Below are 57,671 nucleotides of genomic sequence, written 5' to 3'. Positions count from 1 at the left end.
GCTTTCCCGAAATCCATTTACTTCCATTGTAGTATCACAATAGATAAATTCATTGGTAACGGGGCAGTTTTCTATTTTCCCGTTACCGTGTATAGCAAATAAGTCTCCATAATTCCCATTTTCATCGTGTGAGCATCGTTGTTTACCATAGGGTACAACGGTTGTATTTGCCCAGTACTGTCGGTTGGCATCGCGTCGTACAATTGCTTTACTTAGGTCATCGAATAGTCCATAGGCATAGGTTTTCCTGTTCTCCAATCGTACAGTAATTCCGTATAGTGTATTTTCATCTTGCAGGATGTTTTCACCATAATCAATAGTAAGCTCTCCTTGAATTTGGGTGAGAGAAGTTTCCATATAGTTTGGCTCATTACACGGGTTGTCATCGTCTTTACATGCCCATAGCATGAAAGGTACGAATAATAATATAAGTGCTTTCAGTTTCATAGATTTGTGGTTTTTAATCTAATTGCAAGGTAGATAAAGGTTTTGAGATAGAAAAATCGGATGCTTGGTTTAACGCGAGAGTTTTTTCAATTTTAACTATAAAAACAACCAGTTTGTCTTTGTATGCGATTACGGATTTATCCATCCATCAGTCGATTGATCGTTTTTCGATTACGTATCTGCTTTTTCTTGAAAAATAAAATGTTTTGAAAATCCGGTTTTCTCTTTCATAAAGTCTGATTTTTCAGTTTTTCGCTAACTGATACTTTTGTAATTTAATGAATTTTAACAGGCAAAAAAGAGGAAATAAATCAAAAAAAGGACTGTATACATGCTTTATAATATGTATTTAGGGGATGAAACAAAGGAAAAAAGGACTCGTAAAAGAGGGTTTTGATACTTGTATCGGTGGGTGACGATACTTGTATCGTGAGCTTACGCTATTAGTAACACATGCCAACGGTATTAATAGTGTAAAAAAAGGGGATTAAAAGAGGTTTTTATTCCTGTTTTTTAGCAGAGTGGAGTGTTTTTTCTTCTCTTTTAAAAGATGTATATCCGGGTGATAAAAAGATGTGATTCTTGTTGTGTGAGAAGATATTTGTTGTGTAATGCATGTGTATTGTGTAACCTGTACGGATAGGTAGTGAATTTTCTGTCTTTTTGTATTTGGGTATACCCCCAAAAAAGTGGAAATTTGCAACCGGACTTGCCTTTGAGTCTAAAAAGGCCTGTTTTAGGGGACTTGAATTGACATTTTGATAAATGTATATTCCACTGAAGTGAGACACTTTCATTTTGTCATTTTACGGAAAAATTGGAAAAAGAAAAATGCCAATGGGGCTTTATTTGTCCGATTAAGCTTTTGTGTATATCCAAAATATTATATCTTTGTTGCCGGAAATGGTTCCGTGTGTCTGTTCGGACAAGCGGATTAAAAGGGAATCAGGTGGAATTCCTGAACAGTCCCGCTGCTGTAAGCTCCTTCAACTCTTCGGAAATAGCTTATGCCACTGATAACTGAACAATATCGGGAAGGCTCCGGAGAGGGGGTAAGTCAGAAGACCTGCCATCATACAAATTTAACTGCACTCGTGGGATAGGCAGTTAAGACTGAATTTATACAATTAATTTTATCAAGTAGGTGTGACCGGAAATTTCTGGTCTTCGTGCTGCTGTGTGTATTTCTGACAGGGAATACTGTATGCCTGTGTGTACAAAACAGGCGGGATGGCTTGTGCTGATTATTGCCGGCGATTTTGGAGGATTGATTGTGTAATGTCATTTTTTATAAAAACAGATTTTTATAAATAATAGTATTATGAATTTTATTGGATTTGCAAGAAAAGCCGTCCTTATGGGGCTTATGGTATGCATTGCCCTGTGTATGGGGGCTTGTTCGTCGGAAAATGGTACTGCAGGAGCAGGAACCTTGAAGTTTGATTTAAACATTGTGCAGGAGGGTACTGATCCTTTGTTTGTGGTGCCGGGACAGGATATGGTGCTGGAATATTCGGGAGAAAATATACAGACGATAGAAGTGGGAAAGCTGTCGGCCGGATGGACTGCAGAAGTGGATTATGAAGCATCTAAAATTGTACTGAATGCTACTGCTGAGGCTGAGAAAGAAGCGAAAATTGAATTTAAGGCGAAAGGTGGAGATGGTACAGAGCAGGTAAAAGAGTTGAGCTTTTATAACCTGAATTCGTTTAATGATCCGAACGGGGCTTTTGTGCTGAATGAGGGAAATATGACTACAGAGAATGGTTCGTTGGGATATATTACTCCGGAAGGTTATGTGATTGGTGATGCATATAAACTGGTGAATGGTACCGAACTGGGAAATGTAGCGCAGGATATGGCGTTCTACAACGGGAAGATTTATGTCATATCGCAGAATGGAAACAAAAATGCGGTGGGAGAGTTATTCGAGAATGATGGCACGCTTGTGGTAATGGATGCGAAAACGTTGAAAAAAGAAGTGACTTTTTCTAGAAATCAGTTGGAAGGACTGGACTGGCCTACACATATCGCTGTTCTTGATGAGAACCATATATATATTCGGGATAATAAAGGGGTGTATCGTCTGGATATGGGAACGGGAAGAATTTCTTTTGTAGAAGGTTCCGACGGAGCTCCTAAGTCGCGTTTTGTGGTAATGGGAGGTAAGGTGTATACATTCCAGAATAAAAACTATATGTGCAATATCCTTGAAATCTCACCGGAATCGGATAGTGTTTCTAAGATAAGTTTGCCTTATTCGGCTCCTTATAAGAGTTTGTATAGTATTGAGAAAGCCGGTGAGGGGGATGTATGGCTTACTGCGACTGGATTTGGTAAATATTATGTGGCTAAGTTTAATCTGGCTACTAAAGAGCTGGACTCTCGGGAAATTGGTTCGGAGCCGAATGTGGGAAGTGCAGGGGTGTCTTTCTGTGTAAAAGATAATATGATTTATTATGCCAATGGCACTACACTGTATCGTATGAAGTTTGATGAGGCTGCCGGAGAGGAACCGGGTGAAGAGGAAATGCTTTGCGATCTTAATCTGCTTGATAGTAATGCAGGACTGTTGTATAACGGACTGGCTGTTCATCCGGTGACGGGACATGTATATGCAAACTCTATCAAATCGTTCCCCTTGTTTACTACAAATCAGATCTGGGTATTCGATTTTGAGACCAGCGTAGACTCTCCGTTTGCCAAATATGAGAATTATACACATTTCCCGGCAGGAGTCTTTTTTTATTCTGAAAATTAATTTATTGTATTGGTTATGAAGAAGTTATTTTATCGTGCTTGGGCTGTATGCATGCTGGCTGTAGCAGTATCGGGATGTTCTGATGATTTGTCGGAGGGTAATTCCGGCGGAGTTGGGAAAGAGGAAATCTTGGGCGGTTATGCCGACCCGAAAGGGGTGATGATATTGAACCAGGGAGCTCCCTCTTCGCAAAATAGTTCTCTGACTTTCATTACTCCGGAAGGTGAAGTGGAGGATAACGTGTACCGTAAGGTAAATGGCTCGGCTTTTGGAAATTATGCGGAGGATTTATGGATGTATAACGGTAAGTTCTATATCGTAAGCGACGGGCTTTTTGAACCTAATGGGGAGAAAACCGATGGTGAACTGGTGATTGTGGATGCTGTAACATTGAAACTTGAAAAGGCTTATCAGATAGAAGATTTGAAGTTTCCTCGGCCGGAAGGAAGTCTGGAGGAAGATGAAATGCTTTCGCTAAGTACTCCTTTTTCCAATATTGCTGTATTGGATGAGAAGAATGTATTTTTTGCCGAAGGACAGGGAATGTTCCGCTTTGATACTACTACGGGAGAGCTGAATCTTATTGAAGGGGCTTATAATTTTGGTAACCAGGGAGGAACTATTGAAGAAGTGGCTTCAACAAGAGGTATCTTGAGAGTGGGAGACTGCCTGTATTGTGGGGGTGGAGGTTTCTGGCAAACTACAAGATTGTTTGAGTTTGCTAAAGATAAGAATGAGGTGAATAGGGTTTTGCCTGATTTGAATGGTGATTTTATTAGTGGAATCTGCCAGACGGGCGAACGTGAGGTGATGCTTGCTACTTGTGGAAGAGGGGGAGAAAAGAAGTCTTACCTTATTTTTGTCGACCTCGACAGCTGGAAGGTAGTGAAAGAGGTGAAGATTGCGGAGGATATTTCTGCTGAATTCTTTAATGATTCGGGAATTACAAAGGCTGGAAATTATATTTATTATGCAGCCGGGGGAACGACTATCCGTCGTTTGTCGCTCGAAACCTGGAAAGCGGAGGATTGTATCGATGTGCTGAAAGATGCGCCCGAAGGGATTCATCTGAACTGTAATGTGACTGCAGATCCTTCTAATCAGTATTTGTATGTGGCTGTATCGGATAAATACAGTGAATCGGAAATTCCTACTTGTAATTATTTGCTGATTTATGATTGCAGTGGAGCAAAACCGGTATTGGTGAATAAGATTATGAATAAGACAAGTTATCCGATAGGAATATATCCGATGAATAAGTTTTACAGTAAATAAAGATACGGGGTAAACTGGAATTATCGGTATAAAAAGAAATAGCAGCGGGAACTCCCGCTGCTATTTCTTTTTTATTTTAATGTGCCGGCTTCTGCCTGCTGAATCATCTGCTGGCTGGCATACATGTATACTTCTACACGGCGGTTTTGACGGCGTCCGGCTTCGGTACTGTTGTCGCCTACAGGATTGCTCTCGCCCATTCCTTCTACTTTCTTAATCTGTGAAGCAGAAGCACCGCATCCTAAAAGATAGCTGGATACGCTCTGGGCACGTGTCTGGGAGAGTTCCATGTTCTTCTGTGCACTTTGGGCTGCTGTACAGTTCTTCCATCCGGTATTGTCGGTATATCCGTAGATTGCGACATCCATGTCAGGGTTCTGGTTCAGAACATTGTTGGCAAACTTGCTTAATGCCGATTTGGCTGAGGTACTGAGATCGGCACTGCTTGTATTGAATAGAATACCGGAGTCGAATGTAACTTTTACTGCCTGTAAGCCGTTGTTGTCGGTTACCTGTTCTACTTCTGCGCCTTGAATTTCTGCGGCCTGCTGGGCTGCCTTATCCATTTTCTTTCCGATCAAGGCTCCTGCGCCTGCACCTACTGCAGCACCTACTGCTGCTCCAATGGCTGCTCCTTTTCCGTGTCCGATTACACCTCCGAGAATGGCTCCCATGGCAGCTCCGCTACCTCCACCAATCATACTTCCTTTGGCTGTCTTGTTCAAGGAAGCACATCCGCTTAATATTAAACTTGCGCTTAAAAACAGCGCCATACAGTTTCTTGCTTTCATAAGTCGTATCTGTTTAGTTTGAAACTGCAAGATACGGTAATTTGAGTAAATGTCCTAATTTTAAGAGGATAAAATACGGTTTTAAGGGTTGCTTAACCGTTGTGTGTATGATTATGCGATTTCAATACCCGATGGGGAAGATTGCCGTGACCTACGAGTTCGATGGGGCATCCGAAATGTTCTTCCAGCCATTCTGTCGGTACTTCGGTGTCGGGGTGGTAATGCAGGTTACCGTTTACACAGGCAATACTCTTTACGTTTTGCAGCACGGTTCCTATGTCGTGACTGACCAGAATGATGGCACGCTCACGGTTTATTTCTTCAAGTAAAGAGTAGAGCTTGGCCTCAAAACGTTTGTCGATGTAAGTATTGGGTTCGTCTAAAATGACGACTTGCGGGTCGGATACCAAAGCCCGGCCTAATAGAGCACGTTGCAATTGTCCGCCGCTTAATTGTCCGATGGCACGTTTCTCTAGTCCTTCCAGTCCCATTTGGGCAATGACGTGTTGCACTTGTTCGTGCTGTTCACGACTGAAAGGGTGTAGGAGTGACTTCTGACGGTTCAGACCGGACAAAACGACTTCGTAGACCGAGATGGGGAATTTCTTGTCGATGGCATTGTATTGAGGGAGATATCCCATGCTGATTTCCGGTACTTCTGTTCCGTTTCGGAAGAAGCGGATTTGTCCCGAAGTGGGAGAGAGAAGTCCTAATATCACTTTTATCAGAGTGGTTTTTCCACCTCCGTTGGGACCGATAACGCCTAAGAAATCTTGTTCGTATACGGTGAGGTCGATATGATCGAGTACGGTTTTCCGGTCGTAGCCGGCCGAAATATCGCTTAGTTGTATCAAAGGTGTTTTTTTCATGCGTGTACAAATGCGTTTAGGGTTGCTGTAAGGCACGTGCCACATTTTTCATTTCTTCATTCCAATGGTAACTCAGCGGATTGATAGGGACAATCTGCAATTGAGCTTCCCTGGCAATGAGTTCGGCATTACGGGTATCGAATTCTTGCTGTACGAAGATGATGCGGGCTTTTTTATGTCCGCTTTGTTCGATGAGTGTTTTCAGATGAGCCGGAGAGGGTTCTTTTCCCCCTTCTTCAATGCTGATTTGGGTGAGTCCGTAATCGCGGGCAAAATAAGAAAGTGCCGGATGATAAATCAGGAAAGTACTGTCTGCATGGCTCAGATAATTGCGTACTTCATGTTCGGTATTATCTATGACAAGATTCAGACTATCCAGTCGGTTCCAGTAGTAGTCTGTATGAATAGAATCCAGTTGGCAGAGGGTTTGGCAGATGTTTTGTGCAATCAGACGGGCATTGCGGCAAGAATTCCAGATATGAGGCTCGACTCCTCCTTCGTGAATGTGGTCGCCGTGCATTTTAGATTCTTCACGTATCAGGTCGATACCTGCAGACATATCGAAGAAAGGCAGTTCGGGAGAATTGCCTTGCAGTTTATCTATCCAGTTTTGTTCGAACCCGATGTAGCCGATGCGGAGATAGGCAGTACTTTGTGAGAGTGCAACCATCTGCTGGGGAGTGGGATCGTAGGTCTCGGGACTGCTGCCATCAGGAACCATACTTACTACCTTGAAGTGTTCACCGGCTATTGCTTCGGTGAAGTAACGCAGGGGCTCTAATGTGACGGTCAGTATAGGGCGCTCTCCGGCTTGTGGCTGTCTGTGACACGACATCAGGAGGAGCATGCTGATGAACAGAATGGTATATTGTTTCATAAAAAGTAAATCTTTGTGTGAAAAACAAAGATACAACAAATAAAGGAAATCACCGGAAAGTGATTTCCTTTATTTATCGTAATCTTCCCGAATAGCTTATCGGGTAGCACGAAGTATTTCACGTTTTCCTCCCGGAGGACCAGGCAGGCGTTCTACGGTATAGCCTGCACTTTGAAGCATGCGGCGTACGGAGCCTTTGGCACAATAGGTAGTCAGTACACCTCCCGGGGCTGTGATGCGATATAAACTTTCGAAGAGGGAAGGATGCCACATTTCCGGCTGTTTGTCGGGAGCAAAAGCATCGAAATAAATGACATCGTATTCTCCTGTAAATGGGAACTGGGTGAAATCGCCTTGTATCTTGTGGAGGGTAAACCATGGGGTTATGGATACCGGTTTATTCCATTCGGCACGATGCAAGGCTTCATACTCGGCGGCACGGGAAGGAGCAATCTGTTCGGGATATCCGAGCAACTGCAAAGTTTCTTCCGGTACCGGATAGAGTTCGATGGTGGTGAAACAGACCGGACGATGGGTACGTTCTGCTTCGAGTAAGGTAAGGAAGGCATTCAGACCGGTACCAAAACCTATCTCAAGTACACGGGGAGCCGGTACTGTGACATGTTGTAAGCCCATCTGAATAAAGATATGTTCCGACTCGGTGCGTGCGCCTTTTACGGAGTGGTAATGTTCGTCCATTTCCGGAACGAATAGTGTATAGCTTCCGTCTGCAGTTTGTTCGGGTTGTATCATGGGGGATATGTTTTAAAGTTTGGATTGTTAAAAGTGAAAGAACTTGAATGCTCCGATGGTGGCTGCTACCAGTAAAGCATAACGTGCCAGCTTACCGAAAGTCATTGAGAGAGCCACGATGTATAAATTGGCTTTCATCAGTCCTAAAACAATGAGAATGGCATCCCCGATGACAGGGAGGAAGGAGAAAACAGCAATCCATGAGCCCCTTCCATGAATAAATCGGGTGGCTTTGTCCAGTTGCTTTTTGTCTACTCTGAAATACTTCTCTATCCATTCCATTTTTCCGAGGTGTCCGATCCAATAGCAGGTAAGACCTCCCAATGCATTGCCGGCTGTAGTAGCCAAAGTAGACCAGATTGGGTCCAGTCCCAGTCCGATGCAGGCCAGCAGTACGGCTTCCGAGCTGAAAGGAAGAATAGTTCCGGCTAAAAAGGCTGAAACAAACATGCCCCAATAGCCCCAGTCTATCATGAATTGAAGAAATGCATCCATATATTGAATATTCCGGCAAAAAGGGTGAGAAGAAGCATACAGAGGAAATAATATCGTATAAACCTATTGAACAGAAGGGCAAACAGATGTCCGTGCATGATGGCTCCTATCATGATAAGAATAGGAAACAGAGCATTGAAGTGCTGAGGCTGCCAGAGCATGAGAAGCATGACTTCTATTCCGGTAAACCGCAGAGATTGTATCATAATGCGTGTCTGTACCTTATCCTGTCGTGATACCTGAAAATTCTGTGTACTGCTTATTACTGCCAACAGGAAAAAGACTCCCCATGAAATGCATTGGGAGAGTGTGAGTGTGGAATAATCGGGTATCCAATCCTGACCGAGTTGGCGAAAGGGAGTCAGGATAAAATCCGGTTCTCCATTGTAAGTACCGTAGCAAAGCATAAACCAGTAAGGCAAACTCAAGCCCACCATACCGGCAAAGAAAGTCCGCGGGCTGAGAGACCGTAGTCCTATCATGTGCAGGTAAAGGAAGGGAACAAAGAACAGGCATGAAGGGAGTATCCAGCTTCCAATACCGATTAACAGAAAGGCATGGAAAATGGACGATGAATTGTATCTTGATTCATAGCTGCGGAACAGAGAACTGAGCATCCCTGCAAAGAGTAAGGGAAACCAGCTTTCGGCAGAGTATGAATAAAGAAACGGACAAAGAAAGAAAGTAATCAGAAATAGAGCCGGAGGAAGAGTAGAACGGGTGCGTATCAAGGCAAATGTGGTGTTCATCTCTATCATCAGACCGGTAATCAGTACTCCTATGACTAAAGAGAGCACATGAGTCCAGCTCTGACACAGTATTCCGCCTGTGAGCAGAGAGAGAAGAATAGCCACAGGAAGAGTCAGTCTTCCGGTGGCTATTTGATATTGAAGTGTATCTCGTGCAGATATCATTATAAGTCAAATCCGATGTCTGAGCGGAAATATTTCTTTTCGAATGAAATCTTTCCGGCATTGGTAAACGATTGTGCCAATGCTTCGGCTTTGTCTGCTCCGTATGAGCTGACTGCAATGACACGTCCTCCTGATGTTACAATCTGACCGTCTTTTACAGCTGTACCGGCATGGAATACAATGCTTCCTCCAGCTTTTGCTTCTTCGATGCCTGTAATAGGGAATCCTTTTTCGTATGCTTCCGGATAACCACCTGATACAAGCATTACGCATACTGCTGAGCGAGAATCAATTTCAAGAGTCTTTTCATTCAATGTACCGGTTGCTACTCCTTCGAATAAGTCAACAAGGTCGCTCTTGATTCGGAGCATGACACTTTCTGTTTCGGGGTCGCCCATACGTACATTGTATTCAATGACCATCGGTTCACCTTTCACATTAATCAATCCGAAGAAGATGAAACCTTTGTAGTCGATTCCTTCGGCTGCCAGTCCTTCTACTGTAGGACGGATGATGCGGTCTTCTACTTTCTTCATCCATGCTGCATCTGCAAATGGAACAGGAGATACAGAACCCATACCACCGGTGTTCAGACCTTTGTCGCCTTCGCCGATACGTTTGTAGTCTTTTGCTTCGGGCAAGATTTTATAGTTCTTTCCGTCGGTCAGAACAAAGACAGAGCATTCAATACCGCTCAAGAACTCCTCGATAACAACTGTAGCTGATGCATTGCCGAACATTCCACCCAACATTTCTTTCAGCTCTTTCTTGGCTTCTTCCAAAGTAGGAAGTATCAGTACACCTTTTCCTGCACACAAACCGTCTGCCTTCAGTACGTAAGGTGCTTCCAGAGTTTCAAGGAAAGCAAGGCCTTCTTCTATGTTGTCGGCAGTGATGCTTTTATAACCTGCTGTCGGGATATGATGACGCTGCATGAAACCTTTGGCAAATTCTTTACTTCCTTCGAGTACAGCACCTGCTTTCGACGGACCGATAACTGGGATGTGTGCCAAAGCTTCATCGTTTTTGAAGAAATCGTATACTCCTTTTACCAATGGATCTTCCGGACCTACCACTACCATGTCGATGTGGTTTTCTACCACAAACTGTTTGATAGCATCAAAATCGTCGGCTTTAATAGCTACGTTTTCGCCTACTTCGCGTGTACCGGCATTTCCGGGTGCAATATATAATTTGTCAATCTTCGGACTCTGAGCTATTTTCCAAGCCAAGGCATGCTCACGTCCACCTGAACCTAAAAGTAAAAGTTTCATTTGTATATCTGTTTTAGAGTTATTTCAGAAAGTCATTAAAATAGCGTGTAATATGTTCGTGCAGATGAACACGGTCTCTTCCCATCATGTTGTGTCCGTCTTCCGGATAAACAAAGAAATCGGGATGAGTACCAGCTTCGATGCAGGCACGAAGGAATGTATAACTGTGCTGAGGTACACAAGTAGGATCTGTTCCTCCAATGATGATTTGCAAGCGTCCTTTCAGATTGCCGGCTTTATTTCGAAGATTAGCTTCTTTATATCCTTCTGGATTTGTCTGTGGAGTGTCCATATAACGTTCTCCGTACATTACCTCGTAGAACTGCCAGTCGATTACCGGTCCACCGGCTACTCCTACCTTGAACAGGTCGGGATAAGTCAGCATCAGATTGGTGGTCATGAAACCTCCGAAACTCCAGCCGTGTACTCCAATTTTGTTTCCATCTACGTAAGGCAGTGACTGCAGGAACTTGGCACCTTCTACCTGGTCTTTCATTTCTTCAGTACCCAACTGACGGAAAGTACAGTTTTCGAACTTGATACCACGATTATCGCTTCCTCTGCTATCTACTGTAAGCATTACATAGCCTTGCTGTGCCATATAAAGATCCCATCCGCGTGCATCATAGAAACGGGTGTTGTGAATCATTTGTGCATGTGGGCCACCATATACATAGATAATGGCAGGATATTTCTTGTTCGGGTCAAAGTCTACTGGCTTAATCAGGCGATAGTACAAGTCAGTTTCCCCGTCTGCAGCCTTGATGGTTCCGATAGTGATTTCAGGTAGTTTATAGCCTTCAATCATCGGGTCGGTTGCAGTAAACAGTTCAACACCTTTCTTGCCGTTGGTAGGCAGGATGCTTACAATACGGGGTACAGAAGCAGATGTAAAGTTATCGATAACGTAAGTACCGCTGGCAGACAGCTGTGCACGGTGCATACCATCTTCTGCTCCAATGAGTGTACGTTTTCCGTTCTTCACGTTCAGGCTGAAAATGTTAGTCTGCAAAGGAGAAATTTCCGTGCTTCCGATGATAATTTCTTTCTTGTCTGTATTGAAGCCCAATACATCCTGTACCAGCCAGTTGCCTTCGGTCAGAGGAGTAGTTTTTCTGTACTCATTGTAAGTACTCTCTCCATCCTTGCCCTGTTGGGTATCTCCATACATTTTAGTCTGAGTATCCATCAGATACAGATGGTTGAAACCATCACGCTGGCTCTGATAGATGAATTTAGACTGATCCCAAGGCAGGAATATCAAAGGGTGCTGAGGTTCTACGTACTTCGGATGTTTTTCTTCGTACAATACTTCCAGCTTCTTTCCACTGGCAACATCGTAGCTTACCAGTTGTGCATGATTCTGGTCGCGGTTCAATTCGATGACATAAACCGTCTTTTCATCGGGCGCCCAACTGATGTTGGTAAAATAACGGTCGGTAGGATCGCCTGCCTGCAGATAAACGGTCTTTTCGCTACGCATGTCATATACTCCTACAGTGACTTTGTGACTTGTCATCCCTGCCATTGGATATTTGTCAGGCTCCAATGTGGCAATACGGGTAGAAGTGTTGACTTGCGGATAATCGGTTACCATGGTCTGATCCATGCGGTAGAAAGCCAGATAGTTTCCTTTCGGACTCCAGAAAGTACCCTTCATGATGCCAAACTCGTTGCGGTGTACACTTTGTCCGTATACGATACTGGGTCCGGATGCGTAGCCGTTTTCGTTGGGGCAGATAGCCAATATTGGATTGATAGGCTTGTTGCCTTTCTGTGGAGCAGAAACATACAAATCGTTTCCTACAGTATAAGCTACGCTGCTATTTTCCTTGCAGAAGTCAAAGTTGGCAGCCCGTTCATTCAAGTTAAGGCAAAGAGTAATCTGCTTAGTTGCAAAATCATAGCCAATCATGTGGTGATTATGACGGAAAACCACTTCTTTACGGCCGGCATAAGGAAGAGAAGCCGAAGTGAGTGTACGCAAAGGCTTGAACTCTTTTGTCGTTTCGTTTTGCTGAAGCGCATCATTAATTTCCTTTAACGTCACCAGTGTGCTTGTTTTTCCGCTTTTTGTATTGACAGACAGAATTTCCTCTACCTCTGTGCGTACACATACATCTCCCCACCATTGAAGACCAGACATATTCTTTGGAGTCAGGTTGAAATAATTACTTCCTCCGGGAATAACATCTTCCAGTGTATATGCTTTCTTTTCTTGAGCGGTGATTGTGCTTGCTGCCATACACAGTAAGAATATGAATTGAAATAAACGTTTCATTCTTTTGTTTGAATAAATGAGTTATCGTTCCGATCTATTGTCATCGTTTTTTTTACGGCTATGGATATAGCGTGGTGCAGGAGCCTGTTTAGGTCTTCCGTCATCAGTCGAAGGACGTGAAGAGACATTGCTTCTGCTTCCTTTGAAAGAAGGTTTCCGGCTGTCTTTATAAGTCACCTTTTCACTTCTTCTGCGAGGACGTGCTTCTCTTTCTTCGCGCTTGGGCTTGAACTCCTTGTCGCTGTTTTCGCTGCGGAAAGCTTTGTACTTACCGTCGAACAACTGATACTTACGGAATTGGCATTCCAGTGCTCCGTTGAAAAGAGGTATTTTTACAGAGGGCTTCAAGCCAATCTGGTCGAAACATTCGTCGCGGTAGCTCAAAATCCATGCGTCGTTGCCGCTGAATGCATGTTTCAGACGCTCGCCTATCATTCGGTACAATCCCAGCAAGTCTTCCGAAGAAATACGTTCTCCATAAGGCGGGTTGGTGATGATGATACTCTTTTCCTTTGGCTGTTCGAATTGTTGGAAAGGCTGTATTCTCAGCACTACATCCTTGCTTACTCCTGCTGCCTTTACGTTGTGAATTGCTATTTCGTTAGCCTTTGGATTGTTATCGTATCCATAGATTTTGTGAGTAAATTCACGTTCCTGCGAATCGTCGTTATAGATAGAGTCGAACAACTCCTGGTCGTAGTCTTTCCATTTTTCAAAGCCGAATTCCTTACGGAATACACCCGGAGCGATATTGCGGGCAATCAAAGCAGCTTCAATAGGAATTGTTCCCGAGCCACACATCGGATCAATCAGGTCGCATTCCCCTCTCCATCCGGTCATCAGAATCATACCGGCAGCCAATACCTCATTCAGAGGTGCTTCTACCTGTTCCTGACGATAGCCGCGGCGGTGCAACGATTCGCCCGAACTGTCTAATGACAGAGTACAGCGGTCTTCTGCCACATGAATATTAATTGATAAATCAGGATTGCTGATGCGTACAGACGGACGGTTTCCTGTTTTTTCGCGGAAGTAGTCAACAATCGCATCTTTTACCTTGTATGCCACAAATTTGGAGTGGCGGAATTCGTTGGAAAAAACGACAGCATCTACAGCAAAACTGCTCATGTTGTCCAGATACTCTTCCCACGCAATGCTTTTTACTGCATCATACACCTCGTCGGCGGTTTTTGCTGTAAAATGTTTGATAGGTTTCAGGATGCGAATGGCTGTACGAAGATGGAAATTTGCCTTGTACATCATAGCCTTGTCTCCTGTGAAAGAGACCATACGACGTCCGATTTCAATGTTACTTGCTCCTAACTCTGTGAGTTCTTGTGCCAGAACCTCTTCTAATCCTTGGAAGGTTTTGGCGATCAGCTCGAATTCTTGATTCATCTTGATTAAATTACGTAATTTCAATTTGATAATGCAAAAATACGAATTTCCCCTCAGTCAGTCAACTGTTTATTAGTGTTTTTCATTTTGATTTATTGCTATTCGGTAAAATCATAAGAGTGTGAATTTGAAGTACCCCTGTTTGAGGGACAGTTACTTTTCACCGGATTGGATAGAGGCTTTCTTCGCATTGGAATATAGATTGGAAACAAAGAGAGGTAGTGGTATCATTATCTGTTGCGAAAAGTCACGGGGTATAATCGGCGACGCTGATTGCCCATCCGGCGGTGTTGGTTTTATAGCCAACGACGTCGGTTGTATAGCCAACGCCGTCAATTACAGAAATGTATAGTTCTCATTGAGAAGTTATACTTTAAATTTGTAGCCTATATTTATATTATATAGGTAAAAAGTGATAATTTGTGTTGTGAATCAAATAGATAGTTATGTTTGAAATTGTAACATAAAATATGTTAAAATGCATTTTGTGCTAAACTTTTTAGGGAATATTTTGTTTGTTTTTATGAATTTATGAAGAACTGTAATCTTTTCTGATTTCTTGAATGCAAGAAAACGGTATGTTTATTGATAAATAGTGAAAAATGTTTATTTATTACCGTTGAAAAGATGTTTTCTCTTTTGTTTGTGTTAAATGTATAAAAAAAACTAACCTTAAAATCTTTTACGCCTATGGATTAATTAAAAAACTTATCCCTCTATCTCATCGTTTAGACTTTTAGTAAAAAGTCGTCTAACTAATATTTTAATACCTTATCTATGAGACTAAGCAAGATTTTACTATTATCATTTCTATTAATATTTTCGAGAGGAAATATTATCTGGGCTTCTTTAGAAAAACTATCAGACTTGAACCAAATTTCTGTGAATGAAGAAAAAGGAGTTGTATTGGTTAAAGGGGTTATAGTCGATTCACAAAACAACCCTTTAATAGGAGTAACCATCCTTGAAAAAGGAACATCTAACGGTACGATTACAGACTTTGACGGGAACTTTACCTTGCAGGTGAAAGAGAATGCTGTTTTGGAACTGTCTTATGTGGGTTATAAGACACAGTCTGTGGCTGCAAAGGAAAATTTAGGAAAAATTGTCATGAGAGAAGATACGGAGGTACTCGATGAAGTTGTAGTTACTGCATTGGGTATCAAACGTTCTGAGAAAGCATTGAGTTATAATGTACAGAAGGTTGACAATGCTTCTCTTACTACTGTAAAGGATGCAAACTTTATCAATAGTTTGAATGGTAAGGTTGCCGGTGTAAATATCCAGCGGAGCTCTTCGGGTGTAGGAGGTGCGACTCGTGTTGTAATGCGTGGTAACAAATCAATCAATGGCGACAATAATGTTTTATACGTAGTAGACGGTGTACCTATTGGAAATAAAAAAGCTTCAGATAATTCGACAGACGGTACAGGCTTTGGCGGCTCGACTTCTGGTGAAGGTATTTCCAGCTTTAATCCGGAAGACATTGAAAGCATTTCTGTGCTGACAGGTCCTTCTGCTGCGGCTTTGTATGGTGCCAGTGCAGCTAATGGTGTGATTATCATTAACACAAAAAAAGGTGCTGAAGGAAAAGCACGTGTCAATGTTTCTTTATCGGCAGAGTTTGCAAATCCTTTCGTAATGCCTAAATTCCAGAATGTATATGGAAATGTAGCAGGAGACTATATGTCTTGGGGTGCACGTCTGGAACAGCCTACCTCTTATGATCCTGCCGATTTCTTCAATACGGGAACAACTTTTACTGAGTCTTTCAATCTTTCTACAGGAACAGAAAAGAACCAGACGTACGTTTCTGGAGCAGCAGTCAATTCAAAAGGTTTGGTTCCTAATAATAAATACCACCGTTATAATTTTATGGTGCGTAACACATCGAAGCTCTTTAATGATAAATTGACTTTAGATTTTTCAGCAAGCTATGTACGCGAGTATTATAACAACATGGTATCGTATGGTACTTACTTCAATCCTATTGTAGGTACTTATCTTTATCCTCGCGGTAGCGATTTCAAGCAGGAAGAATATTTTGAACGTTATAACTCGGAATTAGGATATAATGAACAGTATTGGAGTCCGGGAGATATGGGTATGAGTATCCAGAATCCATATTGGATTGCATATCGTAATCTTCGTCCGGAGACCAGAGACCGTTATATGTTCTCGGTGTTGCTGAAGTACGACATTACAGACTACCTGAATGTAACAGGGCGTTTGCGTATGGATAACACCTATACAGAAAAGGAAGATAAGCGCTATGCGTCGACTAATGGTACTTTTGCAAAACCTAAAGGACGCTATAATTATTCAAACGAAACCTATCGTCAGAAATACGCTGATATTATGGTGAATTTTGATAAACAATTTGCTGATATTTATCATGCTACTGTCAACGTAGGTTCTTCATTTGAAGAATATGATACGAAAGGCCGTGGTTGGGGTGGTCAGTTGATGACTGTTCCTAATCTGTTTACTTACGGTAATGTAGATCCAACTACAGGGGTACCCAGTCAGACTGGAGGTAATTTGAGAACACGAAATGCAGCTGTATTTGCTTCGGCTGAGTTGTCCTGGAAATCGGCTTTGTATTTGACTCTTACAGGACGTGCAGACCATCCATCGCAGTTGATTAACGCTGCTGAAGAATGGATATTTTATCCGTCGGTAGGTGTTTCGGCTTTGGTTACAGAGTTGCTGCCCGAATCTACACGCGATGCCATTCGTCCTGTTTTGGGATTTTTTAAAGTAAGAGCTTCTTATACAGAGGTTGGTTCTCCTATTTCGGAAACAGGGTTAACTCCCGGAACGTTGACACACGAAGTAGAAGGAGGAGTTGTAAAACCATTTAAATTCTATCCGGTATCAGACTTACATCCGGAACGTACCCGTTCTTGGGAACTTGGAATTGACTCACGCTGGTTCAACAATACGGTTTCTTTGGGAGTTACTTTATATCAGTCGAATACTTATGACCAGTTGTTGAGAGCTGAACTTTCAAAAGGTTCTGGTTACGATTATATGTATGTACAGGCCGGTAATGTAAGAAACAGAGGTATTGAAATGACATTGGGATACGACCAGACTTTCGGAAACTTTTCTTATAGTACTTCTGTGACTGCTACTGCAAATAGAAATAAGATTATTGAATTGCCTCATAATGTAAAGAACCCTGTTACAGGAGAAAGTATCGACTTGAGTGATATTAAAATGGGACGTTTCCGCTTGCGCGAAGGTGGTGAAATCGGAGATGTTTATGCCGATCAGCAAATTAAGCGTGACCAGGACGGATATATAGTATATGTACCAGGAAGTCCGCTTACTACAGAAGCTACCGAGCCTTACAAGCTGGGAAGTGTAAACTCTAAATGGAATTTAGGATGGAGAAATTCATTCAGTTATAAAGGATTTAATTTAGGATTCTTGGTTAATGCTCGTTTGGGAGGTATTGTTATTTCCAAAACACAGGCTACACTGAATCTGTTTGGAGTTTCTCAAGAATCGGCAATGGCGCGTGATTTGGGTTATGTAATGGTGGGTAATGTTCCCGTAAATCCAAGAGACTTTTATCAGACAGTAGCCGATATGGATGCATATCATACATACTCTGCCACAAATGTCCGTTTGCAGGAAGTAAACTTAGGATATACATTCCCGAATAAATGGTTTAAGGGCACACCATTTAATAATGTAAGCTTATCTGTATATGGAACAAACCTATGGATGATTTATAGTAAGGCACCTTATGATCCGGAACTGACAGCATCAACCGGAACATTTGGACAAGGATATGATTACTTTATGTTGCCCAGCCAACGTACTTATGGTATGAGTTTGAAGTTTGGATTCTAAAAATTAAATCTGATTAATTATGAAATTGAAGAAATATATATTGTCATTAGCTTCACTTGCATTGATAACTTCTTGTGATTATGAAGATATCAATACCAATATATATGGGGTGAGTGATGAAGAGTTGGGAGCATTGCTTTATGGAACCTCATTTATGGATATGCAGCAGAAAGTAATTCCTATCGGTTCTCCTACATTGACTACAGGCCCGGGTAATGATTTGCAAAATACCGATCTTATCTCTTCTGGTACGTATATTGGCTATTTTGGAAATAACAACAACTGGGCTGGTGCGGGTTATCTTGAAGCAAATTGGAATTTTCAGGATAACCGAATGAATTATGCTTATGAGAATTTTTATTCTAAGATGTATCAATCCTGGAATACAATTTATAGCAAGCTGAAAGGATCAGAAGAGCCTGCCGACCAAGAAATTCTTGCATTGGCAAACATTGTGAAGATTGCCGGATGGCTCCGTGCTACTGATGTGTTTGGTCCTATTGTATATACCAATGCCGGAAATGGAGACATTGCTCCTAAATTAGATTCTCAGCAAGTGGTATATAAAACAATGATGGCCGATTTGGCAGATGCTGTAGCTATTCTTAATAAATCCACATCAAAGGTACTGGGAGATTATGATGTGATTTATAATGGTAATCCGGCAAATTGGGTACGGTTCGCAAACTCGTTGATGTTGCGTATGGCTGTGCGAGTACATTTTGTAGATAATGCATTGGCTCAAGAATACATTACCAAAGCATTGGATGTAAAGAATGGAGGAGTAATTGAAGATGCGAGTCAGGAAGCAAAAATCCAGAACTCTGATAAGATGCCTTTATTAAACTCTATGTTGGCTTCTGTAGATGAATATGGTGAAACGAGAATGGGAGCTACTATCTGGGCTTATTTGACTGGATATAATGATCCGCGTATAGCTGTTTACTTTAAAAAAGGAACTTTTTATGGAGAAGAAAATTATTACGGATTACCACAGGCAAGTTCCTTTGGAAAGCAATGGAATGATAATGCGGCTTCTCCATATTTCGCTTCTAAGCCAAATGTGAATTCAAATTCACCGCTTTATTGGATGCGTGCTTCCGAGGTGCAGTTCCTGAAGGCTGAAGCTTGTTTGTATAATCTGATGGCCGGTGATCCTAAAACTTATTATGAGGCTGGGGTGGAAATGTCGTTTACAGAAAATGGTTTGACGGGTGCAGGTGAGTATTTGTCAAAAGAAACGCTGCCATCTCCATTAGGGTTTGCCAGCTTGAGTCATCATCCGGCTTATACTTCTCCACTTATTACTGGAAATACATCTCCGAAGTGGGACCATTACAGTACTTCCAATCAGAAAGAGGAGCAGTTACAGAAGATTATTACACAGAAATATCTGGCACTTTATCCGAATGCAGTGGAAGCATGGACCGAATATCGTCGTACAGGTTATCCGTTTATTGGAAAGCCCGAAGACACCAGTGCACCTGCTCGTATCGGAGCTTCTGGCGATTGTTTTGCACCTGAACGTTTCCGCTTTGGCGCAACCGAATACAGTACAAATCCAAATATGAAAGATGTACCGACTTTATTGGGCGGTGAGGATCAAGGTTCAACCAAGTTATGGTGGGTTCGTTCGGACAGACCGTTACAAAAGTAATAGAGTGTAATCTTTAACAGAAAAAATTATGAAGCTATTAAAATATATTGCAATCTGCTTGTCTGTCGTTGCTTTTACAGGCTGCTCAGACTGGACAGACGTGGAAAGAGAAGTGTATGCTAACCAAGAAGGATTGGAGAAATATATAGAATTGATAGATGCTCAGAGTGAGGCCGATTTGACTCCTACTATGCGTGAGTATTATCGTAAGATACGTGAATATCGTAATACTCCTCATGTAAAGGGCTTCGGATGGTTTGGTAACTGGACAGGAAGAGGTTCTAATGCACAGAACTATCTGAAGATGTTGCCAGACAGTGTAGACTTGGTATCTTTATGGGGTTGTAGAGGTAATCTGTCTGAACACCAGAAAGCTGATTTAAAGTTTTTCCAGGAAGTAAAGGGCGGTAAAGCTATGCTTTGTTGGATTGTACAGGATTTGGGAGACCAGATGACGCCTCCGGGTAAAGATGCTTATGAATATTGGGTGACCGAGAAAGGTGGAGGAAGTTTTGAAGAAGGTGTAAAAGCTTATGCCAATGCAATCTGTGATACTATTGAGAAATATAATCTGGATGGTTTTGATATCGACTATGAACCGGGTTATGGTCATAGTGGTACATTGGCAAGGCGTACAGAAATAGGTCCGAATACAAATCAGAACAAGAATATGTATGTATTCATCAAAACAATGAGCGACCGCTTACGTCCTGCCGGAAGACTTTTGGTTATGGACGGACAACCTGATTTGTTGAGTACAGAAACTTCCAAAATGATTGACCATTATATTTATCAGGCATATTGGGAAACATCTACTCAGTCTGTAATAAATAAGATCAATAAGCCTAATCTGGAGAATTGGGAAAGAAAGACAATCATTACGGTTGAATTTGAACAATGCTGGAGAACCGGAGGTATCCATCCGGAGAGCGGTGCCGCAAGCTGGTCTGGGCAAAGAACGTATACTTCGATAAGAGGAGAATTTAATGGGTTGTATGGAACACAGATCTTCGATTATGCAACGCTCGATTTACCAAGTGGTAAGCGTATTGGAGGTATCGGTACATATCATATGGAGTATGACTATGCCAATAATCCTCCTTATAGATGGCTGAGACAAGCGCTGTATTTAGGAAATCAAGTTTATCCGGGTAATTATCAGTAAAAAGAATTGAATTATGAAGAAATTTTGGATGATAGGAATTGTCGGCATGCTTACGTTCTTTAGCTGCCAGGACGAACTATATAAAGATGCTACAAAAGAATTTGAGGTAGAGTTGGGTGTGTATATGCCTAACACAGGAGTAATACAGTCTTTTGTAAAAGAACATAATGATGTATTGATTAAGGATTTGCAAGTTAGCTTGACAAAGAAAACAACAGAAGAGGTACGTGTTTCTTTGGTTATAGAAGGACAAGAGGTATTAGACAAATATAATAAGCAGAACGGGACAGATTATATTGTGCTGCCGGAGAATATGTACGAAATGGAAAAGAATATTGTATTGGCTCCCAATGCTGTATCTCAGACTGTTCCAGTTGTATTGAAGAATCTTGAGTTTTCTCCTCAAGGAACATATGCACTTCCTGTAAAGATTCAGGGAGGAAGTACGAATTTAATTCCTGGTGAAACAAGTGCATTGCTTGTTTTTGAACCTATTGTATCGATACCGGTTATGAAGTTTGCCGGCTCTGGTGCAGAAGATGCAGGTATGTTCCCGGATGACTTTAAGGTTGATGTATGGACTTTTGAAATGATGGTCATGCATTCGGTTTATAATAGTAATAACGTAGCTCTTGGAGGTACAAAAGTGGTATCGGGTTCTAGTACATTGGATGAAATCTATCCTCGTTTTGGTGATGTGACGATTAAATATAATCAGTTCCAATTGAAGACTGCAGGTTCTCAGATAGACGTGCCATTGGAGAAATTTTCAGCTCAACCCAATGAGTGGTATATGATTTCGATGGTATACGATGGAAAGAAAAATTATATCTATGTAAACGGAGAACTGGTGGCAGATCGTGAAATGCGTACAGGTCCTTATGGTCTTACCGGGTTCTGGTTGAGCGGACGTAATGAATGGTTGCGTGAAATACGTTTCTGGAAAGTGGCACGCTCGCAAAAACAGATTAAACAGTCTTTATGGAAGTCTGTAAATCCGGATGACGAAGGTTTGCTTTTGTATTATCCGATGAATGGTAAAAAACGCGATTCAGAAACTGGAGAAATTACAGAAAACACTACTAAAATATGGGACTGGAGTAAGAGTCAGAAACACTTGAAAGTTCCCAGTGGAGCTGTAATGGATAATAATGGAGGAGAAGGTTATCAGTTCCCGCCACAGGATGTGTTAGGTAAATAAACAGATTAAGTTATTCTAAATAAAAATCGCTATGGTTGCTTCTATAAAGAACAACATAGCGATTTTTTTATGATGTAATACCATGAAGGTATACGGATATCTTTTGCTTTTGTGGAAATTATAATTCTCCTTTTCTTATTGCTTCCATAATATTAGCCGGTGCCCGCTCTGCCAACAACTCTTTTTTCATAAAGTCCATATAAGGTGCTACATGATCGAAGTACTGATAATAGCCCTTACAAAGGTAATTAAGTCCCGGTTCTCCGCTGGCGGTTTTACAAAAACGATTCTTAGGGCATTCACCGTTGCAGGCAAACAGATATTGGCATTCTTTACATTGAGAAGGCAGACTGTCGAATTTATTGCGTCCGAATTGCTGCTGCTTGTCGCTGTACATCATTTCTACCAGTGTTTTTGAGTAGATATTTCCCAGTTTGTATTGAGGGAAGACAAAATGGTCGCAAGAGTATACATCGCCATTGAATTCCATGACTCCTGCATGTCCACAAGTTTTGGCTAACGAGCATACTCCGGGCTGTTCGCCTACCCAGTTGGCAAGAGTGGCATCAAATAACTGAATGAAATATTCCCCTACGTCGTTTTTTACCCATTCGTCGAAAATGGTGCAAAGGAAATTTCCCCATTGTTCTGGTGTTACAGAGAAGTCGGCCAACTTTTCATTGTCCCCTTCTTCTACAGCTGCCAGATGCCGTCCGTCATCATGACGGAAAATTCGTTCTACGATGGGAGTAAACTGGATGTACCGGCAACCTATTTCCTTGAAAAAGTGGTAGAAGTCGAGTGGATAGTCGGCATTAAAGTCGTTGACTACGGCCAAAGCATTCCATTCTACCCGATGTTTGTTCAGCAGATTAATGCCTTGCATTACTTTCATAAACGAAGGTTTTCCTTGCTTGTTTTTACGGTATTCGTCGTGAAATTCCTGAGGACCGTCTATCGAAACACCTACCAGCCAGTTGTTGTCGTGGAAGAAGCGGCACCACTCGTCGTTAAGCAAAGTACCATTTGTCTGAATGCAGTTGTCTATCGTACGTCCGCGTGCATATTTGCGCTGCAGTTCCATAGCTTTCTGATAGAAAGAAAGCGGGCGCATCAATGTTTCTCCTCCATGCCATGTAAACAGTACCTGAGGCATGGTTTGCGATTCAATATATTCTTTGATAAACTTCTCCAGCAGTTCGTCGCTCATGATATGTTTAGGGCTTTCCTGATAAAGTTTCGACTTTTCCAGGTAATAGCAATAGTCACAAGCCAGATTACAAATGGCTCCGACAGGTTTGGTCATGATATAGAGAGGTCGGGCAAAAGGTGCAAATGTGTTCATTGTTTTTCAGTTCTTACGTTTGTGAGTGTTTAGATTCTTTATCTTACGTTTGCGAGTTTTTCCGTTGTACAATTCTTGCACCGGCAGGGACGTCTTCGGTGACCCAGATATTACCACCAATTGTGGCTCCTTTACCGATAGTAATACGTCCCAGTATGGTTGCATTGGAATATACAATTACATCGTCTTCCAATATCGGATGGCGGGGGATTCCTTTAATAGGATTTCCATTCTCATCGAGAGGAAAACTTTTGGCTCCCAGTGTTACACCCTGATACAGCTTGACGTGATTGCCGATGATGCAAGTGGCTCCAATAACCACACCGGTACCATGGTCGATGGTAAAATGGTGTCCGATGCAGGCTCCCGGATGAATGTCTATCCCTGTTTCCGAATGAGCCATTTCGGTGATGATACGTGGAATCAGTGGAATATTCAGCAAATAAAGTTCGTGAGCAATACGGTAATTGGTAATGGCACGAATGATGGGATAACAGCAAATGATTTCACCGAAGCTGTTGGCTGCCGGATCACCGTAATAAGCGGCCTCTACATCGGTAGCCAGTATTTGTCTCAGTTCGGGCAACCGACTGATAAACTGAATAGCCAGTTTGGCAGCCGTTTCCCTACAAGGGGTATCAGAGGTAGCCATGCCACTGCTTTCTACACCAAAGCACAATCCTGCTTGAATCTGTTCAGTAAGCAGAGTAAAAAGCTCTTCGATGTCCACTCCAATATGGTAATGAATAGTATGAGTATGCAGATTAGGGGTTCCGAAGTACCCTGGAAACAGAATGGCACGTGATAATTCGACGATGCGGTAAAGCGACTTTCCGGAAGGCAGAGGGTCTCCATCCTTGTGTTGATGAAACAATCCTCCAAAAGAATTGCTGTCGGATAGTTTATCAACTACTTGCGTCAGAACGTGTGTATAGTCGGGTGTGTTCATAATGCTTCTGTTTAGTAAAAAGCAAAAATAGAAAGAAATATTTTATTTTTGTCGAAAAATATAGATTATGGTAGTAAATAAAAAGAATCCTTTTGCATTTAAGGCTAAACAGCAAGGAAAGAAGAAACCGACAGGAAAACGAATAGGAAAATCGAAGCCTGCCAAGGCCAATAATCAGTTGAACCGGAGAGTGAAGTAAGTTACTTTGATTTTCAAAGAGTATTGGGCTGATGCTTGGAGGCTTTTGTTTTTTCCGTTCAGAAATTCATCTGATATTAAGAAAATAAAAATGTCATTCCAGATAATTTTTTGTCTGGAATGACATCATTGGTAGAATATATTTAAATCCTATTATTCGTCTGCCAGGATAAAGTCGAGTTGTTTTTTCTCCAGATTGGCACGTGCCACTTTAATTTTGACAGGGTCTCCTAAACTGAATTTACGATGATGACGACGTCCGATGAGGCAATAATTCTTTTCATCAAATTCGTAATAATCGTTGCCTAAGTCGCGCATGGCCACCATACCTTCGCATTTGTTTTCATTGATTTCCACATACAATCCCCATTCGGTTACTCCGGATATTACTCCATCGTACACGTTGCCGATGCGTTCGCTCATGAATTCTACCTGTTTGTACTTGATAGAAGCACGTTCAGCACTTGCTGCTGTTTGCTCCATGGCAGAACTGTGTTCGCACAAATTTTCATACTTATCGGCCTGAGCTGTACGTCCTCCAGCCAGATAGCGGGTCAATAAGCGATGTACCATTAAGTCCGGATAACGGCGGATAGGCGAAGTAAAGTGTGTATAATAATCGAAAGCCAGTCCATAGTGTCCGATGTTGTAAATGGAGTAGCGAGCTTTCTGCATGGCACGGAGTGAAACCGTTTCAATAAGGTTCTGTTCCTTCTTGCCATCAATGTCACTTAGCAATCGGTTAATAGACTTCGATACTTCCACTTTGCTTCCCCCAGTACGTATCTTGTATCCGAAGCGGGCAATAAACTGGCTCAGGTTATCCAGTTTGTCGGGATCCGGCAAATCGTGGATACGATACGGGAATACCTTTGCTTTTTTGTTTTTGGGAACCTTGCCGATATGTTCGGCTACGGTACGGTTGGCCAATAACATAAATTCTTCGATGAGTTTGTTGGCTTCCTTGGAAACTTTGAAATATACGCTGAGCGGTTTCCCGGTTTCGTCTATTTCGAATTTCACCTCACAACGGTCGAAGTTGATGGCTCCGGCCGACAAACGTTTTTCACGCAGTATCTGTGCCAACTTGTTTAGTTGCAGTATTTCTTCTTTATAATCTCCTTCTCCAGTTTCAATAATCTGCTGTGCTTCTTCGTAGGTAAACCGACGGTCCGATTTGATGACGGTGTGCCGTATACGATAATCTTTCACTTCTGCTTTTTCGTTCATTTCGAAGATGACAGAGTAAGCCAGCTTTTCTTCGTTAGGGCGTAATGAACAGATGAAGTTACACAGACGTTCGGGCAGCATCGGAATGGTGCGGTCTACCAGATAGACAGAAGTCGCACGCTTCACTGCTTCCTTATCGATGATGCTTCCTTCTTTTACATAATGTGATACATCGGCAATGTGAACTCCCACTTCCCATAATCCTGGTTTTAACTGACGGATAGACAGAGCATCGTCGAAGTCCTTGGCATCTTTCGGGTCGATGGTAAAGGTCGTTACCTCTCTGAAATCTTCCCGTTCGGCATAGTCTTCCGGTGTAATTTCTGCTGGGATGCGCTCTGCAGCCTCTTCAACTGCTTGCGGATAAGTATAAGGCAATCCGTATTCAGCAAGTATGGCATGCATTTCTGTGGTATTGTCGCCGGCCTTACCCAAAATGTCAATAACCTGTCCGAACGGATTTTTTGCATAATCCGGCCATTCGGTGATTTTTACTACAGCCTTGTCACCATCTTTTCCTCCCTTCAACTTATCTTTAGGGATAAAGATGTCGTTGGCCAGAGTACTGGTTTCTGTCAGTAAGAATGCATAATTCTTGCTGACCTTCAGTGTACCTACGAAAGTGCTGTCGGCATGTTCCAGAATTTCGATAACCTGTCCTTCCAGTTCATGTCGTTTACGCTTGGCGCAAAGAGAAATTTTTACCTTGTCGTTGTTCATGGCATGTGCCGAGTTTCGTTCGGCAATGAAGATGGGTTCTCCTCCATCTTCGGGGATGAAACTGTTCTTGCCGTTGCTTTTTCTTTGGAAAGTACCAATCAGTATTTGTCCCTTATCGTTCAGTTTATAATGTCCTTTTTCTGTTTCTATAAGGAAACTGTCTTCTAACATTTCCTGAACGGTATCAGTACAAAGCATTTTAAGCGGATGGGTTGTTAGGTTTAACCCTGTGAAAAGTTGTTTCAGAGTAAAACTGTCGGTTGGCTTCATGCGGAAATAATTAATCAGAAGCTCTGCCAGTTCTTTCTTCTTCATGCGTTTTCCGCCTTTTTTTTCTTTTTTCTTTTTAGCCATAATGTTGATATTTTGATGTTGTCATGAATTACGCGATCTGCTGTATCAGACAGGCGTAAAAATGAATCGTTATTACAAAGTAAACAAATTTAATGGAATAAAGCACGAATAACTTCCTTTATTTTCAGTGAGAAACCATTATCTTTGTAACTTCTATTACAAACAGGTAACGTGAATGAAAAAGAAAATATTAGTAACCGGAGCTAGTGGATTTATCGGAAGTTTTCTAGTGGAAGGCGGATTGGAACGGGAAATGCAGGTATGGGCTGGAGTACGTAAGAGCAGTAGCCGAAAGTACTTGCAGGATACACGTATTCAGTTTGCTGAACTCGATTTTACAGATTCCGATAAACTGGAAGGCCAATTGGCCAAACATAAAAGAGAACATGGCGGATGGGACTATATCATTCACTGTGCCGGAGTAACGAAATGTCGTAGTAAGGCCGACTTTGAAATAGGTAATTACTGGGCAACCCGTTATTTTATCGAGATATTGAGTAAACTGGATATGTTGCCGGAGCAATTTGTTTACATCAGTTCACTGAGTGTTTTCGGGCCAATCCGTGAGAAAGATTACTCTTCTATACAAGAACAGGATGTGCCGCAGCCTAATACGGCATATGGTCAAAGCAAACTGCATTCGGAAGAATATTTGCATTCGCTGAAAGATTTCCCTTATGTGATATTTCGTCCTACCGGTGTATATGGACCACGTGAGCGAGATTACTTCCTGATGGCGAAATCTATTGCTCAACACATCGACTTTGTAGCAGGATTCAAACGGCAGGATATTACATTTGTGTATGTACAAGACCTTGTAAAGGCTGTGTACCTGGCTATTGAAAAGAAGGTTATCCGACGTGCTTATTTTGTAAGCGACGGACAAGTGTACAGTAGCCGTACTTTTTCCGATTTAATACGGAAAGAAATGGGAAATCCCTTTGTACTACGATTTGTATGTCCATTGTTTTTGTTGAAAGCTTTGTCATTTCTTGCCGACCAGGGAGCCAAACTGTTTGGTAAGGTCAGTACATTAAATCCTGATAAATATAAGATAATGAAGCAACGGAACTGGCGTTGTGACATTACTCCACTGGAAAAAGAGTTAGGATATAAGGCGGAGTATCCGTTGGAGAGAGGCGTAAAGGAAATAATAGCTTGGTATAAAAAAGAAGGATGGCTGTAAAGATAAACTTGTTTGAGCGTGTAGATAGTGGAAAAGGACTGTTTGCTGTAGAGACAATCAGTTTGATTTATAATGCCTTGACCACTATTCTGATATTGATTCTTTATCCCCGTATGGATCATCCGGGGATGATGTTGCTGGAACGTGCAGGCATCGTTGTGTTGACTTTTGTACTAATATTCTTGTATCAGGCAGTTCCGTGCCGTCTGACGGCATTTATACGCATGCTGGTACAAATGTCTTTGCTGGCTTATTGGTATCCCGATACATTCGAGTTCAATCGTTTGTTTCCTAATCTGGATTATTTGTTTGCGCATGCCGAACAGTTCTTGTTCGGTTGTCAGCCGGCAGTAGAGTTTAGTAAGCATTTGCCGTCTATCTGGTTCAGTGAACCATTTAATATGGGATACTTTTTCTATTATCCCATGATGTTTATAGTGGTAGTTTACTATTTTCTGAAACGCTTTGAATGGTTTGAGAAAATCTGCTTTGTGCTGGTTACTTCTTTTTTCATTTATTATCTTATTTATATTCTGCTTCCTGTGGCAGGACCACAATTCTATTTCCCTGCTATCGGTATGGACAAGGTGAATGCTTGTATATTTCCTCCTATCGGTGATTATTTCAATTTAAATGATTATCTGATACCGGGTCCGGGATTCGATCATGGCTTCTTCTTCAATCTGGTTGAGGCTTCTCAGGAAGTCGGTGAACGCCCTACGGCAGCTTTCCCCAGTTCTCATGTCGGAATTTCTACTATTGTGATGATTATGTCCTGGCGTGTAAACCGTAAATTGACTTACCTGTTGACTCCTTTTTATTTGTTGCTGTGTGGAGCTACGGTATACATACAAGCTCATTATCTGATTGATGCAATTGTCGGTTTTATTTCGGCTTTCTTTGTGTATCATTTGGCTACTCTGATGTACAAGCGCTGGTTTATTTCTCCAGTATTCAAATTGATGGGCTGAACAGCTTTTTCTTTCATAAATAAAATTTTTGTATAGAATCTGTTACTTTTAGAGGATTTCTGCGTCTAATGGGTAGTAATACTAAAAAAGATATAGACTATGAAATTGTATGTAACTGTTCTGGCTGCATTGACACCCCTGTTGATGAGCTTTTCCGGATGCTATGCCGGAGGGAAAACTGTAATAAATCCCAGTAAAAATTATGTAACTCAAAAAGTGAATATCGGAGAAGTAGCTGCTATTTCGTCTTCACGTTCGATAGATGTAGTTTATACTCAGTATAAAGGTGAACCTTATGCAGAAATTTATGCACCCGATAACGTAGTAAAGTATGTGAAGGTAGAACAGAATGGGAAAAAACTGAATGTAACTTATGATATTCCTCAGGGGCATTCGTTGAGTTTCAGAGGGAAATGTACTTGCGAAGTAAGAGTATTTGCCCCTGAAGTGACTGGTTTTCATGCTTCTTCCTCATCAGATATCACTTTAGCTAACGGACTGAATACAAGTAAAGATGTAACTTTTGATGTATCAAGCAGTGCGGATATCCATGCAGAGAAAGTGCAGTGTGCCAATCTTACGGCTACAGCAAGCAGCAGTGCCGAACTGGTTCTGAAAAATATATCCTGTCATAAAACTGTGATGAATGTAGAAAGTAGCGCTGATATGGAAATCGTAGGATTACAGTGTAAGGGTGATATGGCAATAGAAACCAGTTCATCGGGCGACTGTGAAATACGAGACATTGTTTGCCAGGGTGATGTAGCAGCATCTTCCAGTTCTGCCAGTGATATTAATCTGTCGGGTGTTTGTCGTAATGCTTCGTATGAAGCTTCTTCTGCCGGTAAAGTATATGCCGAAAAACTGAAAGCAGTTGATGTGAAAGCACAAGCCTCTTCTGCCGGTGATGTACGTTGCTATGTGACAGGTAAGTTGTCTGCCGGTTCTTCCAGTGCAGGTAGTGTAGGCTATACAGGCAACCCTACTTCTATCGAAGGCAAAATAAATGGCGTATCTCGCTTATAATGCAAAGTCTGCAGATAAAAAACAAGAGCCATGTCGCAATTACGCGGCATGGCTCTTGTTCTTTATCATTAATCGGTTTATTTTACAATAGAAGTCAATGGATGTCTGTTTCCTTTGATATCTGTAAGGAATGCTTTTGCTGAGCCAAAATTCAAGTACATATCCAAACGTACAGGAAGATGGTTCAAGTCATCTGTAATGTAGAAAGTAATAACTTCTTTTTCCTTGTTATTTACATATTCTACCAGAGAGAATACCAGACAGCGGTAAGTTACTCCATTTTCTGCCTTATAGTTTTCTTTACCACGATATATAAGCGTCTGTTTTTCTATGTCCTTACCGGTAGCCATAGAAAAACGTATTTTCAAACCAGGCTTGTAGTTAGTCGGATCGTAAGATCGGGCTTGTAGCAAGATGCTTAACATATCGTATACACAAACCGCAGATTCATCGTAGTGCTTTTCCACGTTTCCGTGAAGCATACGCTGTTGGTCTACGATACATTTCCCATTTGCATAGCTGAATTTAACTTCATCCACCGTATATCGTTTTCCTTCTTCTGCTCCTTTACGGAAATAAAGTGGTTCCAACTGCTGACTGGTAATACAAGTCAGGGTATCGCGCATTTTGAAAAAGAAGTCAATTTTCTTGTTGGTGTACGATTGCAAGTCTGTTTTCAGGCACGGACGTCCCATATAAGTCGTGTTGTTTACCGTCATCTTGGCCCATCCGGCATTAATCCAGACAAACTTCCAATTGAACTTCAGTTCATAGCTCAGTGTTTCTCCTGCTTTAATTGCATTATTTTCTGCTCCGCACTGTGCCTGAATTGTTGCTATACCTCCCATCAGGAAGCATAAGCATAAAACTAATTTCTTCATCATACTCTTCCTAAATTTTTGGCACGTTCCTTGTTACGGTCTTTAATTTTTTTAGTTTCGTCGGGTTTTTGTTTCTTTATGTCATCCAACTTCTGTTTGTCCAAAGGAACCGCTTTCAAGTCCCATGTCTCTTCAAACTCAAAGTTGGCCTTCATTTCCCATACTTTAGGGAAGTAGAATACTTCCTCTGCTTGTTTTTTCTCTTCATAATTACCCGTATCCCATTTTCCGTTGTTGTTCTTGTCGTAGAACAAACGGATATAATATTTAGTACCAGGCTGTAAGAAATAGAAATCACAAGTATTCTTGGCGTTTACAGGCTGTTGTCTTACTACTTCATCACTGCTGTTCAGTAATTGTACGATGGCAGGAGCTTCTGCCCCTACAATATTCAGGAACAGCGTTCCATAGTCTTCCAGCGTTTTTACTTTTACCTTATTCTGCACCTTATCTGTATAAAGTCCATATATACCCTTAAAGCACAGCGAGTCGATTGTAAGCTGATATTCCTGTCCGGGTTGCCAGGCTGCCAGAATCTGGTATTGGCGTGGAGCAATAGAGTCTTTCTGTAAAATGAATGGAGTATCCTGCCATACAGAATCCACCATTACAGTCATATGAATGGCATTCGTATCTATACTTTCTACCGGTTCATCGAATTTCAGGATGATGTTTCTGTTCAAGTCAAGTGCTGCAGGTGCATCTACCTGCATCTTCAGAAATTGAGTTTCAACGCTCAGCGTATCTCCTTTTCTCATGCGTCGTTTACGCTCTTTTTCCTTCTTCTTATTTTCTTCTTCTTTCAGAGCCAGACGACGTTCCTTTGGAATCTTGTTCACCATCCGTAACGTATCTGTTTGCGGAACAAGCTGTCCCAGTGTATCTGTAGCCAGATAGTCCAGTTGCATGATGAGTGTATCCTGCTCGCATAGCACTGTATCTTTAATCCAATAAAGAATACTGTCGTTTTTTTGATTAGGCTCTACCAGTAAAGATTTCTCTGCATCAAAGTTCAGTCCTGTCAATGTGGGGAGTGTATCTGCCTTTGCACTGAAGTACAGCATAAACTGATTGGTTTTAGGGCGTTCACTCTTCATCAGGTACTGTAAATTGTTTTCCTCCTTGAAAGCGCGTAACATGATATTATCCGGCAGGAAACGAGTATAGTTGACCTGAATGACCGTATCGATTTTGGTGGTATCTTTCTGATTCCATACGGTATCCTGTCTTACTGCTCCTTCCATAGACGGAACAATAAGAGAATCCATGAAAGCGATAGCTTCTGTTTTTGAGTCGAACAGATAGTTCTGATTACCATCCATTAAGGCATAAATACGGTACGTACCCGGTGCAATGCCACGTATGATAAACTGTCCTCTACTGTCGGTACGTGAAATACGGTCGAAAGGCAGAGTTGTAAATGCGCTGTCGTTCAGGTTTTTGTGCAGCCCAACCTGAATACCTTTAATTGGCTCTAAATCTGCAGAGTTCAGTACAACACCCGATACTTGCATGGTATCGATGGTATCACCGGTAGAGAACGCATACGAGAAGTTTCCCATCGGATTTCCCTCGTTGTTGTCTACAATTGCATCGCCAAAGTCGATAGTATAAGTCGTATTGGGGCGCAATGAGTCGTAGAAATTGACTAATACTCTTTTCCCGCTGGTTTTCACTTCCGGTGCCTCATTTTGAGGAGGAGAGATAATCACTTTTTCGGAAGCCTTTTCCAATTGGATGAATTCGTTAAACTCAATCGCAATTTTCTTACGCGTATTGTTCTTTGTGTTAGGTTCAGGAGTAGCGCGCACAAATTTAGGAGGATCTTCGTCGTAGGGGCCTCCATCGGGCGATCCTGTACTTGCACAGGCATAAAATCCGATGATAACCAATAGGATGGCTATATATTTGGGTATAGGTTTCATTCGTTCAGTTTTAACATTTCTTCTATATGGTCTCTATTGTTGCTCAAGCGAGGAACTTTATGCTGTCCCCCCAGTTTGCCTTTCTGTTTCAGCCAGTCGTGGAACAGATTTGGACGGGCTACGATAAGTTCCAGTTCCTGTAAGGTGATATCCTTATGTCGTTTTGCCTCATAATCGGAGTTTATTTCCTGCAATGCCTGATCCAGTACGTGTCTGAATTTTTCGAGTGAGTCCGGCATCTTGCTGAATTCGATCAGCCATTGATGGCGACATTTGGCATTTGCATCCATGAATACGGGAGCTGCCGAGTACTCCAATACTTGTGCTCCTGTTTCGGCACAGGCACGTGCCAGACCTTTCTCGGCGTTGTCCACCATCAGTTCCTCTCCAAATGCATTGATAAAATGCTTGGTACGTCCGGTAATGATAAATTTGTAAGGATCTTTCTGAGTAAACTTAACGGTATCTCCCAGAATGTATCTCCACAACCCGCAAGAGGTACTGATCACGATGGCGTAGTTCTTTCCAACTTCTACTCCCGTGAGCGGTACAATATGAGGAGCCGGATTATCTATCTCTTCCAATGGGATAAACTCATAGAACACATCATAGTCAATCATCAGCAGCATGGCCGGGTCGGACAAATCGCTTTGCAGTCCGAAAAAGCCTTCGCTGGCATTATACGTTTCCATATAGTGCATCTTGCTGCTTCGGATAAGTTGCTTATACTGTTCGCGGTAAGGTGTAAAGCACACTCCTCCATGGAAGAATACTTCCAGGTTGGGCCATACCTCATCCAATGTATGTGCTCCCGTCTTTTCGAGAATACGTTTAATTACTGCCAGCATCCACGAAGGTACACCAGATAAGTTGGTCACATTTTTGTGAATCGTAGTCTCGGCAATTCGTTCTACCTTTTCTTCAAACTCGCTTAAAAGAGCGATTTCCTTACTTGGTACACGGATAAAGTTGACCAGCGGATTGATATTTTGAATCAAAATGGCCGACAAATCTCCTACCAGGCTGTCTTTTACGTTGTAGTTAGGACTGTGGCTTCCTCCTAAAATCAATCCTTTTCCAGAGAAAAAACGGCTTTGAGGATTTTCTCTCAGATACAGAGCTACGGCATCCTGTCCTCCTTTGTAATGAATATTCTGCAGGCCGTCTTTACTTACCGGAATAAACTTGCTTTTATCGTTGGTGGTACCGGATGATTTTGCATACCATACTACCTTATCTTTCCAAAGTACATTTGCTTCTCCGTGACGCATCCGGTCTACATGCCCTTTTATGTCTTCATAAGTCTGAATAGGTACTTTTTGGAAATCACTGTAAGAGCGTATGGCGTTATATTGATAAGTGGTTCCCCACTCTGTATGAGCTGCATTTTGTATGAGTTTCTGGAATACGCGTTCTTGGATAGCCTCTGCCTGTGTATCGTACAGATCGATGGCTTTCTGTCTGGATGTGAACAGCTTTCCGATTAACTTTGTTGAAACCATTTTTTTACTGTTTTACAAATTCATAATCGCAAAGGTAGGTTATTTCTATTAATTAAAGATGGTGTCATTATTTTTTTTTGAGAATTTACAATTCTATATTTTTTTCTTGTAATTTTACGCTGATAAACATATACGACCATGCGAATAGGTATTTTGACATCTGGAGGCGATTGTCCGGGAATAAATGCGACAATCCGAGGCGTTTGTAAAACGGCAATGAATCATTACGGGATGGAAGTCTTCGGTATCCACAGCGGATTCAGAGGGCTGGTAGACGATGATGTGATTCCTTTGACAGAAGGTTCTTTAACTGGTTTGTTGAATATGGGAGGTACCATTTTAGGAACTTCCCGGGAGAAGCCTTTTAAACGGAAGAACAATACTCTGACAGAAGACAAGCCGGCTATGATGTTGAAAACAATCGAGAAGCACCAGTTGGATTGTATTGTTTGCATTGGAGGAAATGGTACCCAGAAAACTGCTGCAAAGTTGGCGGATACTGGTGTAAATGTGGTATCGATACCCAAGACCATCGACAATGACGTATGGGGAACGGATGTTTCTTTTGGCTTCGATTCTGCTGTATCGATTGCTACCGATGCCATAGACCGTCTGCATTCTACGGCCAGCGCACATCAGCGGGTGATGGTCATTGAAGTGATGGGACATAAAGCAGGATGGATTGCCTTGTATTCCGGTATGGCCGGAGGAGGCGATATTATTTTGTTGCCTGAAATTCCTTTTGATATTCACAATATAGGCGATACGATTATCAATCGTCTGAAAAAAGGAAAGCCATATTCTATTGTTGTAGTGGCGGAAGGAATTCCTACAGTAAATGGGAAAAAAGCGGCCCAGTATATAGCTGAAGAAATAGAATATGAAACTGGTTTTGAAACACGTGAAACCGTTTTGGGATATATACAGCGTGGAGGAAGTCCTACTGCATTCGACCGCAATCTGGCTACCCGGATGGGAGGACACGCCACAGAACTGATAGCCGGTGGGCAGTTCGGACGGATGGTTTCTTTGCATGGCTCGGAGATTACTTCCGTGCCGTTGGGAGAGGTAGCCGGAAAATTGAAGCTGGTTACAGAAGACAATGATTTGGTGGTGCAAGGCCGTCGTATGGGGATTTGTTTCGGATAAAGACAGTCTGCCTTCCGGCTTGTCCTGAAAAATACAATTGATAGGAAAAGCGCATATTTGGTGCCCAAATGTGCGCTTTTCTTCTTTTTTGCTAACTGATACTTTGTGAATTTAGTTCTTTTTAACATGCAAAAAGGGCTAAAAACTCCTCAAAAAAGGCTCAAAACATGCTTTATAGCAGGAAAATAAGGGTTGTGAGACCACGGAAGAAGGTTTGTCTTGAAGCTTTGCGATACAGGTATCGGTGGCTTGTGCGACTTGTAACGGTAGCTTACGTGACTGATAGCGTACGGTGTTGTGACTAATAGTGTGAAAAGATGAAGAAATTTGTGCTTTTTTATCGGTAAACTATCATTTTATTCTGTTAAAAATAAATTGTCTTTCCGATAGAAATTATGCCTTTTATTCAGTCTTATGCGCGTGCTTTCAGTTTGTGTATCTTCTTTTGCTTTTATTTTACAGGAAATGCTGTCTTTGTGATTTGATATACCCTTAAAAAACAGCCTTGAAATCCAATCCTGTTTCCTTCGGCTCTGAAAAGCCCTGTTTTTAAGCTTCGGAAATATCAAAATGACAAAATGATAAATGGAATATCAATGGAAAATCTGATATTTCCGAAGCCGGATAAACCAGACGGAAGAATACTTTTGGAGCAGTCGTTATTCTCTCCGTAAAGGATAGTCACCACGTAGCTGTTCAAACTTCTCCGGATGTGCAAGTAATGTTTCGAAATCGTGTTGCGGATTGTACATCTGCAACTGATGAATGTCTTCATCGGTATCTTGCAGATTATACTCCGGTTGAGGTAAAGAAATACAGAACTCCTTTTGTATACCGAAAAAGCGGCAGAAAGCATCCAGTACCATGCGGGTGGCATTGGCTTTCCCATCGGCAGAATATCCGGCGATATGCGGAGTACCGATAAATACACGGTGCAGCAAGTCTAAACTGATATGGGGTTCATTCTCCCATACATCAATGACAGCTCCGGCAATTTGTTTGCTTTTAAGTGCCTGAAGAATGGAAGTAGTCTCGACCACTTCTCCTCGTGAGGTGTTGATGAGGTAGGGGTGCTTCTGTAAACTTTGGAAAAAGTCATCATCGGCCAGGTGAAAGGTAGGATATTTCCCCTCTCTTATCAGCGGAGTATGCAGGGTGATAATGTCGCATTCTCGGGCTATTGTCTGCAGGTCCACAAAACCTTTTTCTCCCTGTGCTGCACGCGGGGGGTCATTGAGCAATACTCTCATACCCAACCGTTCGGCCAGGTGCTGGATTCTGCTGCCTACATGTCCTACTCCCACAATTCCTATACAAGAGTGTGACAAATTCACATTCCGTTCCTTCTGAAGCAATAGTAACACAGAGTGAATGTACTGTTCTACCGCACCGGCATTGCATCCCGGACAATTGCTCCAGGTAATTCCTGCCTCACGGCAATATTCAGTATCAATGTGGTCGAACCCGATGGTGGCAGTACCGATAAATCGTACCTTACTGCCCTCCAGCAGTTCACGGTTGCAGCGGGTACGGGTGCGTGTAATCAGCGCATCTGCATCTCGTACAATGTCGGGAGTAAATGCTTGTCCCGGCAGGTAAATGACCTCGTCGGCCATCTGTTCAATCACCCCCTTTATGTAAGGGATTTTATTGTCGATGATTACTTTCATGAGTTGTATTTGTTTAGTGTTGCAAAGGTAGCCTTTTTCACATTATAAACGGATAAAATGAAATCTTTCTTCAAATTTGACATTCATTGAATTTTTATTAATTTTGCATAGAATAAGTGCTAAGTTATTGTGTTTAAGTAGCACTTCTTTAACACGTATCTGTTTAATTATTTCGATATGAAATGTCTGCATATTATAACCCCCGTAAAAGATTCGATTGACTTTACGCTCGAAACTATCCGTGCAATTGTCAACTCAGATATCCGAGTGCCTTTCACTTATACAGTGTACAATGATTTCAGTACCGAAGAAAATACCAGACGCCTGGAAGAAGCATCGAAAGAATTGAATTTCCGTCTGGTCAACTTGTCGGATATTACTACACATCCTTCTCCCAATTATTTGTTGGTTTTGCAGCGTTCTCAGCAGGAGGCTATTGCGGCCGATGCCGGATTGCTTATCGTAGAATCGGATGTAGTAGTCAAACCGAATACGCTTCAGGATTTGTACGATGGAGCTGCCGAACGTGAAGGTTGTGCCATTGCAGCTGCTGTTACTGTGGATGAGAATGGGGTCATTAATTATCCTTATCTTCATGCAAAAGGCAATGAAGGAAAGGTATATGCAGAAAAGAAACATTGCAGCTTCTGCTGCTCACTGCTGACTCCGGAGTTTTTGCGTGCTTTCGATTTCCGTCAGCTGGATCCTTCCAAGAACTGGTACGATGTAACCATTTCGCATGAAGCATTGAAACAGGGATTCCGGAATTATTTGTTTACTACTCTTCCCGTATGGCACCGTCCGCATGGAAGCCGTCCGTGGAAGCAGTTGAAATATAAGAATCCGCTGAAATATTATTGGCTGAAATACACAAAAGGATTGGATAAAATTTAATTAGACGGGCGTATGGATAAAACCCCTTTGGTATCTGTTGTGGTACCTGTGTACAACATGGAGCTTTTTCTTCCTGAAACACTCGACTCCATATTGGCTTCCGATTATCCCAATTTTGAGGTGGTGGTAGTAGACGACGGGTCGAAAGATGCATCCTATCGGGTGGCTTGTGAATATGCTGCCAAAGATGCACGTGTGAAGGCTTATACCCAGCCCAATGGAGGCGCCTGTGCAGCCCGTAATCATGCTGTTCGTCTGTCACACGGAGAATTTATTCTTCCGGTCGATGCTGATAATCTGATTGAACCGAATCTGATATCGGAAGCGGTAGCTGCTATTCTGGCCGACTCTTCGGTAAAGGTGGTCGCTCCTCGTGCTGATTTTTTTGGAGAACGTACCGGAGAATGGAAACTGCCTTGTTTTTCCCTGCATTTGCTGGCCCGGAAAAATATCATGGATACTTGTGCATTGTATCGCAGGACGGACTGGGAACGTACGGGAGGATATTGTGAAGACATTATAGCTCGTGAAGACTGGGAGTTTTGGATTGGCGTCTTGAAAAACGGCGGTAAAGTGGTAAAACTTCCTGATATAGGTCTGCATTATCGTATACGGAATGTGTCGAAACGGGTCACAGATCGTAAGTTGAAGCGCCATGTAATAGCTACGCTCAACCGGCGTCATCCGGAGTTCTTCGAGCGCGAACTGGGAGGTCCGTTGCGGTATTACCGTTCGTGGTCGGTATTGCTTAATCGCATCTATCGTCTGTTTCATCCCCGTAAAGTGGTGGTGAGCAAGGAATATTCCGGACTGACAGATTATGTAAAGGCTTTGCCGGTATTGTTCCGTCAGGATATAGGGACTGTGATTTATAAGGGAAGAAATGAACTGCGCGAAATGAACTGGGACGGTACATCGGTAGTTATTAAATCATTTCGTGTGCCCAATCTGATTAACCGGATTGCATACGGACTATTCCGGTCTTCCAAAGCTCAGCGTTCGTTCGAGTATGCCGATATGCTGCGGAAAGAAGGTATTGGAAGTCCGGCTCCTGTAGCCTATTATACAGAGCGGAATGGTTTGCTGTTTACACGAAGCTATTACGTTAGCCTGAAGTCTGAATGTCCGTACTCGTATGTGCATCTGATGCGTGGTGACTATCCGGGACAAGAAGAAATTCTGCGTGCCATTGCCCGTACTACAGCAGCTTTGCACGAAAGAGGATATCTGCATAAAGACTATTCACGTGGGAATATTCTGTTCCGTAAAACGGCGAAGGGAGTAGAGGTGGAAATTATCGATTTGAACCGAATCCGTTTCCGTGAGGTGGGAATGGAGGAAGGTTGTCGTAACTTCGAACGATTGCCCGGTACTCCCGAAATGTTTGAAATTCTTGCCGACGAATATGCCAAAGCAAGGGGATTTGATGCCCAAGAGTGTTTGAAACTGATTTTGAAGTATAATAATGCCCAGATATGAGACTGATAAAGATGACAGGTGGCTTAGGCAACCAGATGTTTATATATGCTTTTTATTTGAAAATGAAGCAGCGCTTTGCCAATACACGGATTGACTTGTCGGATATGATGCACTATCACGTGCATCATGGATACGAGATGAACCGGGTGTTTGCTTTGCCTCAGGTAGAGTTTTGTATGAACCGTACTTGGAAAAAAGTACTGGAATTTCTGTTTTTCAAGACGATATTGGAACGGAAGCAAAAAAGTCTGGATGCATTTTGGAAGCCTTATGCCTGGCCGTTTATCTATTTTAAAGGATTCTATCAGTCCGAACGATTTTTCTCTGATATAGAGCAAGAGGTACGTAAGGCTTTTGCATTCGATATGTCGAAAGCGAGCGACCGTTCTGTACAGATGGCTGCACGTATGGATAATGATGTAAATTCTGTATCGCTTCATGTGCGCCGTGGAGATTATCTGGAGCCGAAGCACTGGGAGAATACGGGGAGTGTTTGCCAGCTTCCGTATTACCGGAATGCAATTGCCGAAATAAAGAGCCGGTTGAAGAGTCCGGTGTTTTATGTGTTTTCCGATGATTTGGAATGGGTAAAGGAAAACCTTCCTTTGGATAATGCTGTGTATATTGACTGGAATAAGGGAAACGACAGCTGGCAGGATATGATGCTTATGAGCCATTGCCGTCATCATATCATCTGTAACAGTACATTCAGCTGGTGGGGAGCATGGCTCGATGCTCATAAAGACAAAACGGTCATTGTGCCCGAACGCTGGTTCCGTTATGTAGAGACTCCTTATATTTATCCCGAAGGATGGATTAAAGTATCAATTAACTGATAAGCTTATGGACGTGTTGTTGCTTTTGAAGAAGATTGTCTATGCGATAGTAGAGTTGCCTTTCTTTTTGGGAAAGGTGAGTCGCCCGCTGGTCTGCATGACTTTGCTGGTAAAGAACGAAGAGGATATACTGGAACAGAACCTTATCTTCCATAAAGAGAAGGGAGTGGATTTCTTTATTGTGACTGACAATAACTCTACAGACCGTACTCCGGAAATCTTGCGTAAGTATAAAGAGAAAGGCTGGATAAAGGAGATTATCGAAGAAAAAGCTACCGATTACCGTCAGAAAATATGGGTAGACCGGATGGTGTGGCGTGCCAAGACCGTTTATAAAGCCAACTGGGTGATTAATGCCGACGCAGATGAATTCTGGTATCCGGCTTCCGGTTCGCTGAAAGAGGCGCTACAGAAAACATCGGCCAATGTGATAAAATGCAGTATGAAGTGTGTCTATCCGGAAGAAAATAAAAGGTTGGAAGAGTGGAAATATACCGTAGATCCCGTAGAAGATATTGCTGCCTACGATTTGTCTCGCTATTCTCTGTTTGCCCGTCAGATTCCGAAAGTGATGCATCGTACAAAAGGGTATATCCAGATTTCAATGGGTAACCATAAAGTGGCGATGTTTCCTAAGCGTACAGGAACAAGTGATGTACATATTTACCATTATAATATTCGTGGACGCAGCCAATTCCTTGAAAAGATGATTAATGGGGGAAAACAGTTGGAACAGAACCCTAGTAAGCACGGTGGACGACACTGGCGTTACTTTTATGCTCTGTATAAGGAAGGCAAGCTGAATGAAGAGTATGACAGAGTGATAGGTACAAATGTGTTCGACCGGCTGCAGGCAGACGGCTATATACATGAAGACTCTACAATGGCAGATTATTTCAAGAACCTGAACAAATAGTTGGAAGATATGAAACATGCATACCTGATAATCGCTCATAATGAGCCTGACGTTTTAAAAACATTATTGCTCATGCTTGATGATGAGCGTAATGATATTTATTTGCATGTGGATGTCCGTGCCGTTGAATTATTCAATCAGTTCAAGGATTTTCAGTTAAAGAAAGGCAAATTGGTAATTCTGCAAAATCGTATAGCGGTACATTGGGGTGATCTTTCTCAGGTTGAAGTAGAATATCTGCTGTTTGAAACTGCGTTGCAAAATGGACCGTATGCTTATTATCACTTGTTGTCGGGAGTTGATTTACCGATTAAGACACAAGATTATATCCATGAATTTTTTCAGAAACATGCGGGAAAAGAATTTATTGGATTCTGGAATGAGCCAAGCCATCGTAAAGATGTATACCGTAAAGTATATAGATATTATTTGTTTACTCGCTATTTTAAAGAGGGCTCTGTGGTAATACATGGCTTTACTGCTTTTGTGAGAAATGTATTTTTGGCTCTGCAAAAAGTTACCCGATTTAAGAGAAAACATGACTATGAGTTCTGTAAAGGGTTTAACTGGGTGAGTATTACTAATGACTTTTGCCGTTATTTGATTGAAAATAAAGATAATGTGATGCATACTTTCAAATATACACTGTGTCCCGATGAAATATTTATTCAGACGCTTATCTGGAATTCTCCATTTAGGGCGAATATTTATGATTCATCTGATGTGTTGAATGGGAGTATGAGGGCTATTGATTGGCAACGTGGTTCCCCTTATGTATGGAAAGAAAGTGATATGGAGGAATTGAGAACCTCTCCTTATCTGTTTGCCCGAAAATTTTCTTCTGCTTATCCGGTGGATATAGAAAAATTAGTTGATTAGAAAGACTGTATTTTCATGCTGTTTTTATAGTATGATGGCAATGAATAATTTATGTAACTTTGCTTTTGTATAAAAATAATGTATATGGACAAGAAAACTCCAATTGTCAGCGTTGTTGTACCTAATTATAATTATGCGCGTTATCTGAACGAGCGTTTATTGTCTATTCTGAATCAGACATTTCAGGATTTCGAGCTGATTCTTTTAGATGATGCGTCTACAGACAATAGTGTGGAGGTATTGAACCAATATAAAGATAATCCTCATGTCTCCCATTTCGTAGTGAACGAGAAGAATACAGGAAGTCCTTTTAAACAATGGATGAAGGGTATTTCACTGGCAAAAGGAGAGTGGGTATGGATTGCAGAAGCAGACGATTTGTGTGAGCCTGACTTTTTGGAAACCTGTGTAGAGCAGGTGCAGAAATATTCCAATATATCTGTTTGTATGACAGCTTCAAAGTATATAGATGAAAAAGGTAGCATATTGCCGCAAGAAGCCAATTACTGGGGAAAGAAAAGGCTGGCTGTATCGGCTAGCAGATTTTCGGGTAAAGCTTATGCAGAGCATAATATGTATTGGAATTGTTGTGTTGCTAATGCCAGCGGAGTACTATTTCGCCGTTCTTATGCTATTAAACTATCAGATACTGCATTCTTAAGCATGAGATATAGTGGAGATTGGTATTTTTGGTTTCAAATGCTGTTGCATGGAGATATGATTGAGATCTATAAAAAATTGAATTATTTCCGTCAGCATACAGCAAAGGTAAGTGTAGAAGGAGTTAGTACGGGGAACCGGATAAAAGAGGATATTGATACCTATGTATTAATGGAACAGGCTTTCCCTGATATGAGTACTTACAAGCGTCGACTGGCTCATGGACAGCTTTATCGGAAAATAAAGAAGGTACGAAGTGTAGAGAAACAGACCGAACTTAGCCAGTATCTTTATGAGAAACTAGGAGGAAAAGCCTCAGACTTGAGACTTTTCCATATGAATAAATATTTAAGATGGGTATGTCCGTGGATAATCACGATTAAAAGAGACCGCTTATTCTAAAATACGGCTATATTTCAATGCTTTTTTCTTTTCTTTCTCTTCTGAAGAAATCATAGGCAAGAATCTTAAATGCCTATGTAGTTTATAGTACAAGTAGTTCTTCAGAAAAGAAGAATGGAGCATTTGCTGGTATTCTTTCTTTATTTTGTTTTGTATCGCTTTGTCCTTTAAATGTCTGATTATTCTTGCTTCTCGTCCATATTTCTGGCGAGATTTATCATATCCTATAGATGGAATTTTCTTTCGGATATAGAGAGCCACTTTGAGTGATTCTACTATATTTTGTCCGCTTGATATTCCTTTGGATGTTTGTGAGTTATGTATTCTGAAGTAATTCAGAATCTTATACACCTGTATGGCATTTCCTTGCAATACCATTTCGAACCAGAAAAGCCAGTCGCCACAATATCTCATTGTAGTCCATGTAGGGTCTTGAATACGCAGTGCATATTCTTTTCTGAATACAACTCCACTTGCATTGGGGACTTTATTCGACCAGTATAAAATGAATTCTGCAAATTTTTTACCGTCAAAACTGATGGCTGAAACCTGCTTTTCGTTTTTCTCCCATGTCTGGACAGCTCGGTTGATATTTTTGCCTTTACTGTCAATGTATACACTGCCTACATTACAGATTGAGGTATTTCCTTTATCCATTTCTATATAGCGCATACAAGTTTCCAAGAAGGTAGGTTCACATAAGTCGTCTGCCTCTGCAATCCATATCCATTCTCCTTTTGCCAGTGAAATACCTTTCATCCATTGTTTAAAAGGGCTTCCACTATTGTGCTCATTGATTATAATTTGTGAAACATGAGGATTATCTTGATATTTTTTCAAAACCTCTGCGCTGTTGTCTGTAGAGGCATCATCCAATAAAATCAATTCATAGTTTGTGTAAGTCTGATTTAAAATAGACGCAATGCGTTGATCCAAGAACTTTGCATAGTTATAGTTCGGTACTATGACACTTACTATAGGAATACTCTTGTTCATTTTTATGGTGTTATAATTATTTGAATACAAAGTTATATGATTTGAATGGTATTTATAAAGAATAATAGAAAAAATATGAAAAGACTGCATAAAAGAGTAAAAAAAATTACCTTTATTTTTCTTGTTATAATAATTCTGTTACTCATATTTTTCTATTGAGGTCGATTTATTTTGTTGAGGCTGTATGATTTAGATGATTATTTCTTCTTGTAGAGAGTCGGATTTTTGTGACTGTAATGGAAAGAAGATAGATTGTTTGGAGAATGTTGATAGTATTTGTGGAGGGAGAGGGGAGTGCTATTGTTGATATCGGATTTTGAAATCATTGATTACTTTTCCTTTTCAGATTGCTTTATATAATTTATCCTTCATGTACAATTTATAGCCGAATTGTACATGAAGGATAAAGGTATAATTTACAATAAGGGTAAGCGGGCTTGTTATAATGCTTGCATGTCGTGCAGGCGTTTGTAGTAGCCGTTCTTTTGAACTAGTTCGTCGTGTTTTCCGCTTTCTACAATACGACCTTCGTATAATACGTAAATGCGGTCAGCGTTCTTGATGGTAGAAAGGCGGTGGGCAATGGCGATGGTAGTACGTGTTTTCATCAGACGTTCCAATGCTTCTTGTACCAGACGTTCGCTTTCTGTATCAAGAGCAGAAGTGGCTTCATCCAATATTAGGATAGCTGGGTTCTTCAAGATGGCGCGGGCAATAGAGATGCGTTGGCGTTGTCCTCCTGATAGACGGCATCCGCGGTCTCCGATGTTGGTGTCGTATCCCTTTTCTGTTTCCATAATAAAGTCGTGTGCATTGGCTATTTTAGCTGCTTCTATCACCTGCTCCATGGTAGCATTTTCTACTCCGAAGGCAATATTATTGAAGAAGCTATCGTTGAACAGGATGGCTTCTTGATTTACGTTTCCTATCAGTCCGCGTAAATCCATAACTTGCACATCCTTGATATTGATGCCATCGATCAGGATTTCACCTTGCTGTACATCGTGAAAGCGAGGAACTAAGTCAACCAATGTAGATTTTCCTGAACCACTTTGTCCAACTAAAGCAATGGTTTCCCCTTTACGGACATGTAAGCTGACATCGTGTAATACTTCGTGGGTACCGTAACTGAAGGATATATGACGAAACTCCAGGCCCTCTTTCATTTCGTGAATATGAACTGCGTCCGGGCGTTCTACGATGTTATTGGGGGCTTTCAGAATCTTATCCACGCGTTCCATGGAAGCCAGCCCTCTTGGTATATTGTAGCTTGCTTTTGATAAATCTTTCAGAGGGTTAATAACACTGTAAAGAATTACCATGTAAAAAATGAAGGTAGATGCGTTGATTGTAGAACTTGCATTTAGGATAAGAGAGCCTCCAAACCAAAGAACAAGAACAATTAGTACGGTACCTAAAAATTCACTGACCGGATGTGCAAGACTTTGACGCATAGCGACTCTATTGACGGCATCACGATATTCATTACTGCATTTTACAAAGCGTTGTATCATTTTTTCTTCCGCAATAAAGGCCTTGATGATACGCATTCCTCCTAATGTTTCTTCTAATTGCGACATGGTTTCACTCCATTTGTTCTGTGCCTCTAAGGATTGGCGCTTTAGTTTTCTACCTACACGCCCCATTACCCATCCCATAGCAGGAAGTACAATAATGGTAAATAGTGTGAGTTGCCAACTGGTTATAACCAGAGTTGTGAAATAAGAAAGAATCAGGATAGGGTTCTTCAGTATCATGTCGAGTGAGCTGGTAATGGAGTTTTCAATCTCTCCTACGTCTCCACTCATACGGGCAATGATATCACCTTTGCGTTCCTCGGACAAGAAACTGAGTGGCAAATACATGACTTTTGAATAGACCATAATGCGGATATCACGTACTACTCCGGTACGCAAAGGAACCATAATGGCGGTAGAACCAAAATAACAGGCTGTCTTAAGAAGAGTCATTCCTGCCAGAAAGAGTCCTAACCATAATAGTGTAGTAGCTGGTCCAAATATCTCAATCAGTTGAGATACGTAATAATAGAAGTTATTGATGGCTACATCTTTTAGTTCGCCGCTTCCCCATTCCATATATTGATAGACCACTTGTGCATCACTTGTTTTAAATAAGATATTTAAAATAGGAATGAGAAGTGAGAAGGAGAATACATTGAATATAGCTGATAATATATTCAGTATGATAGCACCGAATACATATTTTTTGTAGGGCGAGATAAATCGCCGCATCATTTGGAAAAATTCTTTCATGTAGGAATTTTATTTATTCGTGATATAAGGTTACAAAGATAGTAAATTCTTTTGATGTATATAGTTACTTATGGTTTTGTAGGGCATTGTATAAGAATCATTCACTTCTTAAAACACTATTTTCTAGTGCTTGGATTAGTTAAAGAAGCCAGTATTTTAGTTTTTTCTTGTACTGGCTTCTTTTTGTTTGTTATGTGTATATAGTTTATTTTCCTTTATACATATCCTCATAATACTTCTGATAGTCACCCGAAGTCACATTATCCATCCATTCCTGGTTGTTCAGATACCAGCGTACAGTCTTTTCGATACCCTCTTCAAACTGCAGGCTTGGTTCCCATCCCAGTTCTTTCTGAAGCTTGGTGGAGTCGATGGCATAACGCATGTCGTGTCCCAGACGGTCGGTCACGTAGGTAATCAGATCCATATCTTCACCTTCTTTTCTGCCCAGAAGACGGTCTACAGTATTGATTACCACCTTGATGATGTCGATGTTTTTCCATTCATTGAAACCGCCGATGTTGTATGTTTCCGCAATCTTTCCGTTGTGGAAAATCACATCAATCGCACGTGCATGATCTTCTACAAACAGCCAGTCGCGCACGTTTTCTCCCTTACCGTATACCGGCAACGGCTTGCGGTGACGAATGTTGTTGATGAACAGCGGAATCAGCTTTTCAGGGAACTGATACGGTCCGTAGTTGTTCGAGCAGTTGGTTACGATAGTCGGCATACCGTATGTATCGTGGAATGCACGGACAAAATGGTCCGAACTTGCTTTCGAAGCCGAGTAGGGGCTGTGCGGATTATACTTGGTATCTTCGTAGAAGAAATCCTTACCGTATGCCAGGTGATGCTCCGAAGAAGAAGCCGTAGTAGTGAATGGAGGCTCGATACCTTCCGGATGTGTCATCTCCAGCGCACCGTACACCTCATCGGTAGAGATGTGGTAGAAACGTTTTCCCTTATATTTTTCAGGTAATCCTTCCCAGTACAGTTTGGCAGCCTGCAGCAGAGCCAGTGTACCCATTACATTGGTACGTGCAAAGGTAAACGGATCCTTGATACTGCGGTCTACATGGCTTTCTGCAGCCAGATGGATGATACCGTCCACATGATACTGCTGCATCAGTTCCATCATCTTGTCGAAGTCACAGATATCCGCCTTTACGAACACATAGTTCGGCTGGTTCTCGATATCCTTCAGATTGGCCAGGTTACCTGCATAAGTCAGTTTGTCCAGATTGATGATGCGATACTCCGGATACTTGTTTACAAACAGGCGTACCACATGGCTTCCGATAAATCCGGCACCGCCGGTTACGATAATATTGCGTTTAAATTGTTCCATAATTACTAGTCGTTTTTTGAATCGTTATTTTTTCAGCGTATCCATATTAGCCATACATACTTTCAGCGAATCTGTCCAGTATGGAATCTTCAGACCGAAAGTCTGTTTGATTTTTGTTTTGTCGAGTACCGAATATGCCGGTCTTGTCACCGGGCTTGGAAATTCATTGCTGTGACACGGCTGGATATCACATCCCGTATTTCCAGCCAGCTCTGCAATCCGTTTGGTAAAGTCGTACCACGAACATACCCCTTCGTTGCTGAAGTGGTAAATTCCCGTCTTGCTGTATCCCTGCTTGGGGTGTTCGGCAGCATAGTCATCCAGTACCGCCTTGATGGCTACAGCCAGATCCAGTGCATAGGTTGGAGTACCCGCCTGGTCGAACACCACATTCAGTGCCGGCTTGGTAGCAGTCAGGTTCAGCATGGTCTTCACGAAGTTTCTGCCGAACTCCGAGTACAGCCATGCCGTACGCAGAATCACATGGTCGCATCCGGTTGCTTCGATAAACTGTTCTCCCTCCAGCTTGGTCTGTCCGTATACACCGGTCGGTGTACCTTTCTGTTCTTCGCGGCAAGGTGTATTATACGGATCCCCTCCGAATACATAGTCGGTAGACACCTGTACCAGCAGTCCTCCTGCCTCCTTCATGGCTTCCGCCAGAATCCTGGGAGCTTCAGCATTCAGTTTCCGGCACAGCTCTACATCACTCTCTGCCTTGTCCACATTGGTATAAGCCGCACAGTTTACAATACAGTCAATCTTTTCCTTCTTCACCATCCCGTATACCGCATCGGCATCTGTCATGTCCAGCAAAGTTGTTTCCACACCTTCCGCTTCCACCACATCGGTAAACAGAAAGCGATATCCTGTATTTTTGCTTATGATACGCATTTCATGGCCCAGCTGACCGTTTGCGCCTGTCACTAAAATATTCATGATTGTTTCCTTCCTCTTATTATTTGTATAGATCTTCGTTGTAATCAAACAGCCAGTCGGCATCCTTCAGTCGGGGATGATGCTTGTCTTTTTCAGACAGAATCACCTTATCCGCCGGTACACCCCAGTCGATATTCAGGTCCGGATCATCCCATGCCAGTGCTCCTTCGCTCTGCGGTGCATAGAAGTTGTCGCACTTATACTGGAAAATCACTTCCGGAGTCAGTACACTGAAACCGTGTGCAAATCCGCGCGGGATGAAGAACTGGCGGTGATTCTCCTCAGTCAGTTCCACAGCCACATGCTTTCCGAAAGTCGGCGAACCCTTGCGGATGTCCACAGCCACATCCAGTACAGCCCCCTTGATGACACGCACCAGTTTGCTCTGTGCATAGGGCGGTTTCTGAAAGTGCAGTCCGCGCAGCACACCGTAACCCGATTTGCTTTCATTATCCTGTACAAACTTCACGGTACGTACCTGTTCGTTGAAGTTCCGTTCCGAGAACGATTCGAAGAAATACCCTCTGTCGTCTTTAAACAGGCGCGGTTCGATAATCACCACACCTTCTATATCCGTTTTAATTACATTCATATCAATCCAAGTTTTCTTTACCTGTGCGTTCCACTTCTTCAATCACTTTCAGCAGATATTGTCCGTACTGATTCTTCAGCATCGGCTGGGCTTCCTCACGCAGTTTGTCTGCAGTAATCCATCCCTTACGGAAAGCAATACCTTCCAGACACGCCACTTTCAGTCCCTGACGTTTCTCTATCACTTCAATGTAGGTAGAAGCTTCTGCCAGTGAGTCGTGTGTTCCCGTATCCAGCCATGCAAAACCACGTCCCAGAGTCTGTACCTTCAGTTCCCCGTCTTCCAGGAACCGCTGGTTCACAGTCGTAATTTCCAGCTCTCCGCGAGCCGATGGCTTGATACCTTTCGCTACTTCCACCACCTTGTTCGGGTAGAAATACAGTCCCACTACCGCATAGTTTGATTTCGGGTGAAGCGGCTTTTCCTCTATCGACAGACAGTTTCCGTCCTTGTCGAAGTCAGCCACCCCGTATCGTTCCGGATCGCTTACCCAGTAGCCGAATACGGTAGCTTTCTGTTCATCTTCTGCAGTGCGTACTGCTTCGTGCAGCATGGCGCTGAATCCATTCCCGTGGAAGATGTTGTCACCCAGCACCAGACAGGCCGAGTCGTTTCCAATGAATTTCTCCCCAATAATGAAAGCCTGTGCCAGACCGTCGGGAGAAGGCTGTTCTGCGTACTCAAAGCGTACACCGAAGTTGCTTCCGTCGCCCAGCAGACGCTGGAATCCCGGAAGATCCTGTGGTGTAGAGATAATCAGAATCTCGCGGATGCCGGCCAGCATCAATACAGAGATTGGATAGTAAATCATCGGTTTGTCAAAAACAGGGAGCATCTGTTTACTTACTCCCTTGGTGATAGGGTATAAACGTGTACCGCTACCGCCGGCTAAAACGATACCTTTCATAATATATTAGGATAAGAAAGAAAAGATTCAAATGATCCCTTTAAAATATATAGTATTTTCATATTTGATAAGGATAATGTTATTTCTATTTTACAAAGATATGATTTTGAATATATTCATGCAAATGAATCACTTTTCGTTTTTATACGGCTTTAATTATTGTGGTTCGTTTTTGTTAGAATGAATCAGATTTCTTAATCTTATGCTTTAATAGCATTAAATATCTTTACAGATTCCTTTTACTCTTATCGTTTAAATTATTCTGAGATAAAAAATGAATATTGAAAGAAGGAAAGAGTGGCTGTTTTTTCGCTATAGTCTCCTTGATTAGCATTGTATTTACATAATATTTTTTATTTTTGCATATCAATAAAAATTCCCCTAATGAAAATAGTATACTATATAATTTTTACTTTTTGGTATTTGTTGTCTTTATTGCCATTAAAAGTCTTATATGTTTTTTCAGATCTATTGTTTTTTCCTCTTTATTATGGGGTAAAATATCGACGGGATATTGTACATCGGAATATAGCGGATTCTTTCCCAGAAAAAAGTGAAAAAGAAATTTTACAAATCGAAAAGCGATTTTATCATTTTTTCTGCGATTACATATTAGAAACCATTAAACTCTTTTCTATGTCGAAAAAGCAAATGATGAAGCGAATGACGTTTAGTGGATTGGATAAAGTAAAACAAACTTTGGAAAAAGAAAATAAAAAGTGCTGTTTTATTTATTTGGGACATTATTGTAATTGGGAATATGTGGCTTCTTTGCAATATTGGTTACCGGAAATACATTGTGGTCAAATTTATCATCCTTTGTATAATAAGGCGTTCGATAAATTATTTCTTCGTTTAAGAGGAAAATTTGGGGGGGAATCTATTCCGATGAAAGAAACCTTACGTCGGTTGATAACCCTTAGTAAAGGAGAAAAGAAGATTATGATTGGTTTTATCTCCGATCAGGCTCCGGGATGGGAGGGGATGGATCATTGGACTACCTTCTTGCATCGTGATACTGCTTTTTTTCAAGGAACGGAACGTATCGGGCGCAAATTGGATGCAGCGGTTTATTATTTGAAAGTGGTACCGGTAAAGAGAGGATATTATCATGCCACTTTTGAATTGTTGACATTACATCCTGAAGAGTTACCTCAGTACCGTTTGACTGATATGTATTCCGAACATCTTGAACAACAAATAAAAGAAAATCCTGCCTACTGGCTATGGAGTCATAACCGTTGGAAACGGACGAAAGAAGCTTGGCTGAAAATGTCATGGAATACTCAAAAGCCATAAGAAAAACTATTCTTATGGCTTTTGAGTCAGCAGTATGCAGCTCCCAAAGAGCTGCATAACCTTTATTCAATACCTTTTCTATGCTTATATTCCTCAATACGCATACGGAAAGCTTCCTCTTTCTTGCTTCCATTGGATTGGAATATCAGTTTTTCCGGAATGTTTTGTCCTCTATTGTTAAGTTTAATATTTCCTTTATCCGACTTAATAATATCCACAGAGTCGTATAAACTGTTATCTATTGCATCGTATGCATTCATGGTTAAAGTATCTCCATGTATACGTATTTGTTGATAATAACGGCTACCTGTGCCAAATTTATCAAAGCGTTTGTCAAATTGAATATAGTAGTTTTTGGGAGAACAATGACTTACAGTATAGACAGGAGGAGTCGCATCCCCATTATCTGCATGATTTGTCATACGGGCATAAGCATGTTCATGACCTTGCAGAACCAGATCTACTCCATATTGTTCTACTAAAGAGTTAAACATTAGTCGTTGAGAGAGGTTATTCATCTCTCCTTTGATAGAGTATAACGGATGATGCAAAATAACGATTTTCCAGCGCGCCGTACTTTTTTTCAACTCCTTTTCCAGCCATTGTTTCTGTGTCCACAGGTATAAAAACTCACGGTTACTGTCGAGACAGAATAATTGCATATCATTGTATTTTAATGTATAAACCTGATTTTCTCCTATCATAGAATCAAGAAAATAAGAAAAAACCAGTGAGAAGCGGCGCTCTAGTTTACGAATGACGTATTTCAGGTAATCATGATTCCCTGTGACAGTAAGCACTGGGTAACATTGTCCGATAGAGTCTAGTCCACGATATGTTTCTTCCCAGCGCTGTTCGGTAGGGCGTTCGGTTAAGTCTCCTCCAAATACAAGGAATTCAGTATCCGAGTGTTGTTGGAAAGCTTCTTTGAAAAAAGTATTAGCTTTTCCGTTAATACTATCCTGTACGTCCCCTACGTAAAGGAAAGAATAGTCGTTGCGGGTAGAAGAATTGTATGTACGGAAATGATACCACGGAGATACATTATCTTCATTACAAACCCGATAAGTATAATAGTGATCTGGCTGTAAAGAGCGAAGCCTTGCCACATAATAAGCAGCTTGTCCACTTCGAGAACGGAATATTTCTCCCTGTGCCGGAATACGAATGGTATCTTTACAGAGTGTATCCACCAAATCAACGTGTGAAGGAACAACGATTGAGTCGTATTGCCAGCTGATGTTGCGTGAAAGTTCGTTATTATCACCGAATGTGAGTAATACTCTTCCCGGTTGATTAAGGGGAGAATAAGGTGCCTCTTCTTCATTATGAAACCAAGCACTCCAGCGCGAATTTATCCAAAATCCAAGTCCTAATAAAATAATAAATGTAATGCTTAGTTTAATGAGCGTTTTCTTTTTCATCTTATAATTGATTTGGGGGTATGATACAAAGATAGCTAATTTAAAATAAGAGCTTAGCTTCTTTTGGAAAATTATAGCTAACTTTGCCACTCACAACAAAGTATCAATCATGAAAAAGATTCTGTTTTCCAATGTTTTTTCTTTAGTTTGGAACCTTTTTTTGGTGTATATATGCTATTCTTTATGCCGTCTTGCTTTTTTGCTTGAGAATTTTCGCTTGTTCGCCGGTCATTTAGACTGGGGCTATGCCTTGAGTTTGTTTGGAGCCGGTTTGATATTCGATACTTCGGCTATTTTATATACCAATGCCTTGTTCATTCTTCTTTTTCTGCTGCCTTTACACTGGAAAGAAACAAAATCATTTTATCGTATCGTACGTGGAATATATGTAACAGTCAACGGTCTTTTTTTAGCCATAAATCTCATCGACTGCGTATACTTCCGTTTCGCCGGCCGGCGTACCACAATGAGTGTATTTCAGGAATTCGGCAATGAGGGAGGAGGCAATCTGACCTCTATATTTGCCACTGAGTTTCTTTCACACTGGTATCTGGTTTTGTTAGCTGTTCTTCTTTTTTACAGCCTGTATAAACTGTATCGTGCTCCTCAGAACATTCCTGTATATAGCAAATGGCAATATTATGTTGTACAATTAGCTGCATTGCTGGTAGCTATACCTTTTACTGTATTTGGTATGAGAGGTGGAATGACTACTGCTACTCGTCCGATAACCATTAGTAATGCCAATCAGTATGTAAACCGTCCGTTGGATGCCGGTATCGTACTGAATACGCCGTTCTCTGTGTTCCGTACATTGGGAAAGAGAGCATTTGTAATTCCCGACTATCTTTCCGAACAAGAAGCAACAGCTTTGTATTCGCCTGTGCATGTACCAGGGGATTCGGTACAGTTCAAGCCGATGAATGTCGTGGTAATTATTTGGGAAAGCTTTACCAAAGAATTTGTCGGTAGCTTGAATTCCGGACTTGAAGGCGGAAAATATAAAGGATATACACCTTTTATTGATTCACTGCTGACCAAGAGTCTGACTTTTACCCATACATATGCCAATGGTCGTAAGAGCATTGAAGGTATGCCTTCGGTTCTGTCGTCCATTCCCAGCTTTGTAGAGCCTTTTTTCCTTACTCCTGCCTCATTGAATGATGTCTCGGGAGTTGCAGGCGAGCTGACCAAACATAAAGGATACTATTCTGCATTCTTCCATGGTGCCATGAATGGTTCGATGGGGTTCCAGGCATTTGCGCGTTCTACCGGTTTTCAGGATTATTTTGGCCGTACAGAATATAATGAAGATCCACGTTATAATGGTGATAAGGATTTTGATGGAACATGGGCTATTTGGGATGAAGAGTTTTTGCAATATTATTGTGATAAAATGACCGAATTTAAAGAGCCTTTTGTAACCTCTGTTTTTACAGCAAGCTCGCACCATCCGTTTGCCGTACCGGCGCGCTATGAGGGCAAGTTTCCGGAAGGACCAACTCCACTTCAGCGTTGTATAGGTTATACAGACAATGCTTTACGGCTTTTCTTTGAAAAGGCATCCCGTCAGCCTTGGTTTAAAAATACGTTGTTTGTGATTACGGCAGACCATACCAGTCTGGGAACCTATCCCGAGTACCTGACCGATCTGGGAATGTATAGTGTACCAATCTTATTTTATGCACCCGGAATGCCCGAACTTTGTGGTATGGAAGATAAGATTGTAGAGCAAATAGACATTATGCCTACTGTATTAGGAATATTGGGATACGACAGACCGTATATATGCTTTGGCCAGGATGCAATCTGTACCCCTGCCGAGGATAAGTTTGCTGTCAACAATCTGCTGGGAACCAATATCTATCAGTTTGTAAAGGGAGATTATCTGATTCAATTCGATGGTGAACAGGTTACAAAAGCCTATCTGTATCGTACAGACTCTCTGCTGAAGGAGGATGTAAAAAATAGTATGCCACAAGAAATACTTCAATCTATGGAAAAGCAGTTGAAATCCATTATTCAGCAATATATGCAACGGATGAATACGAATGGTTTGGTATACAAAGAATAAATATAGTTTAAAAAAGCAGAAAGCCAACTAATCTTTTGATTAGTTGGCTTTCTGCTTTTTTGTATTTCTCGAATATGTTTTGATGAATTAGTTGTTTTTATTAGCACGTTTACGTTCTATTTCATCCAAGATTACTTTACGCATACGCATGCTTTTCGGAGTTACTTCTACGTATTCATCTTCCTTGATATATTCCAGTGCTTCTTCCAAAGAGAAAATAACCGGTGGAATAATACGAGCTTTATCATCCGAACCTGAAGCACGCATGTTGGTAAGTTTCTTCGATTTGGTTACGTTGATTACCAAGTCGTTTTCGTGAACGTGTTCACCTACTACCTGACCGGCATATACTTCGTCTTGCGGATAGATAAAGAACTTACCACGATCCTGCAACTTATCAATAGCATACGCAAAGGCTGTTCCGCTTTCCATTGCAATCATTGAACCGTTTGTACGGCGAGGAATATCTCCCTTGAACGGCTGATATTCTTTGAAGCGGTGTGCCATGATAGCTTCTCCTTGTGAAGCAGTCAGGACGTTAGTACGCAGACCGATGATACCACGTGAAGGCATGTCGAATTCAATGTTGACACGGTCGCCCTGAGTTTCCATTGATACCATTTCACCTTTACGGCGAGTTACCATATCAATCATCTTGCTGGCGAACTCTTCGGGTACGCTGATAGTCAGCTCTTCAATCGGTTCGCATTTTACACCGTCTATTTCCTTGAAGATAACCTGTGGCTGACCTACCTGAAGTTCGTATCCTTCACGGCGCATGGTTTCAATCAATACAGACAGGTGAAGCACACCACGTCCCGATACAATCCATTTTCCGTCTTCGTTTTCTGTTTTGCGTACACGCAACGCCAGGTTTTTGTCCAATTCTTTCATCAGACGGTCATGAATATGGCGTGAAGTTACAAACTTACCTTCCTTACCAAAGAACGGAGAGTCGTTGATTGTAAAGAGCATGCTCATGGTCGGTTCGTCGATGGCAATCGGTGGCAATGCTTCCGGATTTTCGAAATCACAGATTGTATCACCGATTTCAAATCCTTCCACACCTACGATAGCACAAATATCACCCGAAGAAACCGATTCCACTTTCTTGCGTCCTAATCCTTCGAAAGTATGTACTTCCTTGATTTTCGATTTTACCATCGAACCATCACGTTTTGCCAATGTAATGTTCATACCTTCTTTCAAGGTTCCTCTGTGTACACGTCCTACGGCAATACGTCCGGTATACGAAGAGTAATCCAATGATGTAATCAACATTTGTGGAGTACCTTCCAACTGTTTTGGAGCAGGAATATATTTGATGATAGCATCCAGCAGAGGGGTAATGGTACCGGTTGGAGTCTTCCAGTCTTCGCCCATCCAGTTATTCTTTGCAGAACCGTATACTACCGGGAAGTCGAGCTGGTCTTCTGTAGCGTTCAAACTGAACATCAGATCGAATACCATTTCGTATACTTCTTCCGGACGGCAGTTCGGTTTATCTACCTTGTTTACAACCACAATTGGTTTCAAGCCAATTTGTAATGCTTTTTGCAGCACAAAACGGGTCTGTGGCATAGGACCTTCGAATGCATCTACCAACAGAATACATCCGTCTGCCATATTCAATACACGTTCTACTTCACCTCCGAAGTCGGCGTGTCCCGGAGTATCGATGATATTAATTTTTGTACCCTTGTAATTGATGGATACGTTTTTAGAAAGGATTGTAATCCCTCTTTCGCGTTCCAGATCGTTGTTATCCAGCACCAATTCACCATTGGTTTGGTCATTGCGGAATAAGTGTCCCGCCAGCATCATTTTGTCCACCAGTGTAGTCTTTCCATGGTCTACGTGGGCAATAATGGCAATGTTTCTAATGTCTTGCATACTATACCTATATATTTGGTCGCAAATTTACGATTTTTTCTTCAATAATTATAGTGAAAATCTTGATTTTGGGCGAATAAAGTTTATGGAGTATGTTTACTTACTATGGAAACTTTATACTGTTGGTTGTGTCAATTCCTTTGCTTTTTAAAATCTCTACTATTTCGTCGATGCAACATTTTTCTATCCAGTCGGTGGCGAAAACGTGGTAGGTGAAATCTTTGTCGATGAATTCTATGTCTAAAGGTGGGTCGCGTCTGGCCGTTGCTCTGATATCGAAGTTCAGTTTCCGGATATCATCGTATGCAAAAACATGGCTGTGGAATACTCCTTTCAATATCATGTGATGGGAATCCAGTATCAGGTAATGTTGGACTAAGAAAGTCATGTATATCATAAAGAATAGGCTTAAAACCGTGAATCCGATTGTGAAAATGGTAATATAATAAGTGACAAGAGTGTGGATGTTGGGTAAAGCATATATCATGGATAACAGCAAAATAAGGATCCATACCATACCCTGTACGGAAAAAGACATGTACTTGGAGTATCGGTGGTAAGTGCGGGAAGAAACCGGTGCATCTGATACCGTCTGCAAGGGCTGATAGTTAGTGAACGGAATAGCATGCTGTTTTAACAGCTGGAGAATGGCCGTAGCTTTGTGGGCTTGAAAAGGAGCAAGCTGGATGGCACGTACAAAACCGGATTGAAGGGTGAAAATGAAAATGC

General features: G+C 41.7%; 45 protein-coding genes and 1 riboswitch (2 of these 46 cut by a window edge). Of the genes, 19 read left to right on the top strand and 26 right to left on the bottom strand.

The window, feature by feature from the left end; translation table 11 throughout:
- A protein-coding gene (locus tag O6P32_RS11855) for a hypothetical protein (RefSeq protein WP_269878708.1) crosses the window boundary here: on the bottom strand, window positions 1–447 show its 5' portion. It extends 402 nt beyond the left edge of the window; 447 of the gene's 849 nt are visible here — the first part of the coding sequence; it begins with the start codon at window positions 445–447; its stop codon lies beyond the left edge, outside the window.
- 887 nt (window positions 448–1,334) lie between these two features.
- Window positions 1,335–1,535: riboswitch (cobalamin riboswitch) on the top strand.
- A gap of 233 nt (window positions 1,536–1,768) precedes the next feature.
- Here O6P32_RS11855 and O6P32_RS11850 point away from each other — a divergent pair.
- Together O6P32_RS11850 and O6P32_RS11845 are read left to right on the top strand one after the other, a co-directional pair.
- The gene (locus O6P32_RS11850; protein WP_269878706.1) at window positions 1,769–3,208 is read left to right on the top strand and encodes a DUF5074 domain-containing protein; all 1,440 of its coding nucleotides are present in this window, start codon (window positions 1,769–1,771) and stop codon (window positions 3,206–3,208) included.
- Between the two features lie 15 nt (window positions 3,209–3,223).
- Entirely contained in the window at window positions 3,224–4,483 is a 1,260-nt protein-coding gene (locus O6P32_RS11845) for a DUF5074 domain-containing protein (protein WP_269878705.1), read from the top strand.
- 71 nt (window positions 4,484–4,554) lie between these two features.
- On the opposite strand, the gene O6P32_RS11840 is transcribed toward O6P32_RS11845, so the two are convergent.
- The 9 genes from O6P32_RS11840 to O6P32_RS11800 all read right to left on the bottom strand — a co-directional run bounded on the left by O6P32_RS11840 (window position 4,555) and on the right by O6P32_RS11800 (window position 14,135).
- Window positions 4,555–5,274, bottom strand: coding sequence for an OmpA family protein (locus O6P32_RS11840; RefSeq protein WP_178265417.1), 720 nt, complete (start codon window positions 5,272–5,274; stop codon window positions 4,555–4,557).
- A 92-nt stretch (window positions 5,275–5,366) separates the two neighbouring features.
- A complete protein-coding gene (locus O6P32_RS11835; RefSeq protein ID WP_269878704.1) occupies window positions 5,367–6,143 on the bottom strand; it encodes a metal ABC transporter ATP-binding protein in 777 nt (258 codons plus the stop codon).
- Window positions 6,144–6,159: 16 nt separating this feature from the next.
- Window positions 6,160–7,020 (bottom strand): metal ABC transporter solute-binding protein, Zn/Mn family, encoded by an 861-nt coding sequence (locus O6P32_RS11830; protein WP_408636070.1) that lies wholly within the window; start codon window positions 7,018–7,020, stop codon window positions 6,160–6,162.
- 96 nt (window positions 7,021–7,116) lie between these two features.
- Complete coding sequence (gene mnmD, locus O6P32_RS11825; protein WP_178265432.1) at window positions 7,117–7,770, bottom strand: tRNA (5-methylaminomethyl-2-thiouridine)(34)-methyltransferase MnmD; 654 nt, start codon at window positions 7,768–7,770, stop codon at window positions 7,117–7,119.
- 30 nt (window positions 7,771–7,800) lie between these two features.
- Complete coding sequence (locus O6P32_RS11820) at window positions 7,801–8,268, bottom strand: YqaA family protein (RefSeq protein WP_269878703.1); 468 nt, start codon at window positions 8,266–8,268, stop codon at window positions 7,801–7,803.
- Window positions 8,244–9,182 (bottom strand): hypothetical protein, encoded by a 939-nt coding sequence (locus O6P32_RS11815; protein WP_269878702.1) that lies wholly within the window; start codon window positions 9,180–9,182, stop codon window positions 8,244–8,246. The genes O6P32_RS11820 and O6P32_RS11815 overlap by 25 nt, the downstream gene beginning before the upstream one ends.
- On the bottom strand, window positions 9,182–10,456 hold the full coding sequence (gene purD / locus O6P32_RS11810; protein ID WP_269878701.1) for a phosphoribosylamine--glycine ligase: 1,275 nt from the start codon (window positions 10,454–10,456) through the stop codon (window positions 9,182–9,184). The genes O6P32_RS11815 and purD overlap by 1 nt, the downstream gene beginning before the upstream one ends.
- A 19-nt stretch (window positions 10,457–10,475) precedes the next feature.
- A complete protein-coding gene (locus tag O6P32_RS11805; protein WP_269878699.1) occupies window positions 10,476–12,737 on the bottom strand; it encodes a S9 family peptidase in 2,262 nt (753 codons plus the stop codon).
- Window positions 12,738–12,758: 21 nt separating this feature from the next.
- Window positions 12,759–14,135, bottom strand: a complete 1,377-nt coding sequence (locus tag O6P32_RS11800) for a THUMP domain-containing class I SAM-dependent RNA methyltransferase (protein ID WP_269878697.1) — start codon at window positions 14,133–14,135, stop codon at window positions 12,759–12,761.
- A 777-nt stretch (window positions 14,136–14,912) separates the two neighbouring features.
- Between O6P32_RS11800 and O6P32_RS11795 the strand changes: the two genes are divergently transcribed.
- From O6P32_RS11795 to O6P32_RS11780, 4 genes are read left to right on the top strand one after another with little or no spacing between them, the layout of a single operon-like run.
- Window positions 14,913–17,999, top strand: coding sequence for a SusC/RagA family TonB-linked outer membrane protein (locus tag O6P32_RS11795; RefSeq protein WP_178265426.1), 3,087 nt, complete (start codon window positions 14,913–14,915; stop codon window positions 17,997–17,999).
- Between the two features lie 19 nt (window positions 18,000–18,018).
- Window positions 18,019–19,656, top strand: coding sequence for a SusD/RagB family nutrient-binding outer membrane lipoprotein (locus tag O6P32_RS11790; protein WP_178265427.1), 1,638 nt, complete (start codon window positions 18,019–18,021; stop codon window positions 19,654–19,656).
- A gap of 28 nt (window positions 19,657–19,684) precedes the next feature.
- On the top strand, window positions 19,685–20,821 hold the full coding sequence (locus tag O6P32_RS11785) for an endo-beta-N-acetylglucosaminidase family protein (RefSeq protein ID WP_178265428.1): 1,137 nt from the start codon (window positions 19,685–19,687) through the stop codon (window positions 20,819–20,821).
- A gap of 13 nt (window positions 20,822–20,834) precedes the next feature.
- Complete coding sequence (locus O6P32_RS11780) at window positions 20,835–22,022, top strand: BT_3987 domain-containing protein (RefSeq protein ID WP_269878693.1); 1,188 nt, start codon at window positions 20,835–20,837, stop codon at window positions 22,020–22,022.
- Window positions 22,023–22,140: 118 nt separating this feature from the next.
- Here the strand turns inward: O6P32_RS11780 and O6P32_RS11775 are convergent, their stop codons facing one another.
- Window positions 22,141–23,367 carry an anaerobic sulfatase-maturation protein gene (locus O6P32_RS11775; protein WP_178265430.1) on the bottom strand — a complete coding sequence of 409 codons (1,227 nt, stop codon included), beginning with the start codon at window positions 23,365–23,367 and terminating at the stop codon, window positions 22,141–22,143.
- A gap of 43 nt (window positions 23,368–23,410) precedes the next feature.
- A complete protein-coding gene (locus tag O6P32_RS11770) occupies window positions 23,411–24,316 on the bottom strand; it encodes a serine O-acetyltransferase (protein ID WP_269878692.1) in 906 nt (301 codons plus the stop codon).
- A 67-nt stretch (window positions 24,317–24,383) separates the two neighbouring features.
- On the opposite strand from O6P32_RS11770, the gene O6P32_RS11765 reads away from it, so the two are divergent.
- A complete protein-coding gene (locus O6P32_RS11765; RefSeq protein WP_269878691.1) occupies window positions 24,384–24,515 on the top strand; it encodes a hypothetical protein in 132 nt (43 codons plus the stop codon).
- 152 nt (window positions 24,516–24,667) lie between these two features.
- Here the strand turns inward: O6P32_RS11765 and rnr are convergent, their stop codons facing one another.
- Complete coding sequence (gene rnr, locus O6P32_RS11760) at window positions 24,668–26,818, bottom strand: ribonuclease R (RefSeq protein ID WP_178266486.1); 2,151 nt, start codon at window positions 26,816–26,818, stop codon at window positions 24,668–24,670.
- Between the two features lie 175 nt (window positions 26,819–26,993).
- Here rnr and O6P32_RS11755 point away from each other — a divergent pair, with 175 nt between their 5' ends.
- From O6P32_RS11755 to O6P32_RS11745, 3 genes are all read left to right on the top strand, one after another.
- Window positions 26,994–28,004, top strand: a complete 1,011-nt coding sequence (locus O6P32_RS11755; RefSeq protein ID WP_269878690.1) for an NAD-dependent epimerase/dehydratase family protein — start codon at window positions 26,994–26,996, stop codon at window positions 28,002–28,004.
- On the top strand, window positions 27,995–28,975 hold the full coding sequence (locus O6P32_RS11750; RefSeq protein ID WP_269878689.1) for a phosphatase PAP2 family protein: 981 nt from the start codon (window positions 27,995–27,997) through the stop codon (window positions 28,973–28,975). Before O6P32_RS11755 ends, O6P32_RS11750 begins: the two co-directional genes overlap by 10 nt.
- 99 nt (window positions 28,976–29,074) lie before the next feature.
- On the top strand, window positions 29,075–30,001 hold the full coding sequence (locus O6P32_RS11745; RefSeq protein WP_269878688.1) for a GIN domain-containing protein: 927 nt from the start codon (window positions 29,075–29,077) through the stop codon (window positions 29,999–30,001).
- Between the two features lie 77 nt (window positions 30,002–30,078).
- Here the strand turns inward: O6P32_RS11745 and O6P32_RS11740 are convergent, their stop codons facing one another.
- Genes O6P32_RS11740 through O6P32_RS11730 form a run of 3 tightly spaced genes read right to left on the bottom strand, consistent with a single transcriptional unit; the run spans window position 30,079 to window position 34,309 of the window.
- Window positions 30,079–30,882, bottom strand: a complete 804-nt coding sequence (locus O6P32_RS11740) for a DUF3108 domain-containing protein (protein ID WP_408636072.1) — start codon at window positions 30,880–30,882, stop codon at window positions 30,079–30,081.
- Complete coding sequence (locus O6P32_RS11735; protein ID WP_178266481.1) at window positions 30,882–32,807, bottom strand: Ig-like domain-containing protein; 1,926 nt, start codon at window positions 32,805–32,807, stop codon at window positions 30,882–30,884. The genes O6P32_RS11740 and O6P32_RS11735 overlap by 1 nt, the downstream gene beginning before the upstream one ends.
- On the bottom strand, window positions 32,804–34,309 hold the full coding sequence (locus tag O6P32_RS11730) for a GH3 auxin-responsive promoter family protein (protein ID WP_269878687.1): 1,506 nt from the start codon (window positions 34,307–34,309) through the stop codon (window positions 32,804–32,806). Before O6P32_RS11730 ends, O6P32_RS11735 begins: the two co-directional genes overlap by 4 nt.
- A gap of 138 nt (window positions 34,310–34,447) precedes the next feature.
- Here O6P32_RS11730 and O6P32_RS11725 point away from each other — a divergent pair, with 138 nt between their 5' ends.
- On the top strand, window positions 34,448–35,458 hold the full coding sequence (locus tag O6P32_RS11725; RefSeq protein WP_269878686.1) for an ATP-dependent 6-phosphofructokinase: 1,011 nt from the start codon (window positions 34,448–34,450) through the stop codon (window positions 35,456–35,458).
- Between the two features lie 659 nt (window positions 35,459–36,117).
- Here the strand turns inward: O6P32_RS11725 and pdxB are convergent.
- On the bottom strand, window positions 36,118–37,128 hold the full coding sequence (pdxB, locus tag O6P32_RS11720) for a 4-phosphoerythronate dehydrogenase PdxB (RefSeq protein WP_269878685.1): 1,011 nt from the start codon (window positions 37,126–37,128) through the stop codon (window positions 36,118–36,120).
- 177 nt (window positions 37,129–37,305) lie between these two features.
- Between pdxB and O6P32_RS11715 the strand changes: the two genes are divergently transcribed.
- The 6 genes from O6P32_RS11715 (at window position 37,306) to O6P32_RS11690 (ending at window position 43,194) form a co-directional block, all read left to right on the top strand.
- The gene (locus tag O6P32_RS11715; RefSeq protein WP_269878684.1) at window positions 37,306–38,022 is read left to right on the top strand and encodes a glycosyltransferase family protein; all 717 of its coding nucleotides are present in this window, start codon (window positions 37,306–37,308) and stop codon (window positions 38,020–38,022) included.
- A gap of 12 nt (window positions 38,023–38,034) precedes the next feature.
- The gene (locus O6P32_RS11710; RefSeq protein ID WP_269878683.1) at window positions 38,035–39,501 is read left to right on the top strand and encodes a glycosyltransferase; all 1,467 of its coding nucleotides are present in this window, start codon (window positions 38,035–38,037) and stop codon (window positions 39,499–39,501) included.
- A complete protein-coding gene (locus O6P32_RS11705) occupies window positions 39,498–40,337 on the top strand; it encodes an alpha-1,2-fucosyltransferase (RefSeq protein WP_269878682.1) in 840 nt (279 codons plus the stop codon). Before O6P32_RS11710 ends, O6P32_RS11705 begins: the two co-directional genes overlap by 4 nt.
- 7 nt (window positions 40,338–40,344) lie before the next feature.
- Entirely contained in the window at window positions 40,345–41,253 is a 909-nt protein-coding gene (locus tag O6P32_RS11700) for a glycosyltransferase family 2 protein (protein ID WP_269878680.1), read from the top strand.
- 9 nt (window positions 41,254–41,262) lie between these two features.
- Window positions 41,263–42,132 carry a beta-1,6-N-acetylglucosaminyltransferase gene (locus tag O6P32_RS11695; RefSeq protein WP_269878679.1) on the top strand — a complete coding sequence of 290 codons (870 nt, stop codon included), beginning with the start codon at window positions 41,263–41,265 and terminating at the stop codon, window positions 42,130–42,132.
- A gap of 84 nt (window positions 42,133–42,216) precedes the next feature.
- Window positions 42,217–43,194 (top strand): glycosyltransferase family 2 protein, encoded by a 978-nt coding sequence (locus O6P32_RS11690; protein ID WP_269878678.1) that lies wholly within the window; start codon window positions 42,217–42,219, stop codon window positions 43,192–43,194.
- Here the strand turns inward: O6P32_RS11690 and O6P32_RS11685 are convergent.
- The 6 genes from O6P32_RS11685 to rfbA all read right to left on the bottom strand — a co-directional run bounded on the left by O6P32_RS11685 (window position 43,186) and on the right by rfbA (window position 50,252).
- A complete protein-coding gene (locus O6P32_RS11685) occupies window positions 43,186–44,190 on the bottom strand; it encodes a glycosyltransferase family 2 protein (protein ID WP_269878677.1) in 1,005 nt (334 codons plus the stop codon). The two genes, O6P32_RS11690 and O6P32_RS11685, sit on opposite strands and share 9 nt — an antisense overlap.
- Window positions 44,191–44,630: 440 nt before the next feature.
- Window positions 44,631–46,463: an ABC transporter ATP-binding protein gene (locus O6P32_RS11680; protein ID WP_269878676.1), complete on the bottom strand. Its 1,833-nt coding sequence runs from the start codon at window positions 46,461–46,463 to the stop codon at window positions 44,631–44,633.
- Window positions 46,464–46,668: 205 nt separating this feature from the next.
- The gene (locus tag O6P32_RS11675; RefSeq protein ID WP_269878675.1) at window positions 46,669–47,814 is read right to left on the bottom strand and encodes a dTDP-glucose 4,6-dehydratase; all 1,146 of its coding nucleotides are present in this window, start codon (window positions 47,812–47,814) and stop codon (window positions 46,669–46,671) included.
- Window positions 47,815–47,838: 24 nt separating this feature from the next.
- A complete protein-coding gene (rfbD, locus tag O6P32_RS11670; protein ID WP_269878674.1) occupies window positions 47,839–48,753 on the bottom strand; it encodes a dTDP-4-dehydrorhamnose reductase in 915 nt (304 codons plus the stop codon).
- Between the two features lie 19 nt (window positions 48,754–48,772).
- Window positions 48,773–49,345 (bottom strand): dTDP-4-dehydrorhamnose 3,5-epimerase, encoded by a 573-nt coding sequence (rfbC, locus tag O6P32_RS11665; RefSeq protein ID WP_178267100.1) that lies wholly within the window; start codon window positions 49,343–49,345, stop codon window positions 48,773–48,775.
- Between the two features lies 1 nt (window position 49,346).
- Window positions 49,347–50,252, bottom strand: a complete 906-nt coding sequence (rfbA, locus tag O6P32_RS11660; protein ID WP_269878672.1) for a glucose-1-phosphate thymidylyltransferase RfbA — start codon at window positions 50,250–50,252, stop codon at window positions 49,347–49,349.
- Window positions 50,253–50,636: 384 nt separating this feature from the next.
- Between rfbA and O6P32_RS11655 the strand changes: the two genes are divergently transcribed.
- Window positions 50,637–51,551, top strand: a complete 915-nt coding sequence (locus O6P32_RS11655) for a lysophospholipid acyltransferase family protein (protein ID WP_269878731.1) — start codon at window positions 50,637–50,639, stop codon at window positions 51,549–51,551.
- Window positions 51,552–51,613: 62 nt separating this feature from the next.
- Here the strand turns inward: O6P32_RS11655 and O6P32_RS11650 are convergent, their stop codons facing one another.
- On the bottom strand, window positions 51,614–52,975 hold the full coding sequence (locus O6P32_RS11650) for a purple acid phosphatase family protein (RefSeq protein ID WP_269878671.1): 1,362 nt from the start codon (window positions 52,973–52,975) through the stop codon (window positions 51,614–51,616).
- Window positions 52,976–53,084: 109 nt separating this feature from the next.
- Here O6P32_RS11650 and O6P32_RS11645 point away from each other — a divergent pair, with 109 nt between their 5' ends.
- A complete protein-coding gene (locus O6P32_RS11645) occupies window positions 53,085–55,049 on the top strand; it encodes an LTA synthase family protein (RefSeq protein WP_269878669.1) in 1,965 nt (654 codons plus the stop codon).
- An 87-nt stretch (window positions 55,050–55,136) separates the two neighbouring features.
- Here the strand turns inward: O6P32_RS11645 and typA are convergent, their stop codons facing one another.
- On the bottom strand, window positions 55,137–56,942 hold the full coding sequence (gene typA, locus O6P32_RS11640; RefSeq protein ID WP_269878668.1) for a translational GTPase TypA: 1,806 nt from the start codon (window positions 56,940–56,942) through the stop codon (window positions 55,137–55,139).
- Between the two features lie 103 nt (window positions 56,943–57,045).
- On the bottom strand, window positions 57,046–57,671 hold the 3' portion of the coding sequence (locus tag O6P32_RS11635) for a hypothetical protein (RefSeq protein WP_269878666.1). Its footprint extends 151 nt past the window's final position; the window shows 626 of its 777 coding nt (coding positions 152–777); its start codon lies beyond the right edge, outside the window; its stop codon occupies window positions 57,046–57,048.

Source organism: Phocaeicola acetigenes (genome assembly GCF_027529745.1).
GTDB lineage: Bacteria > Bacteroidota > Bacteroidia > Bacteroidales > Bacteroidaceae > Phocaeicola > Phocaeicola acetigenes.
This window is presented reverse-complemented; position numbering and strand designations above follow the sequence as displayed.

What these genes read in the sequence shown, in the direction of transcription:
- O6P32_RS11850 (WP_269878706.1), top strand. Translation starts at nt 1,769, where the DNA reads ATGAATTTTATTGGATTTGCAAGAAAAGCCGTCCTTATGGGGCTTATG.
- O6P32_RS11845 (WP_269878705.1), top strand. Translation starts at nt 3,224, where the DNA reads ATGAAGAAGTTATTTTATCGTGCTTGGGCTGTATGCATGCTGGCTGTA.
- O6P32_RS11840 (WP_178265417.1), bottom strand. Translation starts at nt 5,274, where the DNA reads ATGAAAGCAAGAAACTGTATGGCGCTGTTTTTAAGCGCAAGTTTAATA.
- O6P32_RS11835 (WP_269878704.1), bottom strand. Translation starts at nt 6,143, where the DNA reads ATGAAAAAAACACCTTTGATACAACTAAGCGATATTTCGGCCGGCTAC.
- O6P32_RS11830 (WP_408636070.1), bottom strand. Translation starts at nt 7,020, where the DNA reads ATGAAACAATATACCATTCTGTTCATCAGCATGCTCCTCCTGATGTCG.
- O6P32_RS11820 (WP_269878703.1), bottom strand. Translation starts at nt 8,268, where the DNA reads ATGGATGCATTTCTTCAATTCATGATAGACTGGGGCTATTGGGGCATG.
- O6P32_RS11815 (WP_269878702.1), bottom strand. Translation starts at nt 9,182, where the DNA reads ATGATATCTGCACGAGATACACTTCAATATCAAATAGCCACCGGAAGA.
- purD (WP_269878701.1), bottom strand. Translation starts at nt 10,456, where the DNA reads ATGAAACTTTTACTTTTAGGTTCAGGTGGACGTGAGCATGCCTTGGCT.
- O6P32_RS11805 (WP_269878699.1), bottom strand. Translation starts at nt 12,737, where the DNA reads ATGAAACGTTTATTTCAATTCATATTCTTACTGTGTATGGCAGCAAGC.
- O6P32_RS11800 (WP_269878697.1), bottom strand. Translation starts at nt 14,135, where the DNA reads ATGAATCAAGAATTCGAGCTGATCGCCAAAACCTTCCAAGGATTAGAA.
- O6P32_RS11795 (WP_178265426.1), top strand. Translation starts at nt 14,913, where the DNA reads ATGAGACTAAGCAAGATTTTACTATTATCATTTCTATTAATATTTTCG.
- O6P32_RS11790 (WP_178265427.1), top strand. Translation starts at nt 18,019, where the DNA reads ATGAAATTGAAGAAATATATATTGTCATTAGCTTCACTTGCATTGATA.
- O6P32_RS11785 (WP_178265428.1), top strand. Translation starts at nt 19,685, where the DNA reads ATGAAGCTATTAAAATATATTGCAATCTGCTTGTCTGTCGTTGCTTTT.
- O6P32_RS11780 (WP_269878693.1), top strand. Translation starts at nt 20,835, where the DNA reads ATGAAGAAATTTTGGATGATAGGAATTGTCGGCATGCTTACGTTCTTT.
- O6P32_RS11775 (WP_178265430.1), bottom strand. Translation starts at nt 23,367, where the DNA reads ATGAACACATTTGCACCTTTTGCCCGACCTCTCTATATCATGACCAAA.
- O6P32_RS11770 (WP_269878692.1), bottom strand. Translation starts at nt 24,316, where the DNA reads ATGAACACACCCGACTATACACACGTTCTGACGCAAGTAGTTGATAAA.
- O6P32_RS11765 (WP_269878691.1), top strand. Translation starts at nt 24,384, where the DNA reads ATGGTAGTAAATAAAAAGAATCCTTTTGCATTTAAGGCTAAACAGCAA.
- rnr (WP_178266486.1), bottom strand. Translation starts at nt 26,818, where the DNA reads ATGGCTAAAAAGAAAAAAGAAAAAAAAGGCGGAAAACGCATGAAGAAG.
- O6P32_RS11755 (WP_269878690.1), top strand. Translation starts at nt 26,994, where the DNA reads ATGAAAAAGAAAATATTAGTAACCGGAGCTAGTGGATTTATCGGAAGT.
- O6P32_RS11750 (WP_269878689.1), top strand. Translation starts at nt 27,995, where the DNA reads ATGGCTGTAAAGATAAACTTGTTTGAGCGTGTAGATAGTGGAAAAGGA.
- O6P32_RS11745 (WP_269878688.1), top strand. Translation starts at nt 29,075, where the DNA reads ATGAAATTGTATGTAACTGTTCTGGCTGCATTGACACCCCTGTTGATG.
- O6P32_RS11740 (WP_408636072.1), bottom strand. Translation starts at nt 30,882, where the DNA reads ATGAAGAAATTAGTTTTATGCTTATGCTTCCTGATGGGAGGTATAGCA.
- O6P32_RS11735 (WP_178266481.1), bottom strand. Translation starts at nt 32,807, where the DNA reads ATGAAACCTATACCCAAATATATAGCCATCCTATTGGTTATCATCGGA.
- O6P32_RS11730 (WP_269878687.1), bottom strand. Translation starts at nt 34,309, where the DNA reads ATGGTTTCAACAAAGTTAATCGGAAAGCTGTTCACATCCAGACAGAAA.
- O6P32_RS11725 (WP_269878686.1), top strand. Translation starts at nt 34,448, where the DNA reads ATGCGAATAGGTATTTTGACATCTGGAGGCGATTGTCCGGGAATAAAT.
- pdxB (WP_269878685.1), bottom strand. Translation starts at nt 37,128, where the DNA reads ATGAAAGTAATCATCGACAATAAAATCCCTTACATAAAGGGGGTGATT.
- O6P32_RS11715 (WP_269878684.1), top strand. Translation starts at nt 37,306, where the DNA reads ATGAAATGTCTGCATATTATAACCCCCGTAAAAGATTCGATTGACTTT.
- O6P32_RS11710 (WP_269878683.1), top strand. Translation starts at nt 38,035, where the DNA reads ATGGATAAAACCCCTTTGGTATCTGTTGTGGTACCTGTGTACAACATG.
- O6P32_RS11705 (WP_269878682.1), top strand. Translation starts at nt 39,498, where the DNA reads ATGAGACTGATAAAGATGACAGGTGGCTTAGGCAACCAGATGTTTATA.
- O6P32_RS11700 (WP_269878680.1), top strand. Translation starts at nt 40,345, where the DNA reads ATGGACGTGTTGTTGCTTTTGAAGAAGATTGTCTATGCGATAGTAGAG.
- O6P32_RS11695 (WP_269878679.1), top strand. Translation starts at nt 41,263, where the DNA reads ATGAAACATGCATACCTGATAATCGCTCATAATGAGCCTGACGTTTTA.
- O6P32_RS11690 (WP_269878678.1), top strand. Translation starts at nt 42,217, where the DNA reads ATGGACAAGAAAACTCCAATTGTCAGCGTTGTTGTACCTAATTATAAT.
- O6P32_RS11685 (WP_269878677.1), bottom strand. Translation starts at nt 44,190, where the DNA reads ATGAACAAGAGTATTCCTATAGTAAGTGTCATAGTACCGAACTATAAC.
- O6P32_RS11680 (WP_269878676.1), bottom strand. Translation starts at nt 46,463, where the DNA reads ATGAAAGAATTTTTCCAAATGATGCGGCGATTTATCTCGCCCTACAAA.
- O6P32_RS11675 (WP_269878675.1), bottom strand. Translation starts at nt 47,814, where the DNA reads ATGGAACAATTTAAACGCAATATTATCGTAACCGGCGGTGCCGGATTT.
- rfbD (WP_269878674.1), bottom strand. Translation starts at nt 48,753, where the DNA reads ATGAATATTTTAGTGACAGGCGCAAACGGTCAGCTGGGCCATGAAATG.
- rfbC (WP_178267100.1), bottom strand. Translation starts at nt 49,345, where the DNA reads ATGAATGTAATTAAAACGGATATAGAAGGTGTGGTGATTATCGAACCG.
- rfbA (WP_269878672.1), bottom strand. Translation starts at nt 50,252, where the DNA reads ATGAAAGGTATCGTTTTAGCCGGCGGTAGCGGTACACGTTTATACCCT.
- O6P32_RS11655 (WP_269878731.1), top strand. Translation starts at nt 50,637, where the DNA reads ATGAAAATAGTATACTATATAATTTTTACTTTTTGGTATTTGTTGTCT.
- O6P32_RS11650 (WP_269878671.1), bottom strand. Translation starts at nt 52,975, where the DNA reads ATGAAAAAGAAAACGCTCATTAAACTAAGCATTACATTTATTATTTTA.
- O6P32_RS11645 (WP_269878669.1), top strand. Translation starts at nt 53,085, where the DNA reads ATGAAAAAGATTCTGTTTTCCAATGTTTTTTCTTTAGTTTGGAACCTT.
- typA (WP_269878668.1), bottom strand. Translation starts at nt 56,942, where the DNA reads ATGCAAGACATTAGAAACATTGCCATTATTGCCCACGTAGACCATGGA.